Here is a 57671-nt window from a genome sequence, read left to right as displayed (position 1 = left end):
TTGAAGGGTGAGCATATCGGGTTAATTGGGGCAAATGGTGAAGGTAAATCAACGTTTATGAATATCATCACTGGGAAACTTGAGCCTGATGCAGGTAAGATTGAATGGTCAAAGAATGTACGTGTTGGCTATCTTGACCAGCATACTGTCCTTCAAAAAGGAATGACGATTCGTGATGTGTTAAACAGTGCTTTTAAGTATTTATTTGATATGGAAGCAGAAATGAATGAGCTTTACGGAAAAATGGGTGAAGCCACTCCTGAGGAGCTCGAAAAAATGCTTGAGGATGTTGGAACAATCCAAGATACCCTAACAAACAATGACTTTTACGTCATCGATGCAAAGGTCGATGAGATTGCCCGTGGATTAGGCCTTGAGGATATCGGTCTTGAGCGTGATGTTCAGGATTTAAGTGGTGGTCAACGTACCAAAGTCCTACTTGCGAAGCTATTGCTTGAAAAGCCAGACATTCTATTATTGGATGAGCCGACTAACTATCTAGATGAACAGCATATTGTTTGGTTAAAACGTTATCTCCAAGAATATGAAAATGCGTTTATCCTGATTTCACATGATATTCCATTTTTAAATAGCGTTATTAACCTGATTTACCACATGGAAAATCAGGAGCTTACTCGCTATGTTGGGGATTATGATAACTTCCAGAAGGTGTACGAAGTGAAGAAGCAACAGCTTGAGTCTGCATATAAAAAGCAGCAACAAGAAATTTCTGAGCTAAAAGACTTCGTTGCCCGTAACAAGGCACGTGTTTCCACTAGAAACATGGCAATGTCTCGTCAGAAAAAGCTTGATAAAATGGAAGTTATTGAACTGGCAAAAGAAAAACCAAAGCCAGAATTCAATTTTAGAATAGGCAAAACTTCAAGCAAACTTATCTTCGAAACGAAGGATTTAGTCATCGGGTATGAGGAACCACTTTCAAAGCCGCTTAACCTTCGCATGGAAAGAGGTCAAAAGATTGCATTGGTGGGGGCAAACGGTATCGGGAAAACGACGCTGCTCCGAAGCATTCTCGGTATGAATAAGCCACTTTCCGGAACAGTTGAGCTTGGTGAAAATCAAGAAATTGGCTATTTCGAACAAGAAATCAAACAAGCAAACTATAATACATGTATTGAAGAAATTTGGAGTGAATTCCCTTCCTTTAACCAATATGAGGTTCGTGCTGCACTTGCTAAATGTGGTCTTACAACAAAGCATATTGAAAGTAAGGTTGAAGTGTTAAGTGGTGGCGAAAAGGCGAAGGTACGTCTTTGTAAGCTAATCAACAAAGACACAAACATCCTCCTTCTTGACGAGCCGACAAACCATCTTGATGTCGACGCGAAGGATGAGTTAAAACGTGCGCTAAAAGAATATAAAGGAACCATCCTCATCATCTGCCATGAGCCAGAATTTTATCAAGATGTCGTAACAGATGTGTGGAATGTTGAATCTTGGACAACTAAAGTATTTTAATGAAAGAAACGCAAAGCACCTAATCAGGTGGTTTGCGTTTTTTCATACAATTCCTCATTCACTTTATCTAACAGAAAATTGGTCAGGTCAGTCCCGACAAAATGCAATCGGTGTAACGGTCGAGTCATAGATACGTAAAGGAGCTTGATGTCAATTTCATTGTTATAAAATTTCTCCTCATTTGAAAAGACAATCACTGCATCGAATTCTAACCCCTTCGACAGATGAGAACTCACAACCACGACTTCTTCCCTTTTTATCTCTTCATTTTCTTTTAAAAGTTGAACTGGCAGGTCACTATATTTTTTAAGGGCTTTCGCTACCTTCTGACACTCATTATTTGTCTTCCCGATGATTGCCACTGTTTTCATATTTTCATCGTAAAGATTTTTTATTATCTCTGTGAGTGCATTCACGGTTTCTTTTTCTGTACCGCTCATTTGATGAAAAGCCGGCTTCTTACCATGTCGTACAACCGGCTCAACCATTGGTAAATCTAGTTCCAACAACTCTAGTAACTGATTTGCCGTGTTCATAATTTCAATGGTGGTCCGGTAGCTTTTTTGTAAAGTTTTATAGGTCGCTCGAGGAAAGATGTTATCAAGAACCGGCTGCCAATTGTTAATCCCTCGATAGGAATGGATTCCTTGCGCTAAATCGCCCATTATCGTGAACATATCCGTTTCAAGAGCTGTTTTTAAGGCCGCTAACTGAAAATAGCTATAATCCTGTGCCTCATCAATGACAACATTGCGGGCCTTAAGTTCCTTCTTCACTCCGTACAACTTTGCCTTCAAATATAGAAGCCCTGCTAAATCCTCAAGCTCGTATTGCTTCGATTTTTGGAGCTGTTTTTGATAATCCATAAAAAATTGAATTTGCTCGTCGGTCAGGAACCCGGAAGCGTACGTAGGAAAAAGCTCCGAAACAAACCTATTAAAATAATAGAAGACATCATGGTGTGGTAGCTTTTTTATATAGGCGTTCACTGCTGTACGAGATTGCTTCGTGATTTCTTCGACGAGTTCAGCTTTTTTATCAAGAGCTTTCGTCACATAACGACGACGTTTTTCCGCATCAATTTTTGTTTTAAACAAGACGTTATCAAGCTTATCATCATAAAACTTCGTAACCTTATGAAGCATATTCTTTTTTTGGAGACGAACCGTATTTTGAAGCACCTTTTTCACCTTATCAATCCGTTTATAATAAGGAAGATAGCGATATTCATAGGTCATTAAATGGTGAATATCCCTTGCTTTGTACAGGCGAAACTTTGAGACAAAGAAATCCTCCTGCGGCAGCAGGGAGCTTAAAATATCCTCCACATAATGTTCAAGCATATCCCGGTATTCAAGTGAACCTTTAAATGCCGAAATCCACTTAATCATGTCAGGATTTTTAAATTCTTTAAGGATAAAACCAAGCAGTTTGCCTTCGGGCTTTGTGAGCTTAATCGGCTTTCCAAGACACTTTTTCACATAGTCAACATAGGTTGTCTGTTGAATATGATCCACACCGAGTTCTGGCAGAACCTCTGAGATATAATCGATAAAAAGTCGGTTTGGTGCAAGAATCATCAGTTGGTCTGGTGAAAAATACTCCGCATAGGTGTAAATAAAATACGAGATTCGGTGTAGGGCTATCGTTGTTTTCCCACTTCCTGCTGCTCCCTGTACAATAATTGGCTTGTTCAGATCAGCACGGATGATGTTGTTTTGCTCTTCTTGAATGGTGGACACTATGTCAGTTAGTCGATTGCTTGCACTTTCAGATAATGACTTTTGAAGAAGTTCATCCGTCGTTGTTAAATCAACATCCCGAATTTCAGCAAGCTCTCCCTCTTCAATGATGAGCTGACGCTTTAAGGATAAATATCCCTTATATTCCTCACCCTCGGCTTCATACGAGACTTCCCCAAGGCGCCCATCATAATAAATATTCGCAACCGGTGAGCGCCAGTCTACAATAATCGGAAGCTGGGTCTCCTTGTCAAAAAGTGAAACTTTTCCAAAGTAAAGAATTTCTTCACTTCCCGTTTCTTCCCGTTTAAAATTAATCCGGGCAAAATAAGGCTTGTTCCTGTTTCTCTTCAGGTTTCGTACCTCTTCGTTCGTCCTTCTTAGCAAGGTTGAATTCGTTAACATGTTTAAGTAGCTCAAACTACTATCTTTGAAGTCAACACCATCAAGGGCACCCTTCAAGTTTTCGCGAAAGCTTTCCTCGGTTGACTCTGAAGCCTGAATGACAATATCCATATACTTTTTCGTAAAATCTAACCGCTCTACCTCTACCTCAAAGTCTGGGTGCTTCTCCTCCGTCATCCAACCACCTCCATCCTATGCCCTATTGGATATGCATAATCAAAATAACATCTAATAAAATTTCAAAACTCTTCCAAATGTTGGATATCATCAAATAAATTCAACCTCTACCCACTTTCTTACGCTATTTATGAACCATACTTTTTTACTTCTTTTAATGTCTTTAATTGTTAGGACTTTTTCATGGATTTTTCCCTGTTTTATTTGGCTAGCACGGTAGGTACCAGCTAGAAGACCACTAGTTACAGGTGGGGTCCAATAGTACCCATCTATTTCCACCACAACATTCCCATTTGTAAACTCTGTTATTTCTCCAGCTTCATTCCAAAGAAGCACATCAAATGCCTCTGGTTGTTTTGTAAATTGATAGCCCTCGTAAATTGTTCTATTTGTTGTTTTGTGGTATAGAAAGGGGTTGTTCCTATCTATAGGCTGATCCGCGAGTACCATTTTTACAGGAGCCATTAGTGGTTCCGCGGGACTACCTTCAACTATAATGTCACCAGTTTTAGCTAAGAGAAGTCTTACTTTATAAAGACCTTCTGTGTGTTCATGAGCAAATTGACTTAATAAATCTTCAATCTCTATATGATCAAACGGAAAACAGAAGTAGTGAGATGTTTGTTTTAGACGACTAATATGCTCTTCTAACAAGAAATATTGGCCTTCTTCCAACAATAAACTTTCAAGTATGTGAAATTTTGGGCGATTTTCTTCAAGCACCTTAGCTTTTGCAAGAATTTCATTATACTCTTCTTTAGACGTGGAATCCCAAGTGATACCTCCACCCACTCCATATGTCGCTTTCCCTGTTGAATGTTCAATCCATACCGTTCTAATAGGGACATTAAACAAAGCTTCATTTTCAGGAGTAATAAAACCGATTGCCCCACAATAGACTTCTCTCGGTGATGTCTCAAATTCTGCAATGAACTTCATCGTGCTGATTTTAGGGGCACCTGTAATTGAACCACATGGAAATAACCCTCTGAAAATTTCAAAGAGCGTACGATCTTTTGACACCTTCGCCTCAATAGTTGAAGTCATTTGAAGAACGGTTGGGTATCTTTCAATCTCAAATAACTTGGGAACACGTACCGAACCGGGTTCAGATATAGTATTCAGGTCATTACGAAGCAAGTCTACAATCATTAAATTTTCTGCTCGATTTTTTTCAGAATGATAAAGCCATTTTGCATTTGCTTCATCTTCATCGAATGACCTACCTCTTTTTACGGTCCCCTTCATTGGTCGAGTTATTATTTGTTCTCCTTCTTTGTGGAAGAACAGTTCTGGCGACGCTGACAATATACTATGGCTCCCTGTATTGATGTAAGCACAATAATTGGAGGCTTGCGAGTGTTTTAATTTTTCAAAAAAAGTGAGATCATCACCATCAAACTCAGATGTAAATCGAATCGTATAGTTTGTCTGATACGTATCGCCAGATTCAATAGCTTGTTTAATAGAATCAATCGTTTCTTGATATTCACTAATACTTACATTAGGCTTCCACCTAGTCAGCGTATAAGTTTCACTACCACTGAGAGTTTGGTGATGACTTTCAGAAAATATTCCAAACCAAAGCAATGGCATGGTGTTTCCACTTTTAACTGTAAAGGAAGAATCAAACGCAGGAGCACTTTCATAGGATAGATACCCAGCGGCGAAATATCCGTCAGAAACAGCTTGTTGTATAAGCTCTAAACAGGGAAACACTTCTTCAATTGTTGTAGCTACTATCACTTTAATTGGTTTCTTAAAGGTGTAAGGTATATTTCCTTTAGATGTAACAAATTCAAAAGATAAAAGAGGTTCATTCACTGTCATTTTGTTGTATTCATCCTTTTACTCTTTAAGTTAAATACATTATATACAACTTAATTAGTAGATAATAGACAAAGCATTGAAATTCATAACAGACAATTACTCAGGTCCTAGCGATAAATTATTATTAATTTTAGCGCTTTCATCTTACGTATCATGGAAAAGTAGTGTATAATTTAAGTAAGTTCACAAATTATCCACAATTCGTGGATACATATAGATCGGAAAAAATCAATAAAGGGGGCGTATGACATGATTCGTGCAGGGGTAGCCGCATTTTTAAGTGTATTTTTGTTGCTCTTTGAAGGCTTTATTGTAATCAAATTAAAAGGATATACTGGCATTTATTTTGGAGATATCCAACTGCTGGTCAGCGTGCTCGCAATGAATTTCTTTTTTGCATTCTCCATTTTAACGCATATCAAAATCTGGATTGAAAACAAAGGCATTGAGGAAACAGAGGCTGGAATGAAATAAAGAGGATTTTAGAACAGGACCATGCGATCCTGTTTTTTGTTTTCCTAAAAATATAAGCCAGCTCTGTTGAGCTAGCTTATTGGGTAATTGGCAATAGTATTTCAACCTTGGTTCCTTTTCCTTCTTTACTTTCGATGGCAATTTTTCCATGATGGTCTTCTATGATTTTTTTAGACACCATTAGTCCTAGCCCTGTTCCATAGTCTTTCGTTGTATAAAATGGTTGAAATAGCTTTTCTTGTACATCCCTAGGAATTCCACAGCCATCATCGCAGATCTTAATGGACACTTGATTATCGTCGACTTGACTACCTTCAATTGTAAGTGCCCCGCCTTCTGGCATGGACTCAAACCCATTTTTAATAAGATTTAAGAAGACCTGTTTCATTTGTTTCTCATCGCATTCAACAAGTGGGAAAGACTCATCCAATTTCAAGGTAACCTCAATATTTTTTCCTTGCTCAGATTGCTCAATGATTGAAATGACATATCTTAGATGCTCTTTCAAATTGCAAGGTGCCACATTGATTTGTCTCGGCTTCCCAATCACAAGTAAATCAGTCAAGATGGAATCAATTCGATCGATTTCTTGTTCCATAATCGAATACTGTAGATCATCCTCTTTATGCTTTTCCCGTTGAAGCTGTGTGAACCCTTTTAACGAGGCTAAGGGATTCCGAATCTCATGTCCAATCGTCGTTGCCATCTGCCCGACAAACGCAAGCTTCTCCTTATCTCGTAGCTCCTCGTGTGTTTCCGTTAATGCTTTCGTATATGAGTTAAAACGGGCTAGGAGGATGTAAGCTACAATTGATAATACTAAAACCAAACTGATAGGTATTAAAACTACAGATGAATGGATAACACCACCAACGATAATATAGCGCAAAATGGCTGCTAACGAAGTCACCCAAAAGAAGCGTTTATTTATGAATAAAGGTGAAAATAAAACAAGGATTAATTCCGCTGCATTCCCACTTGCATATTTTGCTGGATTGTCAATAAAAACAATACAGTCGTAAATAAGTGCTAAAGAAAAATAGGTCAGCACATAGATATATTTTATTAAAGTCTGTTTTCCTATTTTAAACAGATAGAAAGAAAGTATTAATAAACCAAAATAAAATAAATAATTTATGAGACTTAGTTTATTACTAAAACCTGGAGTTACCTTCAATTTTTTATAAATCACAAAATATACCACATCAAATAAAACTAAAGTAATATAAAAAGATGTTAAATATATTTTTAGCGCGCGTTTTTCTTCATGCTGAAGTAAAGCAGAAGTATTATTAATAACCATCAATAGCCCTCTTTGTAAATAATCATAAGCATTCTTTCATTCACATTATATACTAAAAGTCCTATATAATTAACATTTTTTATCAATTTTCGACATTTTTCTTATTATGGGACTTACCGTATGAATAAATTAACAGCCCAAAAATTACAAAAATTTGAATAGAAAACAAGACTGCATCCCAAAAATATATATCGGAAATCGGACTAGTAAAACCAGGTAAAATATGAATGAACATATATAGCAGTTGGGGTAAGAAGTAAAGAAAAAATAAACCCAGAGTAATACCGACACCAACAATATAAAAAACGCTATATGATCTCACTATTTTTTCTTCACCATGAAAAAGTTCTTTATTTTTCACTTTGGAATTTGAAAATAAGCTTTTAATTGCATGAATACTATTTTCCATAAGATTATAGGTACCAGTCAAATTCTCGAATAAAAAATAAAAATCAGTTTTCATATAAATACAAGCTTGGTACACAATTCTAATGATTACATCAAAAACAACGAGTCCAATCAAACCTGATAATAAATTAGACTGTATTGGTGCAAATAATTGTAACATCAGTGCAACAAAAAGGACTGCATTATCAAAGCAGACACCTGCTAAATAAAGTATATTTCTTTTTTTTGAAGGTAGTTTCCACGCAAGCGAAAGATCCGTTTCAAAAACAATCAAATATAATCGATGGCCTATTTCTAATCGTGTTGGTAATCCGAACGACCGGACTGCTAATATGTGACCTAATTCATGTATTATAACCGTGAACAAAGAAAGTGTGCCTAATACAATTATGTTTAATGACAATATATCAAAAACGAATAGATCCTTGTAATGTGGAAATAACGAAGGTTGAAAACAAAAAATCCCAATATTAACAATAAATAATAACCCATACAGATAGTTTGTATATTTATTAAAAAATACTCTTCCTAATTGTGAGGGTATCCATTCGTACCCTAACTTACTATTGTGTTCCTTTTTATGCTTAATCTCTTCATCATCTACTGAATGTACTAGATTTAATTCGAGAAGCTGTTCACCGAAATCAACTAAATCAATTTCTTCATTCGGATATGCCTTTATCAACTTTTCCTCAATTTCACCTAAGTTAAACCCTTTTCGGATTAAATCTAATGCATCAATACAAACCAGTGGCATCTCATAAAATTCTTGTGTCTTAAGATCTTCCACAATAAAATGTTTAGTATCCTTCCGAATTTCAATATCATGAAGTGTTAGTAAGGTTTCTTTTGTCAGTTTCAATACATTCACCCTAATATTTGTTTTAATAAACAAATTATAACATTTTTTGACCTTTATATTCGAATAGATATTTTAGGACAAAAAAAGAGGATGCGCACTTTAAAGTAAGCATCCAAAATAAATATTACAATGGTGTTCTTGGTGTCCATGGGCACCACCAGCAAGTTGTTTTTAGTTTTTTTAGCTTTCTGATTTTCATACTCTCCCCTCCTTTCAAAATAACCTATTAACCTTATAATATATCATCATGTTTTTTAGTAACTACTTCCCATGATGGAAAAACCTTTTTAAATTCTTCTACAAGATTTGGGTCAAATTGAGTACCTTTCCCCTCAATAATTCTCTTATATGCTTCTTCAGCAGGAAGTGCATTTCGGTAGGAACGAGAGGATGTCATTGCATCGAAGGCATCAGCAATCGCTACGATTCTAGCAAGTAAGGGAATATTTTCGCCCTGTAAATTATCAGGATACCCTTTGCCATCCCATCTTTCATGATGGGAGCGAATGACACAAATATTTCCCTTAAGGCCTTCAATATTTTTAACAGCTTCTGCACCAACAACTGGATGAGTCTTAATAATCTCAAATTCTTCATTTGTTAGTTTAGAAGGCTTCATTAAAATTTGGTCAGGAATATTAACCTTACCTATATCGTGAAGTAAACATGCGTAATTAAATGCTACTAATTCTTCATTCGTAAACTGTTTTACTTCTTTTGCTAGAGATAATGCATAACTAGCAACCCTTTCACTATGACCTCTAGTATAAGGGTCCTTTAATTCTAGCGCAGCGATAACACCTTTAACCATTCCTTCTAACTGTTCATCATATGATGTTTTTACTGCATTTACATAGGACTTGAATCTGAACAAAAAGATAAGTGCAATTATTGAAAAAAGAGCAGTAATTAACATTGGAAAAAATACTTCAGTTGTTTGGAGAATTGCCCCTGTTAATAAATATCTAACTAGCGCGCCTATTGAAACAATATAAAAGAAACGCGTACTTACAAAAATTGGTGAAAATAACACTACAATCATTTCTGCAATATTACCACTTTTGTACTCTGCTTCACTAATTAAATAGTATGAGAGATCATTGCAAATCGATAGTATCATATATGCTATAACTACTAAGTACTTAACTAAGTAAAGTTTGTCTTTTTTACTCAAATAGATTGCTATAGGAATTAGCATAAACATTATAAAATAGACTACATATCCAAATTTACTTGGTAACCCTGGGGCTGTACCCGTAATAAATTTAGGATAAATAATATAATAGAATAAGTCATAAACAATCATAATTAAGTAAAAAAGCGTTAAAAACCATTTTAAAGTACCTTTTTCTTCACTGCTAAGAATTGTAGATTTAATTTTCATCTTCTGCATCTCTTTTTCTCCATTTTTCCTTATATTTCTATATATATATGCAAAAATCCTTTTTAAATTACAAAAAAGGTACTAAAGTCACAGACGAAATTCGTCAATTATCGACTTTTCAATTATATACCATCTGTCCTACAAACTAAATAGTAGTATAGGTATAAAAATCTTCCTTCATCGTATAAATTTTGGTAATTACAAAATAGGTCTTTTTACCTAAATGAGGTAAAACGACTTATATCTCATAAATATATATTACCAAAAAATAAAAAACACAGGTAGTAATCTGTGCTTTTTTGTCGAAATTTATATAATTTTGTCTTATTTTACAAGAGAATGTTTAAAAGCGTAAATAACTGCCTGTGTCCGATCTTGGACTTCAAGCTTACTTAATATGTTGCTTACGTGTACTTTTACTGTTTTTAAAGCGATAAATAGTTCATCAGCAATTTCTTGATTTGTTTTCCCATCAGCAATTAAAAGTAGAATCTCCATTTCACGGTTTGTTAGCTCCTCATGCGGAAGGTGTGTATCCTTTTGTCTCATCCGAACCATCATTTTGCCAGTAACCTCTGGTTCTAAAACCGATTGTCCATGGTATGTTTTTCGAACCGCTTCAGCGATTTCACTTGCCTTTGAGGTTTTCAGCATATAGCTTGTTGCGCCCGCCTCAAGCGCTGGATATACCTTTTCATCATCAATAAAACTTGTTACGATAATGATTTTTGCTTCTGGCCAACTCTCGATAATTCTTCTTGTTGCTTCAATTCCGTCCATTTCCTTCATCACGAGATCCATTAGAATAATATCAGGTCGAAGCTCTAACGCAAGTTCCACCGCTACCTTCCCGTCGTCTGCTTCTCCAACAACTTCAATATCTGGCTGTGCTGATAAGTAGGATGAAACCCCAATCCTTACCATTTCATGATCATCGACAAATAGTACTTTAATCATTTTCTTCACCCTCTAGCATTGGTACTTTTACTTCTATCCGAGTTCCTTTTTCTTTAAGACTAACAATCCGCATCGTGCCGCCAATTTCAACTGCACGTTCATACATATTCTGGAGTCCATAGGATCCTGTCTTTGCTTGTTCAACATCAAATCCAATTCCGTCATCCACAATACGTAAAATCACAAAATCATCCCTTTTAATTAACAGGACTTCTAACTGATTTGCTTTCGAATGTCGGAGGGTGTTTGAAACTGACTCTTGTAGGATGCGAAATAAGTGGTCCTCGACCCCTTTATCAATTTGAAAGTCCTCAATTTTTGTTTCAATGGTGACGGGTACTTTTTGCACAAGTTCAACTAATAGCTCCTCGATCCCTTCCTGTAGCGTCTTTCCTTTTAATGCGACGGGCCGTAAATGAAGCAATAGCGCACGCATTTCTAGTTGAGATTGATGAATCATTTCCTCAACGAGCTTAAACTGTTTGGCCTCACGTTCATCCGTACCTGTCCTTGACTCATTAATTGCGGACATCATCATCGATGCTGCAAAAAGCTGTTGACTCACGGAATCATGGAGTTCACGTGCTAGTCGATTACGCTCCTCGGAGACGATTTTTTGAATGCGCTTTTCCTGGTCCTCCGCTTTTTCATTCGCAAGTTTTTGCGATAGCTTTGTTTGTTCTGCAATATGGGTTTGAACTTTTTTTATTCGATCCCAAATCGTCGTGAATTCAGCGGTCTGGTTTTCTGGAAAATCAGGAAGCGCCCTACCTTGTTCAATTTGATAGATTGCATTGGATACAGAAAGCAATTGTTTTCTCCATATCATTCCCGAGAACATACCAAAAACAAGCCCACCTAGTAAGCTAAGGCTGATGGCGAGAATGATATAAGGTAAATCCATCAGTTGTGTTTGCCAGAGCGCAGCCCAGTTAGCTAACGGGAATGCCATAAATACGATGACATGTGCTAGTACAAATAAAAACACCGAGACACAAATACCAACAATAATTTGCCTTTTTACGGTACTCATGCTCGTTTCACCTCAAGATCTCCGACGCCGACTGCGGTTACTATTTTAAGCTTATGTTCGGCATAATCATATTGTTCAGTCTGATAATGAAGGGTTTGATTCAGCGTTTTTGCATCATGATTTTCGAAGATCGTGGTTGCTCCGTAGAGAACGGAGTGATGTACCTTCACTTCAATCTCGTATGGAACAAAGACCTGAACATTTCCAATCACATTTCGAATAAATATGACTGATTCACCTTTAGGTAGGACGGTGTAACTCAAATCAATAATGGTATCTCCAATTCCGGACTGAATGTTCACATCGTTCCACTCATACACATATTCCGGCGTTTTTTGTTGACCAAAGATGTTGTTACAGAACAATGGCTGACGCTTTAAAATCGGTTCCTGTGCAGATGATTTTTGCGCTTCATTTATTTCCGGTTTTATATATTGAGGGTTTTTCTTTGATTGAAAAAATTGAATGAGAAAATAGATCAGAACTGCCAGTATTAAAAATTTGACTGTCATCATTCCTACAATGGTAAGAGCTAAACTAATCCATCCAAACCAAGACAGGATTTTCCCAAAGGTTCGTGGCAATTTTTTACGACCAATATAAATACATCCAAACGATATGATAAAAGAGAAAATGACCCCGCCATTAAAAAATGTAATTTCAATGATTAATAAAATAATTCCAAAGAGAATAAATGCATTAAGATTGTCTGATTTTATTTTATCTAACAAGGTTCGGAGCCTCCCTTCCATTGAATGCATTGAATTATTCGTAAATTGGGATAAGAAGACGTAGATTGTCTACGTCTTCTTTAGAATACCATGTTTTGACTATGAAATAGAATGTGTTTCTTCATTTTTTACTTGTTTTTCGAGCTGAGCTATTCTTGCATCAATTGTGTTGCGATGGTAAGAGGAATTTACTTGGTTCTCTAGTCGATCCAGATAAGATTCCATCTCTTCAAACGTTCTTGCTGATTTATTTGTATATGCATTTGTGTCAAGCACCTGATTCATACGATGATTGGCACGTGCAATGTTTTCGCGCCCCATTAATTCCATGCGTTTAATATGCATATCCTTCAGCTTATGTTTCATTTCCTCATATTTCTTCTCAAGCCCAATGAGTTCTGTTCCTGCATTTTGTAAAGCTTCCTGTAATTTAGCAGCGCGTTCCTCATATGCAACCTGCTCCTGAACAGCGAATTCATATAATTCCGTTTCGCCAGCTTGCTGTGCCACACCCGCTTGATATTTACGTTTTTCAGCTAGGGCTGCCGCCTCACGATGCTCTCTTGCAAATTGATCCTTTAGGGAATGCTGACGCTCTACAAGCTTTCGTACCTTTTCAACCTCCGCCTCACATTGACGTAAGTACTGATTAAGCAGTGCAATCGGATTTTTCTTTTCTTTTTCATCTAAAATGCCGTGAAAATCTGCTAAAATTGTGTCCTTTATACGAGTTAATAAGTTTGCCATTTGTATCAATCTCCTTTTTAATTTGGTGGTTTGCTTTAGATATTAATGTTTGTTTAATTCAGCCCATTGTTTTTCAAAGTTTGTGAATGGGTCAGATGATTCAGTCACGACTTGGTGCTTTTCTCTTTTCCAGTTTTTAATGACAACGTATAGGATGTATGCAGCCACTAGCCCTAGAATCGCAGGTACATTTGAAGCGGACGCTGTTAGTGCAAGAACTCCGATAATCGCCCAAATCACCTTACCTACTGTTGAGTCAGTTTTCATAAACTTTTTAAATGCAAAATACAGAATCGCTAAGCTAATTGCTAGACCAATCATTGGGCCAACATGTGATAAAAGCACAATCGCTGCGATACCTCCAAGAATAAACAATCCGAACTTTTTCATGTTTACTTCCTCCTTTCATGATTCAATCTTATCCTGATTCTTGTTTTGCTATAATGAGCCCCAGTTATATTTTTCACTAGGACCTGAGGCTTAGAGGGAGTAAGCTTTAGATGCAAAAAGGGTATGCTCCTTGTGAGCAAACCCTTATCTTTTGCGGGATACATAGAGATTGTCCGTGACCCAAAAGCGCCAAGGATACTCCTTTGCCTCTCCTGTATTTTCAATTCCAATTCGGGGACCGGTAGAAATGTTTTCCGGTGAATAGCCCTTTGCTATATATATAGGAGGCTCAAAAAATGGGCGTCCATAATCCTCCATTGTAATTCCTAATGCCTTTGTTAATTTTCCAGGGCCGTTTGTTAGGTTCTTGGCTGGCATTTGCCCTCGTCGTTCATACATCAGGTCAATTCCGTCAACTGGTTCAACAGCTCTAATTAAAATGGCTTCAGGTTTGTCGATTTCGTTGCAAACAACATTTACAAGACAATGGGTATGCATTTGGTAGGTGTAGACATATCCAGACTTGCCGAACATCACCTCTGTCCGCTTTGTCCGCCTGTTTTGATATGAGTGTGCCGCTCGATCTTCCGGACCTTTATAAGCTTCCGTTTCGACGATGTAGCCCGATGCGATGCCTTGGTTGCTGTGTTTTACTAGCTTGCAGCCAAGTAGAGCTTTGGCAAGTTCTAATGTAGGTTGCTGAAAAAATGATTCGTCTAGGATTTCGGTCATGATAGCTCCTTCACGTTTTTTATATTTAGTATGGGGTATGGATGGTGGCTGTATTCTTTAGGGTTGTTGGTTTGAACGATTGGGGAGATTTGTCTTGGGTTTACACTATTGGGTAGATAGTTTTGTTCGGTTAGGGTATGGTTACATGCTTGTGTTCCCACACTGAACCTGCTTTTTGAGGGCTATTGGCGATTGCACGAGTACACCTTTTTCGTATCGTCACTGGGTTCACTTTTCAAATGTGATGGTACGATTACGCATTTTTCGTACCGTCACTGAGTTCACTTTTCACATGTGATGGTACGATTACACCCTTATCGTACCATCACTGGGTTTACTTTTCGAGAGTGATGGTACGATTACGCTTTTTTCATACCACCACTGGGTTCACATTTCGCATGTGAGGGTAAGATTACTCCTTTTTGGTTCCATCGCTGGATTTACTTATAATTATAATGAACAATCATTGAGGGTTTCCGAAGTGGCTATTGGCGTTATTTCTGTTCTATCGGCGTTATTTTCATTCTATCGACGATAATTCGTTTCTATCGGCGTTAGCAACCACACAACAAGATAAAGTAAAAAAAATTACTCTACAACGAAATTACCTATTGCATTATAACGAAATTTAGTTTACTCTAAAAAGTAACAGGAGGTGTAAAATTTGGAAGATATTCGACTTAATGTATCGTTGCTCCGCAGAAGAGTACCCAATTTAACAACTGCGGCACGCTCTGTGGGATTACGTCCGGCCACTGTCTCAAATCTGTGTACTGGAAAGATTCCCGTTGGTCGTGCAGAAGTGCGCACATTAGTGGCACTTGCTGATTTAGCTGAATGTAGTTTGGATGAATTATTAATTCGAGGGGAGAAAATTGAAATGATTGAAACTGGGATTAAAACGCTTGATGTCTTTGCTCCATTAGCAAAAGGTGGTACGGTCGGTCTTGTTGCACGTCCTGGAATGGGGCAGCTTGTAGTACTTGCAGAATTATTTCATCGTTTACACAACAATGATTTTGCAACCGTTTTACTTTTACCGGAAGGAGATCATCCAGAAGTAAATGATATTCTAGATGTAGTTCAAATCCAGGCTAGAACCATTAAAGAAGCGTATGAAGAAATTGCAAAGCTAGGGAAGACAAAAGAAGTTGCCTTTGCAGCAGATCGCTCTCATGTCATCACTGGAGAAATTCAAACCCTACAAGAAAAATTGCATTCAATCGGAGTTGATTCTGTCACGACCATCCTAGTTGATTTAAAAGGGGACGTTGTCGATGAAGACGTGCCATTTGGACCACTAGAAACATTATGGCAATTTGACGCTGACCTCACTGCTAGACATCAATTTCCTGCCGTTAACCCAGTATACTCTACCTCTTCCGTTCTTGAAGGGGCGCACCTAGACCAAACTCATTTCACGATCCAACAGCGTGCCAAAAAGCTACTTCGTAGATACCGAGAGCTTCGTTCACTTGTGACTGTGCACGGACTTGAGAAACTTCCGGAAACAGAGGTTCAAACTTACAAGCGCGGTGAGCGCCTTGAGGCGTATTTGACCCAGCCTTTTTATGTAGCCGAAGCTTTTACCGGTAAAAAAGGGGAAACAATTAGTTTGCAGGATGCCCTCCAGGACATTCGAAAAATCCTTGATGGCTCCACCGACTCAAACGAGGTTTCAGACTTAGCCTATATCGGGAAACTACACTAAATAGCTAAAGGCAGGAATTCACTTCCTGCCTTTTTTCATATACAACCATACTGTGCTTAAGCCAAAAATCAAGGCTTGTGAGATAAATAGAATAATCGCTCCGTTCTTTTGTTCACTTATCGGTGGATATGGGAGCAATGTTTCCAATAAATCTGGTGGAATCTCCTCACCGAAAGGCATACACAATGCTAACGCTGCAAGCATTTGACTTGTGTCGCTGTAGACTGAGTATAACTCGGTATTTGATAGCCATAAAAAGAGTGTCACTGGTACAAACAACACAATATTGACTACTATATATATAAGCTTTTGTTTGAAGGTTATCTTATCTTCTTCTTTAATTGGGCCGACGATTGGCCACCACAAGAGCGCCGCCGCCAAAATTAACCCCACCAAAAAGAAATAATTTGTAAAATACCCTGTTCGAATCCAGTCAAACACTACTGGAACATGGTATAAAATAAACAAACCATGAAATAAAATAATCACGAACACTGGATGAGTGAGAAAACGATATACTTTTTTCACACCATTATTTTTTTTTATTTCAAGTAGGTTTGTTTTTATTCCGATCACGAGTAACGGCGCTGCGATAAGAAGGACGACGACAATCTGGATAATGTGGGCACGAAACAACATGCGTCCCAATAGATTCAACGGACTCCCGACAGAAAAAAGAATCAATAACATACTTCCTGCAAACGCAATCGATTTATACTTTGGGTGATCCTTTGGAGTTGGTAATAGGAACATATATAAGACAATTAAAATCAGGGTAAAAAAGATGACTCCCCCGTTCCATTGGGAGTGAAAACTAAAACCATCTAAAATTTGACTAATCACCATATCACCAGCTTTTTGGATATTGGTTTGTTCAGAAAGTCACAATCGCTCTCCAAACAGACTCTTCTATGTTCATTGTATATCCCCACGTCTCCCATGGAATATGATTTATATCACATGTTGGTTTTCAGACAAATTTCAGACAAAAAAAGTCCATATTTAAACCGTGAAAGATTTAAATACGGACCTATTTTTATAATGGCAATAATGTAACAGATTCTTTTTCCTTTAATCCGTTCACCATTTCGAGCCATTCAGCAGGTTTGTTTGGAAGAACGGTATAATACGTTGTTAAGAAATCAACCACTAATTGGCTTGGAAGTTCATTGACGTCTTCATCGCTAGGCATAAAGCACAAATCAAGTCCCTTTACTGCCTCTCCATCATTGTTCCAAGATGGGTGAACATAATCAAGATTTATCCGCTTATAACCAAGGTGAGATAGAACCTCACGACGAACGAATGGGTCCATTGGCTTCACTGTTCCAAACTCATAATGAGCTACTTTGTATGGATCATAGATTTCAGCAAACATGCCGAAAAGTTTCTTTCCATTTGCCTTAGCTAGCTCCTGTAAATCCCTGCTGCGATTTTGCGCTAAGAAGCGACCAATGCTTAAACCCGGCTGGCCGATAATTGTAAAATCGGTCATGGCGATATTCCAATCTGGGTAATAACGGTATTCAGTCGCTCCAACAACCTCATTCTCATGCACCGCAACAAAGACGCGAATGCTTGGGTCTTCAAGAGGCTCTTTCCAAAGCTCAAAATCTAGCACTTCTTCTTTCGGAAACACATTCTTCATTAATTCATGCATTTTAAAAAATAACGGGTCATTAATGCTTGTTATTCGTTTATAGTCCATATCATTCACTCTCCTTCTTTTTATTTCCAATCAGTGTAAAGGTCCGTTCTTCGGTCGCGCCATGTTGTAACAGACCCTCGTTCACGCACTTCATAAAGAAGGTCTAAATCAAGATCTGCAGTCACGATCATGTCGTTATTCACTTCACCCTCGACTAAGATCCCTTTAGGTGGAAACGGGATATCATTCGGTGTGATTACCACCGCTTGCCCAAAGTTGGCACGCATAAAATCAACGGTTGGCAGAGATCCAACTGTACCTGTTCCAACAACATATACTTGGTTTTCAACTGCTCTAGCGTGACTTGTATAACGTACACGATGGAAGCCGTGACGGTCATCCGTACAAGACGGACAGAAGATGACATCAGCACCCTTTGCCTTTGCCATTCGAACAATTTCAGGGAACTCAATATCGTAGCAGGTAAGCATTGCAATGCGTCCCTTTTCCGTATCAAAAACTTGGAAATCCTCACCTGGTGACATATTCCACTCGTGGACTTCCGTAGGTGTTATATGCAACTTCGCCTGCTCCGCAACCCTGCCATCTGGATAAAATAAATGAGCCACATTATTGAGGTGATCGCCTTTGCGGATAACATGTGTTCCGCCAATGATGTGCACATTATATTGTTTGGCAAGCTGCGTAAAAAGAGCTCGATACTGGTCTGTAAAGTTTGGTAGGTCGTCAATTGTTAGGCTTGTTCCATCCTCCCTACCAATCGATAAAAGCTGTGTTGTAAAAAATTCAGGGAACAAAATAAATTCTGCATCAAACTCCATTGCTGTTTTTATATAATGCTCACATTGAGCAGCGAATTCGTCAAAGGAACGAATTGTGTGAAGATGATATTGCACGGCTGAAACTCTTACTTTCAAATCGAGATCCTCCTTCAAACTAAATATGCTTATAAGTGGATTATTAACTATTTTTCTGTTCAGAACAAGTTTTATATTAGCCTATGAGCTTTCAATTCTCAAAAACCTTTTTTTGCCAGGTTTTCTTCTTTCCTACAACCATTCCTTATGGTAAGATAGTCCTTGTTATTGTAAAAATGTTGTAATAATATTGAAACCTTTCTGCAACACAAGACGTCATATATAGTGAAGAATATCACAGCAAAGAAGGTATGCTTAATGGCGAGTACAAAGAAAACGGGGAAGGGCAGCATTGTTAAAATTATTGCATTGTTTGGCTTTATTGTGTTGTTACTCTTTTATTCTTTTTTTCTACTAAAATCAAAATTTTTACTGGAAGCAAATGCATCTGAACCGGCTATTGAGACAAAAGTACCTGTTGAAGCTCCAGAAAAAACTGAACCAATAGATGATGATTTAAAAGTAGATGACAAACCGAAAAGCAATAGTGATGAAGAAAAGCCCACTGAGGAAGAACCTGCACCTACAACTGAACCTACAGTCGAACCAGCTCCAGTTACAGTGAATCCAACAACTCCCGAAGTAGAAGATGAACAGGAAGTCGATGAAGAACAGGAATCACCAAAGGAAACACCAGCCCCACCATCTAGGGCGGTTTATCTTACATTTGACGATGGTCCTCATAAGGTTTCAAAGGATATCCTTGCTTTACTTGATCAATATGATGCGAAGGCTACTTTTTTTATGCTAGACAACAATATTAAACATTATCCGGAAGCTGTCAAAGAGATGGTTAATAAGGGCCACAGTGTTGGCCTCCATGGCGTAACCCATGATAAAAATAAATTCTATCAATCATCTAAATCTGTTGTAGGAGAAATGGACCAAACGCAACAGACGATTTTAGAACTCACTGGGATTGAAACTGATCTCATTCGGACTCCGTTTGGAAGTTCACCTTATATGACGGACGGTTATAAAGCTGCGGTCGAGACAGCAGGATATAAAATGTGGGATTGGAATATTGATAGCCGTGATTGGAAATTTCGAGATAGCCGGTATGTGGATAGCGTGATTGAACAGTTAAATAAACTAAATCGTGCAAATCAGCCAATCGTGATTTTACTGCACGAACGACCCGAAACACTTGCGCATTTACCAAAACTACTAGACTATCTAAAAGCCCAAGGCTACGAGTTTAAAGCACTAGACTCCTCCATGCACCCCATTCAATTGTTTTGAGTGGGCAGAGGGACAGGTACACTGTCCCAGGAAAAATATGGTGGGACGATGTACCTGTCCCCTTGTCCCAAAAAGATGACTCTTGAGGTCATCTCTTTTTTTTGAAGATAAATTCTGGAATCTAAGGTAAACTAAATGAACAAATAATAAATGGAAGGATTTTAGGAATGAATGGGCAAAATCGTGCAGATATAACACCAGGAATTCAGGTGCAAATCGTGCTAAAGAAAGACCAACGAACAGGTATACTGACAAAAGGTACTGTCAAAGATATTTTAACAAAGTCTAGCTTTCATCCTCATGGGATAAAAGTCCGACTAGAAGATGGTCAGGTTGGGCGCGTAAAAGAAATATTACAATAGAAATGAGGACATACATATGTTATCGTTCGAGGAAAAACTTAAAATCATTGAATCATTCCCAGAGTTGGAACGTAAAAATGTATCATTAGGAAGAGTAAATTTTCATTATAACGACAGTGTCTTTGAGAAAAAGATTGTCGTTCAGCATCTTCATCCAAATGGCAATGGGTTTGTATATGCCGGAAACCTTCAAAACTATGATGTAGATGAAAAGGGATTTATTAATATACGGGATTTCTCTGAAGCTGAGTTACAAAAAATTGTGAAGGAATCCATTCAATCCCTCTCAGCCAATTCCCCTCTAGCAAGGGAAAATGCCATCATCGGCGAAGGGCAAGAGGAACGCTGGGTGAATGATGAGGGACAAACACTACTACTCGTATTTGAGGACGAATGGTGGAATGTGTACTCAGGCCTAAACCTAGAAGCTGCATTCGGTTCCTATGATGAAGCTGAGGATTATCTTTTTGAAGAAGGCTTTAGCCTTCAATAAACAAAATCCAACCTCCTGTTAAATTGAGGTTGGATTTTTTCAGTTCATTATTGGATCGGCATAAAAGCTACCTTCCAAACGCCGTTTTCGTCTTTTACCATTTGGAAGCCCATATCTCCATTTTTAGTACGGAATGAAATGTAGCCTTCATTTTCATTCATTTGCTGAAATGTACCTGACCCTAATCCGTAATATGATTTCTTATAATTTTCAGGGTCTCTCGTTTCTCGATTTTCCTGTTCCCAATACTCCTTATCCTTTTCCTTTGACCACATCACTCGGTCCTCTCTTGTTGTATACAGAGCATAGGATGTTTCTTGATCACTGTCTGCATTAGCTTGGATAAATATTTTTGCGACACTGATTGGTCCAAGATTTCTTAATGCCTCAGGATTATGGTCAACTTTGAATGCATCGTATGCCGCCCTCTCCTGCTCATTTAATTCAAGGTCATTTTCAGTTTCTGGTACATAGTCATCAAGGGGGGAATAAATTTCTACATTACCTTCTTCCCAGTAGTTGACATAGATGTGATGAAGTTTATCCTCATTATTTTGTTTATACGAAAATATAATTTCTACATTAGGTTCAGCCTGACTCTCCTTAAACGAGTGAACTGCTAAAGATCTCACATCCATCCCCTTGTAAAAATCGAGTAGGACCTCTACTTCCTTTTCTGGATTCGCCACAAAAAACACATGTTCCTTAAGGAATTCCTTATCTTCCACATGCAATGCTTCGAAAAAATTGATAACTAGTTTACTCGCTTCTTCTATCCCGGTTGCCTTCAGCACGGAGTTATAAAATGATTGATACGCAGGATTGTTAACTAACAACATATCAAAATCTGGGTTAACTACATTTGAAGTTTCCTCTATTTCGACCGGTTTCTGCCCTTGGTCAGGATTACTCGTCACATAGGACACCGTAATGATGGAGAACAACATGACGGCCATTGCTAGTGGAAGCCACATTTTTAACGCTGAAAAATTTCTTCTTTTTATGGTTTTGTTTTCTTTTAGGCTTTCTTTCAGTTGTTTCGCAAAAACTGGATTTGGTTCAAGGTCAGGACGGTTTTTTAACGGTTGTAACCATTTTTCATCATTTCGATTGTTCATTCAGTCCCCACCCTTCCTCATGTACTTGAACATGCTTTTTCATTTGTTGAATCGCTCTGTGATAGTCAACGCGTACTTTTCTTTCACTACATCCCATGATTTCGGCCGTCTCTTTGATAGTCAATTCCTTTAATCCTCGTAAAATGATCATAGACCGATAGGTAGGCTTTAATTGTATGAGTGCTTCTTGTAGTTCTTCCCAATCATTCTTCTGGATGGCTTTCTTTTCAGGTGTTGCTTCCCCTGATTCCTTTTCATAAATCCAGTCCGGTAAGAATTGAATAAACTTTTGTTTTCGCTTTAGGTCAATTGCCGTGTGCTTTGCAATCGAAAAAATCCATGTTTTCATTCGTTCTTGATTTTGTAGGCTACCTATGTTTTTCATGACCTTAATAAAGGTTTCCTGTGTGATGTCTTCCGCTTCCTGACGGTTGTTTGTATAAAACAACGCAAAATGATAAACATCCCGGTAATACATGTCGTAGATTTTTTCTATATCAAATGACATTTTTTCCAATGCCTCGCCCCCAATCAAGAATAAGTCGTATCAATGGCTATTTTGTTTCAACTTTTTTTAAAAAAACTTCATCTTTTACATTTCTCAACATCTTTTCTTTTTCCTGCAAAAAAAAAAGAGTATGAAAATGATATTCATACTCTCACGAGAGGGAAGGACAGGTTAACCTGTCCCTATGACCCTAAAATTCTTTCTGCGTTTTTGACGCGTTCTTCGGTTGGGGGATCGACATCCTTAAGTTTGTATTCAAGACCAAGGCTTTCCCATTTGTATATTCCGAGCTTGTGATACGGAAGAACCTCAATTTTTTCCACGTTTTTTAAAGTTTTTATAAATGCTGATAGGTTCGTAAGGTCCTCGTCATTATCACTTATTGTTGGAACTAATACATGGCGAATCCAAACGGGGACATTATTGTCTGATAAATACTGAGCAAAATCAAGGATATGCTCATTGCTCAGACCTGTTAATTCCTTATGCTTCACCGGGTCAATTTCCTTAATATCTAGTAAAATCAAATCGGTTAGTGAGAGCAACTTCTCTAATCGCTCCATGAATTGTGGAGAACGAGTAAAGCATCCACCAGAGCTATCGATTGTGGTGTGTATCCCAAGCTTCTTGCATTCTGTAAAAAGTTCAATTAAAAAATCGAGTTGAAGCAAGGGCTCACCACCACTTACGGTCACACCGCCACCTGACGCCTGAAAAAAAGGAAGATAGGTTTTGATATCATGGATAATCTCTGAAACACTCATTTCCTTTCCCCTATTTAATTTCCAGGTATCAGGGTTATGACAGAACTGGCAACGGAGCAAACACCCCTGAGTGAAAATGACATAACGTAGTCCTGGTCCATCTACAGTCCCACAGGTTTCTATGGAATGAATGCGTCCGTTCATGCTTCTCGTCCTCCTTGTTTCTTACATGCTTTCGTGGAATGTCCGATTTATCACATCAATTTGTTGTTCTCTTGTTAGTTTGATAAAGTTCACGGCATAGCCTGATACACGTATGGTTAATTGTGGGTAAAGCTCAGGATGTTCCATTGCGTCTAATAATGTTTCCCGATCAAAGACGTTCACATTTAAGTGGTGTCCTTTTTTCATGGCATATCCATCAAGTAAGCCAGCTAGATTGCTGATCCTCGCTTCTTCCTCTCTTCCTAGTGCTTTTGGAACGATAGAGAAAGTATTAGAGATGCCGTCTAAGGCGTACTCATAAGGTAGCTTTGCAACAGAGCTTAAGGATGCAAGTGTACCCTTTGTGTCGCGGCCATGAAGTGGGTTTGCACCTGGTGCAAATGGTTCCCCTGCTTTACGACCATCTGGTGTGTTTCCTGTCTTTTTCCCATACACGACGTTAGATGTGATTGTTAAAATGGATTGAGTGTGAACAGAGTTGCGATATGTTTTATGCTTTTTAATCTTCGTCATAAAACGTTTAACGAGCTCAACCGCGATGTCATCGACACGGTCATCATTGTTGCCGTATTTCGGGAAGTCTCCTTCAATCTCGTAATCGACGACAATTCCATTTTCATCACGAATTGTTTTGACTTTTGCATGTTTGATCGCACTTAGTGAATCCGCAACGACGGATAGCCCTGCAATTCCACATGCCATGGTGCGTATAATTTCTTTGTCATGGAGTGCCATTTCCAAACGTTCGTAACTGTATTTATCATGCATGTAGTGAATGACATTTAATGTGTTAACATAAAGCCCTGCAAGCCATTCAAGCACGACATCATATTTTTGAAGAATTTCTTCATAGTTCAAATACTCAGAAGTAATCGGTGAGTAGCTTGGTCCGACTTGAATTTTTAGCTTTTCATCGACTCCACCATTGATTGCGTAAAGTAATGCTTTTGCGAGGTTCGCTCTTGCTCCGAAAAACTGCATTTGTTTTCCGATTGCCATCGCGGATACACAGCATGCAATCCCATAGTCATCACCATACGTTTCACGCATGATATCATCGTTCTCATATTGGATTGAACTTGTTTTAATAGACATTTTTGCACAATACTTTTTGTAGTTTTCAGGTAGGTTCACAGACCAAAGGACCGTTAAGTTTGGCTCTGGTGCTGGTCCGAGATTGTCTAATGTATGCAAGAATCGGAACGAGTTTTTCGTAACTAAAGGACGACCATCAAGCGCTACACCTGCTAGTGATTCTGTCACCCAGGTTGGATCACCACTAAATAATTCATTGTAATCCGGTGTTCTCGCAAACTTCACGAGTCGAAGTTTCATTACAAAATGGTCAACAATTTCCTGTGCTTCTAGCTCAGATAAAATGCCGTTTGCTAGATCTCTATCGATATAGATGTCTAGGAATGTAGACACACGCCCTAAACTCATCGCAGCTCCATTTTGTTCTTTTATAGCAGCTAAATAAGCAAAATATAGCCATTGAAAAGCTTCTTTCGCATTTGTAGCTGGTTCAGATATGTCATAGCCATAGGAAACCGCTAACTCCTTTAATTCTTGAAGGGCACGAATTTGCTCAGAGAGCTCTTCTCGGTCACGAATAATGTCATCAGTCATGGCTCCATTTCCGGTTTCAAGAAGGTCTTTCTTTTTATCTTCAATGAGTCGGTCTACACCATAAAGGGCCACTCTGCGGTAATCGCCTATGATTCTACCACGACCATATGCATCTGGAAGTCCAGTGATGATTCCCGCTTTTCTTGCAAGCCTCATTTCTGGTGTATATGCATCGAACACACCTTGGTTATGTGTTTTTCGATACTCAGTAAAGATTTTTACAATCTCCTCATCGATTTCAAATCCATAGGAATTTGCAGAATCGACTGCCATTCTAATTCCACCAAACGGTTGAAGAGAGCGTTTAAATGGTTTATCGGTTTGAACACCCACCACTTTTTCCTTTTCCTGATCAAGGTAACCAGGTCCATGTGAAGTAATCGTAGATACAATTTTGGTATCCATATCCAGTACTCCACCATTTTCGCGCTCCTGTTTTGTCAATTCCATGACCTGTTCCCAAAGAGCGTTTGTTGCTTCAGTTGGTCCCTCTAAAAATGCTTCATCCCCGCTATATGGTGTGAAATTCTCTAGAATGAAATCTCGTACATTAATTTCCTTTTGCCATTTTCCTTCTTTAAAACCAGCCCATGCTTTCATTATCAATGACCTCCATTACAAGGTTTTAAAATATGTGTTTGATTAAGATTTTGTTCGAGTTCGATTGCTCATTACTGAACAAACTTCCTTACACCTTCATCATACAATGGGTAGGGTTAGTTGTCATGTGAAATATTTCACAAATTAACGAAGTTACTATTTTAGCCACAATTTAAACAAAAGTTGGTCAAAATTAGGGGGATTTGGAAACTGATTCGCACCTATTTCAAGTATTGTGAAGATGGGAGTACACAAGAGCTCCAAGTAACTGGAAAGTGCTGTACTTTGTGAATTATGCTGGAGCATCATCATTTTCCTAATATCTTAAAATCGTTGCCCCTCTATTTTTCATGGAGTATCATCAGATTCCTAATTTCAGGAAACTTGCACCTTCCAAAGCATTTCCTCAGCCGAATAGTTCCGAACCATGTCCATATCCCATGCTGGTAAAGCACCCTGGTCTGTATTATTATAAAATTAAATCAATTCTGGGATTGGGGGAACACCATGTCAAAGTTAGTTATTACACAAAATATTGAGCAGTCTCATCTAGATCAAATCCAAGCAATCATTCCTAGCTGGGAGATTGTTGCTGGGCGTGATTCGTCTGTTTGGTTAGACCATTTAAAAGATGCCGAGGTAATTGTCGGCTGGAAAAAGGAGATTGCGGATCACTGCATTTTTTCCGACTCTAAGCTTCGTTGGCTACAAAGCTGGAGTGCGGGTGTTAACAGTATGCCTCTTGCAGAAATGGAGAAGAAACAAATGTTACTCACCAGCGCAAATGGGGTTCATGCTTATCCAATTTCGGAAACCATTTTTGCGTTAATGCTTGGATTGACGAGAAAAATTCATACATATGTGAAAAATCAGCAGGAGAAAAAATGGCACCATTCTGATATGAAGCTTGAGATTCATGAAAAAACAATTGGAATCATGGGTGTAGGGCACATCGGTAAAGAAACGGCCAAGATTGCAAAAGCATTTGGCATGACAGTTCTTGGTGTGCGCCATTCTGGCCGTGAAGAGGATTACGTCGATGAAATGTATACGACAGACCGGTTGTCAGAAGTTCTGCCAAAATGTGATTACGTTGTTGTGACTTTACCTTTGACGAATGAAACTCATCATTTATTTGGAGCAAATGAATTTAAGCAAATGAAGCCTTCTGCATTTTTCATTAATATTGGACGGGGCGAGATTGTCGTTGAGGATGAGTTGATTGAGGCACTTCGTTCTGATGAGATAGCTGGAGCTGGGCTGGATGTATTCACGAAAGAGCCGCTAGATGAGAACAGCCCACTATGGGATTTTGAAAATGTCATTGTGACACCACATACCTCTGGTTCAACTGAACATTATACAAAGCGTGTGATTGAAGATATCTTTATCCCCAATTTGAAGAGCTATGCCCAAGGTGGCGTACTTCCGAAGAATGTGGTGGATTATAAAAAAGGATATTAGGGACAGTGCTCTGCCCCTTGTAAAAATTGATTGGGACGCGGAATCTCGTGTCCCAATCAATCCTCGTCCTTCACATCGATGTCCTCTGGAATTGGTTCGTTGAGCCATTCTTCGTAAAGCTTTTTGTATTTTTCTAGCTGTTCCATCGTGGTATTGAATTGGTCTTTATTCAATAGGTACTGTTCGCCATCAAAAAGGGCGCGCACCTTTTTCTCTTGAATAAGTTTTTTCACTAATTCTTCTGGAATTGATAAATATTCTGCTGTTTCCTTTACTGTTAAGTACAACTTCCTTCATCCTTCTTTACCTTCGAATTTTGTATGCTCGCCGTTCTGCGTATTCTGAGCAGGGAATGCATACTTTTATTGTATTCCCTTTATCATCGACATACTTTCGCAAAGGTTTTACTTTTCTATTACAAATTACACATTTCGCACTAAAAAAAGAGAACATCTACAGCCTCCTGTTGATTGTAACATGGGAGAAAGACTTAGGGTTTTTTTAGAAAAAAATTGTTCATTTCTTGATCAAAAAAGCCTTAACTCAAGTCGAGGCTAAATTTAATTTTTGTTATTTTTACCAAGTTTCTCGTTTCCGCGTTTAAAGTTTCCTGTTATTTTAGCTAACAATAACTGTATTTTTATTTTGTCATCCTCAACTTCTTTTATCTTAGTTATAAGGCGTTCAGCGTCCCGCTCATTTACCATTTTAATTTGTTTTCCTTCAAAATAAATCATAACCATTCCTTTTTTCGTAATTTGATAAGTAAATGGTTCTTCAGTTAATCGGTTTCTTTTGTCTATTTCGCTCATTTTACGGTCTCCCTAACTATTTAAAGTAAACTGCTAGTAAAAAACCGATTCGTTTCATTAAAATGGCTGTTTTCGTTAACTTTGTTGTCTTTGGATAAGATTGTGCGAAGGAAAATAGTAATTATTGACCTTCTTGTGATTTCAGCGGATGGTACGAGATCCTCGAAAATGCAGGTATTTTCTTCGTGCGGTGTAGTTACAAGGAAGAAAACTCAACGTCCTGCGGGAATAGCGAGCCAAGCGAGACCCCGCAGTGAAACGAGGAGGCTTGCGGATCGCCCGCGGAAAGCGAGTACCAGAAGCGGAAATCACCCTATGTTTTAAAAGCAACAATCTTTTAGAAATGAGCCATTAAAAGTCATTGGGGATTAGACCCCCAATGAATGAAATTTTCACATTATTTCACTGCAACAAACTGATCGACAAAATGCTGTGGATTTAGTTTCTCTCCAGTGGCTCTTTCAATTTTTTCATTCCAATTATATAACGCACCTGGCTTAAAGAAGTCATTCATCAGGAATTCTCCCACTTTTTCTGTGAAGAGATCTGTTGAGATGTTCTTCTCAATATATCGCTGAAGCTGGGAAGTTGTTAACTCACCAAGTAGATAGTTTTGGTAATACACTGGCACTAATGTAAAATGAATCTTCGCAGCCCAATGCGGATAATCTTGGTTTTCAGGTGGTGTCAAATATTGAATTTCATTCACAAGCTTCCACCATAAACGGTTCAAATCTTGATCAGGATTTTCGTAAAGCTCGCGCTCAAAAAACACAAAAGTCATAATCCAACGACCCGCAATTAACATTTGACGGCGTAAAGATTTATCAATAAGTGGCTTTAACTCATCCACCTTCTCTTGGTGCAACCCTAAAAACTGGTGAAGCCATTCAGGATTTTTACCGAAGCGACCATATAACATCGCAATCGCCTCAGTTGTTAATGTATGTGCAGGGCTGCGCAATAAGAACGGGAGAGTACGATCGATATATTTAAAATAAACCGCATGCCCGTATTCGTGGAGCATCGTGTTGGACCAATAATCGGACGGTACATTATTGCTTAAAACGCGGACATCACCCTCACGGTCAATGTCGGTACAAAATGCATGCTGGTTTTTCTTCTCTCTTGGATACAAATCACTTTTTTGCAGCATATCTGTAATTTCCATGCCCATTTTAGCGAAGGTTTGAATGGATAATTCCTCAAGATTCTTCCCCTCATAAAACGGATCTAAATCTAATTCCTTAGATGGTGGCGCCTCTTGGAAAAATGGATCGGCATAATGCCATGGTCGAAGGTCTTCAACCTTTATACCAAATCGCTCTGCAAGCTCTTCATCCATCTCTTGTTTTACCTGACGGAATGGCTCATCAGAAAGTTTCTTTAGCGTTGTAAATATCGAAAAGATTTCTTCACGATCAAGCTCTTGTGATTCGAAGCTCATCTGATGAAAATTTTCAAATCCTAGTGAACGCGCGGCCTCATTGCGTTTTTTCACAAGAGTGAGTAATTTTTCTTCAACCTCTTTCGCAATTTGTTTACTTGCATGCCATGCTTGTTCCCTTAGTTCAAGATCATTGCTTTTGATTAAAATCTGACGGACATCGTTTTCCGAAACTTGCTTTCCATTCAAAGTCGCGCGAAATGTGTTAAACACACCAACTAATTCAGTTGATAGTTGAACCATTTCCTTCAGTTTATCTTCTGGAAGTTGGTTTTCTAGCATATGTGAATATAAAAGTTCAAGCTGGCGTTTTTGAACCGGATCCTCTGCTTGCTCAAGATATTGTTTTACTTGCTCAAAGCGCTCCACATTTGAAAAATAAACACTATATGCAGTGTCCGCTTCTGCCGATTTCGTATTCCACTCGTCCTCCCCAGTGGTCGCAGCCATCCATGAAGCATCAGCACTTTTAATATGCAATTCACGAATTACTTTATTTTGATCCTCTAAAAATTGTTCAATTGACATTGGATTACCCCCTCATACCCTATAATTCTAGAAAAGCAGACAAAATCCTTTATCCTCTCATTCTCTCAAACCCTAAATATCGCGTTCCTTGAAATGTAAGTTTCCCCATATCCCCTTCAGCAAGCTGACCATATTCACCACCAGAAACCTTAAACTCCGACCGATCGCCACTCTCGAACTCAAATGTTACATAGTAACTCGTGGATGAAGTGACATGATCGTGGTGATGTGGATCCGAATGATGATGGGTATGTCTGCTAACATGTGTGCGTTTTGTTTTTACAAGAGCAGGAACACTAAGTTTGGGTGAATCTTCATTCTTTTTCCATTGACTGATTCCTTTCCCCATATTAAAAATAATGAGTCCAATCACAACAATGAACATGATCATTACAAAAATCGGGACAGCATTGAACATTGCATCTCCTGGATACATAACCTTCCCCCTTTTTAAAGGAATCTATATTAAACAAATACGCGTTAAAAACCAGAAAGTTTCAATGTTCGAAAAATTTTTCATAAAAAAAGAGACGGTTGGGACAATGAACCTGTCCCTCCGTCCCCAAAAAAAGACTTTCGTTCGGACAATAAGTCTGTCCCAAAGGTCTTCGTTTGTTGATTATTCACCTAGGTCGACGTTGTGGTATACCTGACGTACGTCTTCAAGGTCTTCTAATGCATCGATCATTTTTTCGAATTTTTCTTTTGCATCGTCTGGAAGAGTTACATCGTTTTGTGCAAGCATCGTTAATTCAGCTACTGTAAACTCCGTAATTCCAGCGTTTTTAAAAGCTTCTTGAACTGCGTGGAATTGTTCTGGCTCCGCATACACGATGACAGCATCTTCTTCTTCAAGAATGTCGCGTACATCAACGTCTGCTTCCATTAACAATTCTAGAACTTCATCAGCCGTTTTTCCTTCGATACCGAAAACAGCAGTTGCATCAAACATATAAGCTACAGAACCACTGACACCCATGTTTCCGCCATTTTTGCCAAAAGCGGCACGTACATCTGAAGCTGTACGGTTAACGTTATTTGTTAAAGCATCCACAATCACCATTGATCCATTTGGACCAAAGCCTTCATAGCGTAGTTCATCGTAACTTTCCTCTGAACCGCCTTTTGCTTTTTCAATGGCGCGGTCAATGATGTGTTTTGGTACACTGTATGTTTTCGCACGCTCAAGAACGACTTTTAAATGTTGGTTTGACTCAGGATCAGGCTCACCTTGTTTTGCTGCTACATAGATTTCACGTCCAAATTTTGCGTAGATTCTACTTGTATTCGCATCTTTGGAAGCTTTTTTTTCCTTAATATTGTTCCATTTACGTCCCATCTTGAACACTCGCTTTCAACTTATGAATCTTATAGAGGATGTTCAAAAAGTCACCAAATGATAAACTTCGAATCTCTGCGTCACTCGGCCTCTGCGGTCCTCACGTAATAAGAGCATACGCTCCGGTCCTCGAGCCTGTCGTTCCTTGATTTTCTTGCTTCTGATTTGTCAACTTTTTGAACACTCAATAACTTTATTATAATGTAAGTGTTGATCACTACAAAATTCTACCGTTCCACAACTTACATTTTGAACAAAATATATTATACTCCAACATTTAGCGCTTTTCGAGAAAAAATTAGAAGAAAATGTAACCAAAAAAACGCCTAGACATTAGCACCTAAGCGTTTTGACTTTTCAATTAAGCTAAAGTTAGTTGCCAGGAAACACCGAAACGGTCGTTAATCCAGCCGAATTTTTTGCTGAACCCATAATTACCTAAAGGCATTAATTCTCCTCCGCCTTCTTTCAGCTTTTGATAAAGAGTATCGATTTCTTCTTCCGTACTGCATGTTAGATAAATCGAAAATGAAGGAGTGAACGTAAACTGATGCTTGATATTACTATCAATGCACATAAACTCTTGCCCTTTTAATGAAAAAGTTGCATGCATAACCGTTCCTTCATCCCCAGGTCCATTTGCCCCATACCGAACAATATTTATAATCTCAGAATCCTCAATGAGTGACGTATAAAAATTCATCGCTTCCTCTGCATTGCTATCCTGAAACATTAAAAATGGTGTTACTTTTTCCATAATCAAAATCTCCTTTTTTCTTTTTCATTTTTAGTATATCCCTACTGAGCTTGATCCAAATCTCTTGATACGTTAATACGGTGCTTTTGTCTACTTTTACTATTTACAAACCATATTCCTACTAATACTAACAAAATTCCCGCTAACGTTACCACACTTAAGCTTTCATCCAAAAATATGTATCCAGAAAGGACTCCCACGATGGGTACAATTAATAAAGAAGTCGACGCTTTGCTTGCTTCTGTACGCCTTAAAATATGATTCCACATCACAAATGCTAAGGCAGAAGCAGCAACTCCTGAAAACAAAATATACACCACAGGCATGAATCCCCAATGTGATTCACCCGTTTCAAATGAAAGAGTATATACCAATAACCCCACCGCTCCGATCGTCATCTGCCACGTAGTAAATTGAATGGTATCACAATGTTTTAATTTCAGTTTAAATAGCAAACTAGCTATTGCCCATGATATAGCAGAACTTAAGGCTAATAAAACCGTCCATATGGATCCTCCAAAATGGATATTCATTGCAAGAAATAAACCCAGAATGCCTATCACAATCCCGAACGTCTTTCTAACTGTTAGCCGTTCACCAGGAATCCACCTATGCGCCATGATTGATAGAAAAAGTGGCATACTGTATGTAAGAACAGAGGTAAGTCCTGCACTAATGTGGTTAAGTGATATTTGAATCGCAATGTTAAAATAGGTGGTTTGGAGGATTCCACATAGAATGAACCACTTTAGATCTGACTTATTAGGCAGTGGTATTCGTTTTATAAAGCACAGAGCAAGGAGTACAATCGATCCTGTCAAAAACCGCCATGCAGCAAATTCCCCAGGAGGAAAAACACCGTTCCCCAATTTCATAACAACAAAATTAAATCCCCAAATCAGACATAAGATGACCATAGACATGTACATAAGGACGTTTCTCCTCCTCTCCATTCAGCTCGAAAAAGAACAGCCAAGTATGAATTATTCTTCGATTTTAAAATACTCAAGCTCTTCTTCTTGGATTTCTCTCACAATCTCCAAATCCACACTGCCGCCCCAAGAAGCCCCACCTACCATGGTAGAACGGGAATCTTGCCTTGTATTTTCATTGTTATACGGAATCCAGCCAAAATACACGTCCTGAATGACAGGGAACATGTTTTGAAAAATTGAATCTGGTTGTTTCGCTTCTTCCACTTTGATCGAAGTCTTTATTACGCTCTGCCATTCCTTAGGAAGTTCCATTATCCCGTATGGTTTTTCTTCAAAATCAAGGATGGTCTTCATTTGAAGCCTTGGGTAGTAATAATTGTCAATTCCTTCTGTAATATGATAATTGCGATCCCGCAGCAAATAAAATTCTCCATAACTTATTTGATCACGAGGGTGAATATTCCAAAATACCTTATAGGAACTCGGATCAGTACTTTTTAACTTGATGACCTTAGGACCACCTATTGTGCTATCAAATTCCATATTCCATTTATGGTTTTTCCACAGCCAAAGACTCATACCATATTCGTTTTCATTTGTAACAATCGGTACAAAAACACGGCGTTCATTTATCTCAATAACATCCAGGACCTCATTCACTTCAGAATACCTTTTAAAAGTATCAGTTTTAGTGAAGGCAGTAGGCTTAGCCAGGTAAAAATAATAGATCAAGAAAAGAAGAACAACAAAACCTATCAGCCCTATTATCCTTTTACTCTTCATTCATTTTTCACCCCTTTTAAAAAGACGATTTCGGAGCGAAAATAATATTGTTTGTTAGGGGTTGCAATTAATAGGCCTTTCCCATCTTCTTCAATGAAAATAGTTGTAGGTACATTGCTTCCCCATTTTCCTTGTACTCCAATCACTTGGTATGGAAAGCGTTCTTTTCTTGTATTTGGTTCTCCATACATATATGTTTCCTCGTACCACTGATCACTAAAAAATTCCGTTTGTTTCATAGTAGACAGTTGTTTCATTACTATATCTTTTTGCAAGGCAACATCCTCTGCAACTGGATGTGTATTGATAACTGTTGCACGTTCGACATCAGAAATATAGGTTACTATATTGCTTGGAGGATAGATTACATACTGTAGGCCAACCGAAGCCAAAGTCAACATGACAAAAAGAAAGTTTGCAAGAAAACCAAGCCAAGCATATTGGCGATACCTCTCCCATCGCCCGTCTTTTGATCTCAGGATAAAATAAAGAATCCATACACCTAGCGGTAAAATGGGTATTCTCATTACCGTTTCAAATAGGTTCATATTAAAAGAAAATGTAAAAAAACCAACAAGTAAAACAAGAATAATCTTCCACATCTTTGGTTTCTCTTCTTGTTTTTTATAAATTCTATATGTAAAAAAAACAATTGTCCCCCATCCAATAAGGAACGTCATCATGGATAGTAGGCCTACATCAAAATCAAACCGAAATGTAATAAGAACCACCCCTTCTTCGTTTACCTTACTATATATTCGTATTGATGTGCCCGATTCCTTTTTTTAGGCAAATAAAAAGTGCAAAACCTTATAGGCTCTGCACGTTCTTGATCTGATAACTCTCATCGTTACGACTGCTACTTCATTACTCTGCAGGATTTTCTTCTGTCCATACTTGCTGAAGGGCACCAAGGAAGGTGGAAGTTGGCTGCGCACCGGAGATCGCGTATTTTTGATTGATCACGAAAAACGGAACACCGGTAACACCAATTTGTTGCGCTAGCGATTCGTCAATTCGTACATCATTTGCAAATTTCTTTTCGTCCTTTAATACGTCAAGTGTAGCGTGGCGATCCAAACCTACAGACTCTGCAAGATCGGCAAGTACCTCATGGTCACTAATGAGTTTTCCTTCTTCGAAATAAGAGTGAAGGAGAATCTCAGTCATTTCTTTTTCTTTCCCTTCAGTTGCCGCAAATTTTGCAAGGCGGTGAGCATCAAATGTATTTGTGTGTTTCATTGCATCAAAATCATAGTTTAACCCGACATCTGCTGCTTGCTGCCCTACACTTTCATTCATTTGCTTTGCCTGTGCAACGCTTGTTCCATATTTTGAAGCAAGCAATTCATGGATGCTTTGTCCCGAATATGGCTTTGCATTTGGATCTAATTCAAAGCTTTTGAATTCTACTTCTACTTGATCACGATGTGTAAATTGCTCAAGCGCTTGTTCTAAGCGACGTTTTCCTACATAACAAAACGGACATACAAAATCCGACCATACTTCAATTTTCATACTGACACCTCATTTAGGTTATTTTTCACTATGGTAACATATACATTTTGTAAAAGCTCATCGGACGACTTTGGTATAGATTGCGTAACGGTACATGGGTGGGTTGAAAGGGGTCGTGCATATAGTGCAAGACCAATGTTGCGGCACATGCTTGGGGGATTTTTGCTGCAGCATGTACCGCTAGACCTTTCTTGCGGCACATGCTTGACGGGATTTTTGCTAAAGCTTGTACCGCTAGACCTTTCTTGCGGCACATGCTTGGGCGATTTTTGCTCCAGCATGTACCGCTAGACGATTCTTGCGGCACATACTTGGGGGATTTTTGTTACTGCATGTACCGCTAAACTATTCTTGCGGGACATACTTGGGCGATTTTTGCTACTGCATGTACCGCTAGACCATCCTTGCGGCACATACTTGGGGGAAATACGCTACAGCTTGTACCGCTAGACCACTCTTGCGGGACATGCTTGGGCGATTTTTGCTGCAGCATGTACCGCTAGATTCACTTTGCGACACATCCTTGGGTAAAATGACTCCTTGCGTGTATCGCAAGAACTCTTAACCACCTATTTCCCCTGCCCAAAATACAACTTTTGAACATTTAGTGAAAAGTATTTGACAATTTTGTGAACAAAGTGAATAATTTATAGTAGGAGGATGAGGAAAAATGAAAACTACTATGCTTGAGGCTGTTAAGTATTTTGGGGGAACAGTGCTTATTGCCGGTATCATTATTTTTTGTCTAGGATTTTTTGGGAGCGGTTCCAGCGTATTAACACCGATTGGAATCGGAACGGTTATGGGGGCCATTTTTGTCTTTTTAATGGGGCTGTTTTTAATCGCATCTGAAGAAATGTTACTGAAGGCACAGGGTACAAAACAAGACTAAATTATTCATTCATTAACTATAGGCTTAGTCGTTCGAAAACGGCTAAGCTTTTTATTTGCATAAAAACGTGCCCATTCATTGCACCTTTACCACATACGTTCTTGCAAAAATATCATATAAAGATTGTTTTTTCTTAGTAAAAATACATGTCAAAATATATGCAAACATAAGCGCATAGACGAGACCACCAATTAAAGAGTATGTAAATGGAACTTCATCACCAATATACATCAAATGATAAACAAGAAAATGTGACAACTCCCAAGGTAAAAACTTTAAAATTGTTCGAAAGACCATTCTAAGAATAGGCACAGCTTCTCCGTTTTCACGAACCACTTTAATGCCAGACTTTCTCTTTCCAACTGATTGCCCACCAATTTTTGAATCACTAATAATAAAATAAAGGGAAACTGGCAAAGTCACCATTAAAAAACCAGTAAACTGCGCAACTACTAATGATCCCTTAAAAAATTCCTGCAAACCTGGAAATAGAAACACATTAATAATAAAAAGGACAACTAGATAGGCCAAAATCAACAAATAATCAACCATGAAAGCTTTTAACCTGATTAAAAACGATGCATTCATCTCCATTCCCCCTTCACGATTTATATTATACCAATTTTCAAACTATTCCCAACGATAAAAAAGAGTGCCCCCTAAAGGACACCCTCGATCTATTACATATCCCAAACCAACAGGAATAGTGTACCGAAAATTGTAACAATCGCGATAAAAATCATGAAATACACATTTGCGTAAATAGCCCAACGATCCTTTGTTTCACCAGCATGCATGAATACAACTAATTGCACCAATGCTTGCACAAATGCTGTAACAATGAGTATTGTTATTCCCACTGTAAAGGATAGGTCAAGGAAGTACACGGAAAGAGCAATAACTGTAAGAAGCAATGAAAAGACAAAGCCATTTATTTGTTTTGCTGGAAAAAGTTCTCTCATATTACATCATTCCTTTCAAATAGATGAAGCTGAAGATGAAAATCCAAACTACATCTAGGAAGTGCCAATACAATGAAAAGATGAACGATTTACCAGCAGTTTCTGCAGTTAAACCTCTTTTTCTTATTTGGAGAAGGATCATCACTCCCCAAAATAATCCAAATGTAACGTGAAGCCCGTGTGTTCCTAAAGTTGTTAACAACATCGCAGTAAATGCGCTTGTTTGTAGACCTGCTCCAACATGGACATAGTGTACAAACTCGTAGATTTCAACACCTAGGAAAGTTAAACCTAGAAGCAATGTGACCGCGAAGAAGCCCATCATTGCCTTCACTCTGCCAATGCGCATTGCATGAACCGCAAGACCGATTGTAAAACTACTAGTTAAAAGTAGTAATGTTTCAATTAAAACAGGTGTGATTTCAAAAATCTCTGCACCTGAAGGACCGCTTCCGATACGGTTCTCTAATGTAAAATACGATGTAAACAATGTTGCGAAAAGCATAATTTCAGCACCAAGGAAAACCCAGAAGCCAAAAATATTTAATTCATTTTGGTGCGTACTATATTCAAGAGGTTGCGAGTGTCCTAGTTTCATAGTTTAGCACCTCCAAGTTTTTCTTCTGTTTCTTTAATCTTTTCAACTGGAATGTAATGTCCAGGGTCCTTTTCAAATGAACGGTATGCCATACATACAAAGATACCAATTGTTGAAGCAATCAACAGTGGCCAAATCGCAAATACGAATGAGAAGCCCCATACAAAGAAAATGCTACACATGATGAACGGAAGTCCACTATTGTTTGGCATATGAATTTTTTCAATTTCACCTGGGAATAGCTTATGCTTTTTCTTTTTGTCGTCCCAGAATGGTTCGCTAGAGTTCACACTTGGTGTTAACGCAAAGTTATACTCAGGAACTGGTGTATGTGTTGCCCACTCTAAAGTACGTGCATCCCATGGATCGCTGCCAATATCTCTAGGTGAGTAACGGATACTGTAATACACGTTATATACAATTAGAACAAATCCAATTGCCATAATACCCGCACCGATGAACGAAATCATATTCAATGGACCAAAACCAGTTGCCTCAGAGTATGTGTACATACGACGAGCCTGACCGTCTAATCCAGTGATGTACATCGGGAAGAATGCTAATACAAATCCAATAGCAAGTGACCAGAAGGTCCATTTTCCGATTCGTTCATTTAACATAAATCCAAACATTTTTGGCCAGTAATAGGTGAGTGCAGCAAGCATCGCAAACACAACACCTGGGATAATCGTATTATGGAAGTGTGCTACAAGGAACATTGTATTGTGGTACTGGTAATCCGCTGCAGACATCGCAAGCATAACCCCAGTTACCCCACCGATTGTGAACAATGGAATAAATCCAATTGAGTAAAGCATTGGAACTGTAAAACGGATTTTACCTTTCCATAATGTAAACAACCAGTTAAAGATTTTCACACCTGTTGGAACAGCAATCATCATTGTTGTAATCGAGAAGAAGCTGTTAGATGCAGCCCCCTGCCCCATTGTAAAGAAATGGTGCGCCCAAACTAAACATGAAAGTACAGAGATGATAACCATTGAACCAACCATTGATTTGTACCCATATAGGTTTCTTCCTGAGAAGGTTGAGATGATCTCACTGTAAATACCGAACGCAGGTAAGATTAAGATATAAACCTCAGGATGTCCCCAAACCCAGAATAGGTTAGCCCAAAGCATATCCATTCCACCGTTTGTGCTTGCAAAGAAATGTGTACCGAAAAGTCGGTCCATTGTTCCCATTGCTAATGCAACTGTTAAAACAGGGAATACTGTTACGATAATTAAGTTCGCAATAAGAGTTGACCATGTGAACATTGGCATTTTCATCAACGTCATACCAGGTGCTCTCATTTTTAAAATGGTCGTGATCATATTGATACCTGTCATTAAGGTACCAATACCCGAGATCTGCAACGCAATCATATAATAGTTCGTACCAACTGATTGACTGAAATCATTGCCTGCAAGTGGGAAGTATGAAGTCCAACCTGCATCAGGTGATCCACCAATTACAAAAGAGATGTTAAATAGCATTGCCCCCATAAAGAAGAGCCAGAAGCTGATTGCGTTTAGACGTGGGAATGCCACATCGCGCGCTCCAATTTGTAATGGTACAACATAGTTCATAAAGCCCATAATAAACGGCATTGCCATGAACATGATCATGATAACACCATGTGTTGTAAAAATCTCATTATAGTGCTGTGCATCTAACAGCTTCGCATCTGGTGTTGCTAGCTGTGCACGTAACATAACAGCATCTACCCCACCACGGAAAAGCATGATTAAGGCAGAAATTAAATACATAATCCCAATTCGTTTATGGTCAACGGTTGTCAACCATTCACGCCAGAGATAGCCCCATTTTTTAAAATAGGTTAAACCGGCGATAATTCCGATTACGGTAAGTCCAATTGCAACCATCGCTGCATAGATGGCGGGACTAGGATGTGGTATGGCAAAACGTTCGAAGAATTCCATCCGTTGTTACTCCTTTCAAATGAAGTGAATTCGGCGTTCAAAAATTTATTAGTTTGAATGTTTAAAGACATTCTTTAATGAATAGTTCGTTTTTGTCTTCGGTATCAAGGACATTTATTTATTTTTAACCTCGTGATTTGTCCGTGAGAAGCTCTGTCGGAGACATTTTCCGGTCTCACACCGTTTGTTTTGTCCTTGATACGTGGTATCAGAGACATTTTTCTGCTTTACACTGTTTGTTTTGTCCACGAGAAACGGTGTCAGAGACATGTCGAAGATCTCAACCACAACTTTTGTCCTCGAGACACTCTATCAGAGACATTTCAATGATTTTCCCTGAAAGTCTTGTCCGTGAAGAGCAGCATTCCTAAATATTAATGCCCATCATGCTCTGAATGAGCTTCTTCGTGCTCGTCATGCCCTTCCTGGTGACCTTCCTCAGAATCTGCTGATCCATGATCATGCTCTGGTGGCGGTGCAAATTCTAGATGAGTTCCAGTAAATGTCATTTGACCAAGATGGCCAGGTTCTAACAGCTGATCAAACTTTTCTTCGGTAAGGGGCTTAGCAGTTTCTTTAACCTCGTCTACCCATTCCTTAAACTCTTTTTCAGGAACAGCCTTTACACTAAATGTGTTTTCTGCAAATCCTTTACCACTGAAGTTTGCGTTGCGTCCCATTAATTCACCCTGCTCATCTGCAGCAAGATGCAACGTCGTAATCATGTCTGCCATGGCATATTTTTGCCCGCCAAGCTGTGGAATCCAGAAGCTTGTAATGGGTCCATAAGAATAAAGTCTGAATTCAAGTGGTCGGTCTGTTGGAACATATAAGTAATTGACTGTTTCAATGTCCTCTTCCGGGTAGCTAAAATGCCATTTCCAATCGGAAGATGATGCATAGATTACCAATGGTTCTTGGTCTTCGTATCCTGTTGGTGCAGACTCGACAATGTAGTTACTTTGTACAGAAACAACTGAGAGATAACCAACGATTAAAATTGGGATCCCGATACAAATAGCTTCAACCCAAGGATTTCCCTCAATATGTGGTGGTTCGTAATCCTCTGGCATTTTTGAAGCTCGATATTTAACAAGCATATATACTAATAATACGAAAACAACAATGACTACTACTGACATGATTCCAATTGAAAGTAGGATATCTTGGGCTTGCCTCTCAGCTTGCGGACCCTTTGGATCAAGGACCATTACTGGTTCACAGCCTGTTAGCACTGTGGCAATAGTAAAAACCATTGATAAGAAAAACCATTTGATTTTCATAAAAGTACTCCTTTCCGAATGGATGCTCTTATTTCACAACTATGAATGTTGCACTGAAATTGTGTACAACTTCACAAAGTTGTCAAAAATTTTTTAGCTACTTGTTTTTTTCGTAATATATTGAAAAACTGCAGCTAAAAGTTTATTTTCCCAAAATAATTTCTTTAGAATTTTATCACTGTGTAAACGATAATAACATCAAAACTTTTAAAAGTTGTTACAGAATCAGGAAGGAAGTTTTTGGCAATTAAAAATCCCTTTAACATAAGTGCCCCAAACCTTGATGTGATGCATATCACAGGTGTTTTTTTCGAATTTGAACATTTTGTTACAATCTCAAACCAAAAAAAATTTCCCCATTATTAATGGAATTTCATATATCCATCCATACTATAAAAAAGGATGTTTCGTAAAGGTGGTGGGGACACTGAAATTATTGTGGACAATAATGCTTTTCTTTTCGGTCCAGCAATTCCAGCCTCAGGATCATGTATACATAACCTATAAAGGAAATCCGATTGCGACCGTGAATAGAGCTGAATATTCTCTTCCATTGCTCGGTGTTCCTACATTGAACACCAAAAAATTCACAGATTTTCTAACTTATTTAGAAGAGCAAGTATATGAAGAACCATCGGACGCGAAGATCGGTAAATCAGGTGATATCGTCAAGGAACATGTCGGAGTGAAATTAAATAAGGATAAATTCACAAAGCTATTTTACTCTAGTTTTTTTGGAAAAAAGGATTTTATTGAGGTTCCGATTGAGCGAATCTATCCACGTGTAGATAGCGAACTTTTATCATCGATTCGGGCAAAAAAAATTGGGCAATATGTGACGCATTTTAATTCTTCTAATAAAGAACGTGCCACAAATATTGCTCTTTCCGCCGCCGCCATTGATAGTTATGTGCTGTTTCAAAATGAAACATTTTCATTTAATAAGGTTGTTGGCAAACGAACAGCTGCCAGAGGATATCAGCCTGCTCCCGAAATCATTAGAGGTGAATTGATTGAAGGTATCGGTGGTGGGATTTGTCAAACCTCCTCTACCCTATTCAATGCCGTAGATCTTGCCGGAGTTGAGATCGTTAAGCGCTATTCCCATAGCAAACGCGTTGGCTATGTCCCTCCAGGTCGCGATGCAACGGTGAGCTGGTATGGACCAGATTTTCTTTTTAAAAATACTTACAATCAGCCGATTTTAATTCGCGCGAGGGTAAGTGGAGGAACACTTATCGTTTCGGTTTATTCATCTGAGGATATCAATTACAAGCCACGAAAAATTATACCTAAAAAGGAAAAGAGAGACCAATCCTAACTTACTTTGGTCTCTCAATTTCAAATATGTTTCCTATTTTTGCATAATAATTTCCTGCCAAACGGCTTACCGCTCCCAGTCCTTCTTGGTCAATCCGGCCGTTGCTATATAGTTCCTCATCAACATGAAACTGGACCACTTTTCCGATAAGTAAATCACAACCAGGCTGTTCCTGACCGCCTAATTCGATTGCCTGCTCCAAAACACATTCAATACGAATTTTGGCTTCCTTTATCCCCGGCACTTTTATGGTTGTACTTTCGACCGGAGTTAGTTGGGCTAGCTCTATTTCACTTTCATCTGGTGGAAGACTCGCTGCCGTAATATTGATTTTTTCTACATTACTCTCATCCACGATATGAACAACAAACTCTTTTCCTTCTAAAATATTTCGAGCCGTGTCCTTCATGACTCCCTCTTTCCGTTGAATTGATAATGAAATGAGGGGTGGATTGGATGACACTATATTAAAATAACTAAAAGGTGCACCATTTAGCGTACCTGTCCGCGATAGTGAAGTTACAAATGCAATGGGCCTAGGGATAATGCTGCCAATTAACAGCTTATAATTATCCCTTTCGGAACTCTTACTTGGATCGATTGAAATCATTTTTTAATCTCCTTTTAATCCAGACTTCTTACTTCAAATGGTAACACGGTATTTTCTATTTTCTGACGATGTGGTTCATATTGTGGAGGCAGTTTCAGTTCTGAACCCATTTTCTCATATTCTTCATCGATGCCAAATCCCGGAGGATCTGTTGCAATTTCAAATAAAATTTCACCATGCTCTCTAAAATAAATGGCATTAAAATAATTTCGGTCGCGCACTTGTGTCACTCCATAGCCATGATTGGCAATGTATTGTTGCCATTGTAATTGCTCCTCATCATCCTTTGCACGCCAAGCAATATGATGTACAGTTCCCACACCCATTTTGCCTTTTTTACCAGGAGTTCGTTTGACATCAATCACATTTCCAATGTCACCTTCAGCTTTAAAGCGAAGAAAATCTCCTTCCTCACCAATGCGCTCTAGTCCCATAAGTGTTAGAAGCTTTTCTGTTTCTTCAGGCTGTGAGGAAAATAAAATCGCACCACCAAAGCCCTTTATGGCAACATTAGTGGTCACGTCACCAAATTCCCACTTACTGTTTGCTCCTTCTTCTCGCTCTACAAGTTCAAGCTGCAGTCCGTGGACATCATTAAATTGGAGATATTGTTCTCCAAAACGTTCTTTTTTCTTATAAGAGAGATTAAATTTGGCTAACCTTGATTCCCAAAAAGGAAGTGCCCCCTTCGGAACTACGTAAGTTGTCACGCCTACCTGGCCATCGCCAATTTTTCCTTGATACGCATCTGCCCATGGGAAAAAGGTAATAATGCTACCTGGATTCCCGACATCATCTCCAAAATAAAAGTGGTACGTACCTGGATCATCAAAATTGACTGTTTGTTTTACAAGACGCAGTCCTAGAACACCAGCATAGAAATCGACATTCTCTTGGGGATGTCCAACAATGGCAGTAATATGATGTATGCCTGCTGTTTTCATAGTTTCTATCTCCTTTTATCATTCGTTAATTTAGTTTCCAACAATTAGATTGGAATATTCATTTCGGAAATTATCTTTAATTAAGTTATCTTGAATTCAAGATAATTTTATATCATGATTTAGAGATTGTCAATTTTATATCGTCCAACCCATAGTTTCACCTATGTAAAAAGCCTTCCGGTTCCGTTCGTCCGGAAGGCCCGTATTTACTATTTGTTTCATGAAGCGATTAATTTTTCAGCAAATTGTCTGCCAAATTCTTTACATACTATTTCATCTTTTTCGGTTGGAGTCAGTTCGATTTTCAATGGATCTGCAATGATGTCAGCTCCAATTTGTTTTAGTTTTTCCACTAATAGGTCGACAGCACCCCCGTAATTCGAGTATAAAGTGCTACCTGATCCGAACACCGCACTCTTTTTCAAATGAAAGTCAAGATGATCCATTTCGTCGTAAAAATCTAGTAATTCATCAGGGAGCTCACCTTCTCCCCAAGTATAGCTTCCAATGATAATCCCATCGTAGTTAACTAGTTCTTCGGGGTCTATTTCAAAGCATTCTTTAACGTCCAGTTGGATTTCTTTTTCCCTCACACCTTCTGCAATATAGGTTGCCATTAATTCTGTATTACCCGACATGCTTGCATATACGAGAATGGCATTGTTCAACGTTCTCACCTTTCTTCAGTTGTTCGCTTTTTTCCTTAGCTCTTCTAGTTGTTTGATGATGATTTTTCTTTGTCCTTTTAGCTGAATTAAGCCTTGGTTTTGAAATGCTGAAAGTCTCCGACTGAGTGTTTCCTGTGAGGTACCAAGATAGGATGCGAGATCTCCTTTGCGAATGGGCAGGTGAATGGTCATGGAGTCATCTTCCTGCCCTTCAATAAGCTCGACTAAATAGCTTGCTACACGCTTTTCCACATCCTGCGAGTTTAATTTTTCAATGAGTGATTCCGTTTCATGGAGTCGACTCGTAAATTCCTTTAAGATTTTCAATGAAATGGTTGGATAGCGTAGGAGTAATTGATGAATGTCCTGTTGCTGGATGGTGCAAACCTCCGTATCCTCCATTGCCTCTGCAAAGCTTGTCGTCATTGTTTTTGAAAAAAGAGATAGCTCGCCAATGAAGTCACCTTCTTCAACAAAACGGATAATTTGTTCTTTCCCGTTTTCCGTTATTCGGTACATTTTTATCAAGCCTTTATGAACAATAAAAAGTTGCTCAGAGAGTTCATCTGAATGGAATAAAAGCTCACCTTTTTTGAGACGTTTGCTTATTGCGACTTGTGAGATTTCAGCCATCTCGTTTTCAGTCAAATGGTTGAAAATCGGTACCCTTGAAATACATGAATTTTTCATGAGATCATCGTGATTACAAGAATGACAGGACATTCATCTTCTCTCCTTTATTAATCGATCAATTAACACCCACTGTTGGATGGAAGTACTTCTTTAAACATACCAGATACTAGGAGAAACTACCTTGTAAAACACCTATGATTACCAAAGTTTTCACAATTCCAACATCGAGCGGTTTCCTCCAATTTGTTTTCATCTTTATTGTAAGTGTAGATGGAAAGAGAAACTTTGACGTCGGTCAAAATTGGGGATGATTTTAAAATTTTGAGGAAAATAAAGAAGAGGAGGTTAGCCCTCCCCCTAGTTTTGACGAGTATTTTTCGAATAGCCATCGCGCGAACGGTATTGCTGTGGTGCTCTTGCCGGGTAGCGCAGTGGAAAACTGAACATATGGACCAGCTTTGTAAAGGGAATCGAAGCAAATAATAGGAACGACAGGATGACGTGAATTTTAAACAGAGTGGGGACATTAAGCATTAATTCAGGCTGTGGATTTAATGTGAATAAGCTACGGAACCATGGCCCTATCGAAACTCGATACTCATATGCTGCTACTGTTGTGTTATACACCAATGTCATATACGTCCCTAAACCAGCAATAATAAGCAGTAGAATGATTGTAAAATAACTGCCTGCTGAGGTATGGACATGTACGCGCTCAATAGCAAATTTCCGAATTAAAAATAGAATCAATCCAAGCACCACCATAAGCCCGGCAACACCGCCTCCGGCTATGGCAAAAAGGTGATATGTATGGTCGTCGATTCCGATCGCATTGTAAAACTCAAGAGGAATTAGCATCCCCATTACATGACCAATAAAGGCGAAAATAATCCCATAGTGAAAGATCACAGAAGCATAGCGCAGCCACTTTTTCTCAAAGATTTCCGTAGATGGTGCAGTCCAGCTTTTGCCTCGGAACACAAACCGATAAAATGACCCTACGACAAGGATTGCAGCGCATATATAAGGATATGCTGTCCACCAGAAATGTAATTCCATTCAATGACCTCCTTTCAAATTCATGAAGCATAGAGTAAACTTATCCACATAAGAACATTTGTTTTCCACAACCTGTGGATCCTTTTGTGGATAGTGTTGAAAGATCACTCATTTTCTTTTTCCACAATATCCACGTTATCCACATAAAAGCATGCTTTTTATCCACATTGTCCACATTATCCACAGAGTTATGAACATTTCTCCGCTTTAACTGGCAGTAAAACTCCTACTTTAAGACCTCGTAGAAATGTAAGAAGTGTAAGTGGGTGAACCCCCACTGAATGAAATTTCACTTTATTGATAAAACATCGGATATGGGAGGTCCTCTAAATCGGCTTTTTCACGCTGATTTTCTAACAATGTAATTTCTTCTGCTTCTGGTGCTTCAAAGACAAACATCATTAATAGGTCCATAATCCGGTGGTATGGATTGGAATCAAAAAGGTTCTTATGAATTCGGTCAACCGCAAAGGCCAAACGGCGGTATAACCGTTCAAAGTTTTCGCCTTCTGGTGCATGTGCCAATAGCTCAAACAGCATGGGGATATAATCCACAATTTCCTTACCGTGATATTCAAATCCACCTTCGACGATTAACTTTTGAAGCTTAATTAATGCTGCTCCTCGTTTTCGGCTATCCCCTAATTCATGTGCTGTTAAATATAGTCCTGTTTTATCCTTATAATCGAACGTTTCTACGTAAAGCTCCTGTAATTCAAGCAATGGCATCTGAAAAAGAGGTGAAATTCTTTCTAAGATTTCATTTCTCATTTTTACAGAACCCACTTCCTCATCCACATATTCTTCGATATCCGGATACCCTTCAAGAAGGGTTCGATCCGGGTATTCAAGGATGCGGGACATGATCATTAATATTGCTTTTGCTTCATTGGTCATTGATTTCCACTTCTTTCAGATGGATATGTCACCATTCCTTCTGGAGGGGCTAAATCCTCAATGCTACATGCACCTTGTTTATAATGAAGGTCTTCGTCCATTTCACGGCGACCAGTTGGAATCACAAAACGTTCATTGTATTTGGCAACACCTAATAAACGATGCATTTCTTCTAGCTCTTCTGGTGTTGTTCTTGCTTCCTTTAACAGTTTGTTCATTGACTCACCATCAATTCCTCCGACCGTCTTAGCCCGCATGTGGACACGCATGGCAGCCATCTTAAGTAGGACACGGCGAATGACGCTCGTATCATCTGCTGATAAAATCGATGCCAAGTACTCCATTGGAATTCTCATATCATCAACAGCCGGAATATAACCATCCGCGCTTAAGGACTGCTCATTCGTAATATGGTTCATGATCGGACTAAGTGGCGGCACATACCAAACCATCGGCATCGTGCGATATTCAGGATGCAGAGGCAATGCAATCTTCCACTTCATCGCCATTTTATACACGGGTGACTCCTGTGCACTTTTAATCCAACTTTGATTTATTCCTTGCTCTTCTGCTTTTTGAATCACTTCTGGGTCAAATGGATCTAAAAAGACAGAAAGCTGTGATTCATATAAGTCTTTCGGATCTTCAACAGATGCTGCTTCCTTCACGCGATCCGCATCATATAAAACAACCCCGATATAGCGGATTCGGCCTACACATGTTTCGGAACAAATGGTTGGTAGACCCGCTTCTGTACGTGGATAACAGAAATTACACTTTTCCGCTTTATGTGTGTTCCAGTTATAGTACACCTTGTGGTATGGGCAACCATTCATGCAAAAACGCCAACCACGACAAGCATCTTGATCAACCAGAACAATTCCATCTTCGTCCCTTTTGTAAAGCGCACCTGATGGACAGGATGCAACACAGGATGGATTTAAACAATGCTCACAAATTCGTGGTAAATACATCATGAATGTTTTTTCATATTCCATCGCAATATGTTCTTGAAGCTTCTGCACATTAGGATCCATTGGGACAACTTCACTACCACCTGCAAGGTCATCGTCCCAGTTTGGTCCCCATTCCGGCTTATCCATGTACTTACCTGTAATCATTGATTTTGGGCGTGCCACAGGGATGTTTTCCCCTTTTTTGGCCCAATGAAGATGCTCAAAATCATATGTCCATGGCTCATAAAAATCATCAAGCTCTGCCATATTTGGGTTGTAAAAAATGTTTGCCAGTTTGGAAATTGGGCCACCAGCTCGAAGGTGTAGCTTGCCGTTTCTTAATGTCCAGCCACCTTTATAGCGATCCGTATTTTCCCATTCTTTCGGGTACCCTGGTCCTGGACGAGTTTCGACGTTATTGAACCAAACGTACTCCATGCCAGGTCGATTGGTCCATACATTTTTACATGTGACAGAACAAGTATGACAGCCTATACACTTATCTAGGTGCATCACCATCGCCACTTGTGCCTTAATCCTCAAGCCAGTCGACCTCCTTTAATGGGCGAACAATTGTCAACGTATCTCTCTGGCTACCTGTTGGTCCATAATAATTGAAACCATAGCTTAGCTGTGAATAACCACCAATCATATGTGTTGCCTTTGGATAAATTCTGGTCACGCTGTTATGTGTTCCACCACGATTTTTATTAATTGTATTTCCAGGCACTCCCATTGTGCGATCTTGGGCATGGTGCATATAAACCGCTCCTCGCGGCATTCTGTACGTTAATACAGCCCTTGCGACAACGGCACCGTTCCGATTATATAATTCAATCCAATCGTTATCTTTAATGCCAATTTCAGCAGCATCCTCTTCATTCATCCAGACAACCTGCCAGCCTCTAAAAAGCTGAACCATGTTGCGGGTATCTGTGAACATCGTGTGGATCCCCCATTTTTGGTGAGGTGTCATGTATCGAAGTGTAATGGACTTCCCACGATTCTCAACCTCTTTTTCACCCTTAATAAAAGGACCTTTGTTAATTGGAGGAAGATAGAGCGGCAAACCTTCACCATAATCGAGCATGACTTCATGATCTAAATAGAAGCTTTGTCGACCCGTAAGAGTGTGCCACGGAATGTGGTACTCTTTGTTGACGGTAAAAGGTGAATAACGACGACCATCACTTTCCAACCCACTCCAAACCGGTGTTGAAAGGGTTTGTCTTGGTTGAATGGTCAAGGCATCTAAAGTAAAGTCCTCTTCCTCACGCGCTTCTGAAATATGCCCCAACTTTTTCCCAGTCTTTTGCTCCATCGATTTCCAGCCTTCAACCGCACGCTTACCATTTGTTGCTCCTGACATAAGAAGAATCGCATTTATGGCTTTCACATCGGAATATAAGGAAGGAAGACCTTTTCCGACCCCTTGCGATTTTGAAGGTCCCAGTCGGTCCAATAAAGATTGGAATACCTTATCTCCAGGGATTTTAACCCCTTTCGTTCCGTAGCCATTTTTAATATTCGGTCCGACAGTTATCCACATGTCATACACATTTGGATAATCACGTTTCACGAAATTGAGGTTGGGCATCGTTTTTCCCGGAATTCCTTCCACTTCACCTTTACGCCAATCCTTTACTTTTCCAAAAGGTTGGGCGATTTCATTGATCGTGTCATGGGCAAGTGGTGAGATGACGAGATCTTCTTGTGCCGGCAAATGATCTTTGGCAAGTTCTGAAAAGACTTTTGCAATTTCCCTAAATGCATCCCAGTCACTTCTTGTTTCCCATGGTGGGCTAATTGCCGCATTAAATGGGTGAACGAATGGATGTAAATCTGTTGTACTAATGTCCTGTTTTTCGTACCAGGTTGCAGCAGGAAGGATGATGTCAGAGAACAGCCCAGAGCTGGTCATCCTAAAATCCATACTTACGAATAAATCAGTTTTTCCCTCAGGTATTTTTTCTGAAATCTTGACATCCTTTGGCTGCCAAGATTGTTCTGGGTCTGATAAAACCGTATCCTTTGAGCCAATTAAATGCTTAACGAAATACTCATGGCCTTTCCCACTATCTCCTAATAAATTGGAGCGCCAATTAAAGAAGACTCTCGGAAAGTTCCGTGGGTCATTTGGATTTTCAATCGCAAAATCCAGTTTTCCATCGACAAGTTGCTTTGCAATGTCATCAATCACAGCCTGGTCATCACTGTTTTTCGAACGTGCTTCCTTCATGACATCCAATGAATTTTGCGATAGTGTTGGGAAGCTTGGTAACCACCCTAGACGTGCCGACATCGCATTAAAATCAGCCGGATGCATGTTGGAATATTTGCTGCCCCAGTCTGTCTCCCTATCATCAAAATCATATTCATAACGGAACTGTTCGGTTGCAAAGTAGAAAAACGATGTACCATTCATTAAACGCGGTGCTTTCACCCAGTCATTAGCAAAAGCAATTTGGGAAAAGCCCTCTAATGGACGAACCTTTTCCTGACCCACATAGTGAGCCCAACCACCACCATTGACACCTTGTGACCCTGTTAACAGTACAAGATTCAAAATAGCACGATAGATTTGGTCACTATGGAACCAGTGGTTTGTTCCTCCACCCATTGCAATCATCGATTTACCTTGGGTTAGAGCTGCATTTTCTGCAAATTCACGCGCTACCTGGATCACGTGTTCCTTTTTCACACCCGTAATGCTTTCCTGCCACGCAGGAGTGTATGGTCGAGTTGCATCATTATAGTCAGTCGGATAGTCACCTTGAAGTCCTCGGTTAATACCAGTGTGAGCAAGCATTAGGTCATAAACGGTCGTAACAATCAATTCATTACCAGATTGATCCTTCATTCGTTTAATTGGGACACCGCGCACCACTTTTCCGCCCTCTTTTTCTGCGAAATAAGGGAATTCTACCATCACGACTTCATCTGAATCTTTAATAAAACTTAACTTTGGATTGATACTCGTACCATCCTCCGTTGTCATATCGAGATTCCATTTTGTGCTGCTATCCCATCTGAAGCCTTGGCTTCCATTTGGAATCGCGATTTGATTTGAATTGTCATCCCAAACCACAGTCTTCCATTCACCAAGCTCTTGTTGATCGGAAAAGTCAGACGCACGCAGGAACCGGTCAGATCGATAGTTTTCTCCTTTTTTATTTAGTGTTATGAGGAACGGTAAATCTGTGTATTGTTTCGCATAATCCCTAAAGTAAGGCGTTTCTTTATCGACATAAAATTCTTTTAAAATAACATGGGTCATGGCCATTGCAAGCGCACCGTCTGTTCCCGCTTTTGCAGGAAGCCAAATGTCGGCAAACTTGTCATATTCCGCGTAGTCTGGGCTAACTCCGACTACCTTTGTACCGTTATAACGTGCTTCCACCATAAAATGTGCATCAGGTGTTCTCGTTTGTGGAATGTTAGTCCCCCATATAATGAAGTATTTCGTGTTGTACCAATCACCGCTTTCCGGCACGTCGGTCTGGTCACCCCACACCTGTGGTGATGCTGGCGGTAAATCTGCATACCAATCATAAAAGCTAAGAATAGTTCCACCGATTAGAGATAGGAATCTAGCACCACCTGCATAGCTCACCATAGACATAGCCGGAATCGGGCTAAATCCTACGACCCGATCTGGGCCATATTTTTTAATGGTGTAAATGGTAGATGCTGCAATGATTTGGCAGACGTCCTTCCAGTTGCCTCTCACAAATCCACCTTTACCACGGGCAGAAACATAAGCCTTCCGCTTTTCCGGATTAGAAACGATATTTTCCCATGCTTGTACAGGATTACCAGCCTTCGCGACTTCATCCTTCCAAAGTGCGAGAAGATCACCTCGTACATATGGATATTTCACCCGTGTTGGGCTGTATGTATACCACGAGAAGCTTGCACCACGTGGACATCCGCGAGGCTCGTAGTCTGGGAAATCATCCCCGGTTGACGGATAATCTGTTTGCTGAGTTTCATAGGCGATGATTCCGTCTTTTACATGGATTCTCCAGCTACATGAGCCTGTACAGTTCACACCATGTGTGGAACGGACAATCTTGTCATGAGCCCAACGCTGGCGATAGATTGATTCCCAGTCACGCGGCCGTGGGTTTTCTTCCGTCCAACCATCGTTTATACGCTCTCCACGCACTAAATGCTTCAGCGAGCGGAAGAGACTATTCTGCTTTGCCAATGTCTCCATCCTTTCCCTTTATGATTTTTGCCAATGGGTTAAAGTCTTCTCCTACTAACTTGAAGCTTTGTGTACCTGCTTGAAATTCTTCAAAAAATACCTCCCAGCTCGATGCATTTGCTGCCGCTAAGATGAGGCGCTGAAGTGTACTCATATCCTGAATTTCATAGATTTCTTCGACCATTTTTCCTGGAATATCACCAAATCTCATCCGGATTACTGCAATCAAGTCTTCCCGATCATCAATTAACATTGCGTCATTCTCCATTGAAAACAACAAACCAACTCCTTTTTAGAAAAGTTACCAGCCTCAACTTTCAAACTAGTAAAAGTCTATAGTTTAATCATCTTGTAATAATCTGAAATCAATTGATTCTTACATTTTTCAGCAGTTTCTTTGAGAAAGGAAGTAACCTCTTCATCAGGATTCTTTGCCTGCTCAAAGCTTACAAAGGCTGTGACAGATTGCGAAAAGGATTGTGAGAATCTTAATGTCAGATCGTAGCCCTTTTCTTGCTTTACAACAGTTGCATAAATATCGTAGGAATGAATGTTATATGAAGAAAAGACATCAACCATCTTTTGGTATAAGTTTGGTGCTGCAAACCTTAGCAGTTTTTCCTCAATTACATCTTTTTTACCCATTTTCATCCCCTTTCCTCTGTTTCCTAATTTTTCATATTATTCGTTGTTGGCTAGCAATTTATTCATCTCATCATCGTTATGGATCTCATCGATAATAATTAAGCTGTCCAGGAGTGGAATCATGCGATGATCGGCCTCTTCTGTCTCTAAGCTTTTCTTCATTGTTGCAACAATGCGACGCATTAAATCGTGATCTCGTGTTAATTGATTCACGATTTTTTCTAGATTGGGATTACTCTCGATCATTTCTTTATATAAGCCCTCTTCTTCTGAATCGGCATGTTTCAGTGTTCTAGATTCCCAGTGGTCGATTGCCACCTCTGCAACCTGAAGGGCTTTTTGTTTATCTCCTTCTTCAATACACTTCCGAAATAGATTTCGAAGCTCCTTCGCTTCATGTAAAGCAGCCTCATGAATGGCTGAATGAGCATCTGTTTTTCGTAAACTTGGTCCTGTTGCCATTATGTTCATCCTTTCTAATTTGAACTTTCTTCTTAATCCTTTCCATCTTGGGTCTGATTAAACTTCTATGCTTACATTTGGTGGAAGATTGTCATAAATAAGGGAGAACGAGGTTAGTTGGTTTGGGGATTTGCGTGTTTTCTGGCATTTTTGCGTCGGCGATCCGGGATTTGCGTCTTTTCCACGATTTTTGCGTCGGCGGCCAGAGATATGCGTCTTTTCCACGATTTTTGCGTCGGCGGCCAGAGATATGCGCGTTATTTTTCATATTTGCGCTTTAACTCGGCGGATTTGCGTGTTAATTTTCGATAATTGCGCTATAACACCATTTTCACATTTTCCAAAGCACAAATAAGAGCTGAGGTTGCCCCCAGCTCATGTTCATGTCTCATTTTCAGTTAAGTCGTTGAAGAGGCCGACGTAGTATTTGACCTCACCCGCTTCATTTTTCACTTCACTTATGGTCAGCCATTCCCGATAGAGCTCTTTGTTTTTTCGTCGATTCCAAATTTCACCCTGCCAGTACCCTTGATTGCGGATTGAATTCCACATCTGATCGTAAAACTCTGAACCATGCTTTCCAGAACGAAGAATGCTTGGAGTTTTTCCGATTGCCTCTTCTGGCTCAAATCCCGTAACAGTTGTAAAAGCTTGATTGACCTTTTGAATGACTCCCTTTGGATTGGTGACCATCATCCCTTGAGCCACATTCTCAATAAGCTTTGCTTCAAGCTGAATTTTTTCAGTGTAGAACATCCACACAACGAATACAGAGCTTAATAGCGCAAAAATAGCAAGCGACATAAATCCTATTGCATAGTGACCCGTCATACCAAACACAATCGAAAGCACGATGGGTGGGAAAAATCCACCTAAACCACCCATGGCCGAGACAATTCCGTTGACAATCCCAGCTTGCTTTGAAAAATAATACGGTACTAGTTTGAAAATCGTTCCATTTCCGACTCCTGCAAAAAGGGAGACGAGCAAGCAACCGATTGTGTATAAAACAATATCTGGTGTGAAAGCCAGAAGTACTCCTGCAAAAGTGATGACATTAAAAACAATGAACAAAATTAAATAGGGATTGAATTTATCACCGAGCCATCCCCCGACAGGTCGCATAAGCGTTGCCAGTGTAATAAATCCAGCCGTCCGCAAGCCAGCGTCAACTGTTGTTAACCCAAAATAAGTGACTAAAAAATTCGGTAAATATACAGTAAACGCAACAAACGCACCAAATGTGACAAAATAAAATAGGCTGAGGAACCAAAGCTTCTCATTTTTATACACGCTTTTAATCTGTTCACTCAATGGTTTATTGACTTTAGGCTCATTGCGGTCACCAAGTAAAAAGTTTAAGAGTGCAAATAAAATAACCGGGATGAGAAATAACCGTACCGTGCTTTGCCACCCAATATTTACTGCAAGCACTGGGGCTGCAAAGGAAGTAATTGCTGTCCCGATATTTCCTGCACCGTATATCCCGTTCACAAACCCGTGACGTTCTTTCGGGTAATACTTCGGTAAAGAGGTAACTCCAATCGAAAATAAGGCTCCCCCAACCCCGATGATCAGTCCCCCAAGTACTAAATCAAACATAGAATCTGCAATACTAATATACAAAATCGGAAGGATTAGGATAATAAAACCAATAAAAAACAACCATCTAGCCCCATATCGGTTTGTCCAAAAACCTAATAAAATTCTGAGCAGAGAACCTAAAATAACCGGAACAGCGGTGACGATTGCTGTTTGGTTATCTGTTAATGGAATATCCTGCTTTATACTCGACATCAGGGATGACAGAATCACCCACACCATAAATCCAACAACCAAACTTGCAGTTTGAAGTGGCAGCTGCAATTTTTGCGTCCTCATTTTTCGTTCTCCTCCTCCAAACATTCCATTTTACATTTTCCCTAGTTTATGGAATTCCAAGAAAATCAAACATACTTTTTGCGGATAGAAACTGGAGAACCTTATAGCTATTAGTTTATGGCAGCAAAAAATAAGGCATGATATATAGGTCTTACATCAACCTATATATATAACGCCTTAATCTAGTTATTCAAATTTTTTGATGGCTTCATAATCTTCGGGTGTATCGACATCTCTTACTTTTTCAATCTCGGTATCATATAAAATCTTTTTATCAAAATTGGCGATTATTTTTTTTGCACCGATGTCCCCGTGCAATTCCATAAGTTTCGGAAACATTTTCTTTGAAAATAGAATGGGAGGATACACGACTTGCTCATTCCTGTACCCAAGAATTTCTATCGATTTTTCATACCCGTATGCATTTATTAGAAAATCAATCATTTGGGAGGTTACGAATGGTTGATCCGCGAGCAAAATAATCACTGCATCTGCGTTCATTTTTATGGCTTCCTTCAAGCCAGTTTTTATGGAGTAAGACTGACCCTTGTCGCTATCTTTTGACGGAATTGTCGTCCATCTTTCCTGATATGACTTTGAAAATATAGTCGAATCAACCCATGCCAATGGATCATTGACGTTGGTGATTACAAGAACATCATCTAATGAAGAATCTAGGGCGTTTTTTAGTGCAATCGATCCTAAAGGGAGTCCCCTAAACGTAAGCAATAATTTATTCTCTCCCATTCGACTACTCTTTCCTGCTGCGAGGTAAATACCTACCACTTTCATGTATGACACCTTTCCCTACTTTTTCACGTCTCATTACTAAAATCATTTCGGCAAGTATACTTATGGCTATTTCAGTAGCTCCCTCTGCTCCAATTGACAAGCCTACTGGTGCTGAAACCCATGAGGGTTTGCTAGATTGACCAAACAATAAATTAATTCTATGCTTGGATCCTAAAATACCAACATAGCGAAGTGGCTTTTTTAATAGGAACGATACAATTTCTTTATCTCTTTTTAAATTGTGAGTCATTATGACAACAAAATCTTCATGAGTGAAGGTAAGCTTCTGAAAAATCTCATTTGGAAATCCAATTATAAAATCATCGGCTTTAAGAAAATAATCTCGGTTACAGAGTGATTCACGCCAATCACAAACAATTACAGAAAAACCTGTTTGTGCCGCTAATTCCACTAGAGGTTTTACATCGGGTCCTACTCCAAATATAATCAGTCGTTTTCTTGGCGTATAGGTATGGTAGTATACTAGATTTGAAAATCCTGATTTAGTAGGCCATTTGCTATTTACTAAGGTTCCTACTCTTTTATCACCAATCAATTCTCCATTTTCTGTACGGCATCCTGAAAATTCAACGGTAAAATTTGAGGAAAATTTGATTACATGCAGTACCCTTATTCCACTTTTCAGTTGATCACGAACTCTTTTTAAGTTCTCTTTTAGGCTTTCATTCACCATTTCTAGTAAAATATAGATTACTCCACCGCAGCCAATTTCTTGTCCCCATATAACATCATCTTCTACCGTAGAATCGTAAACAATCGTTTGGCTTTTCCCATCTTGGAATACTTCTTTCACTCTATAGCTCAAATCTTCTTCTATACAGCCAGGGCTAATCAAACCACATTTTTTTCCATCCTCGAAAAACAACATAGAGGTGCCTTCCTTTAGATAGGCAGAGCCCTCTACATGAATAATTGTTGCGATTACACTTGGTTGTGTGCTCTCTATTGCCTGTTCTATCACTTGAAAAACATCAGGCATCTTTCTCACCAACTTTCTGCATAACTAATCGTCACGCGAAAAGTTTATGACTGATTTGACCGCTTTCTCAATTTCTAAATAACTTGTACAGCGACAGATATTTGATTCGAGCCACTTCGTAATCTTTTCATCTGAAGGATTCTTCTTTGATTCTAGTAAAGCATGGCAATTCATAATAAAACCAGGTGTACAATATCCACATTGGAAGGCAAAGTAATCAACAAAAGCCCCTTGAATCGGCGAATTTAAACCTTCAATTGTAACGATCTCTTTACCAACTGATTCTACAGCCAAGTTAAGGCAGGACTTTTGAGCAATCCCATCAATAATAACCGTACACGCCCCGCAGTCACCGTTTAAGCAACCGGGTTTGGAACCTGTTAAACCTAAATGATTACGTAAAACATCTAAAAGGATATCTGACATTCGAAAGGTTACCTCTGTTTCCTCCCCATTTATCCGTAACATAGAGCTTTGTTTGTATTCAGATGTCTTCA

The 57671-nt window shown here is 39.1% G+C and carries 57 protein-coding genes and 1 pseudogene (3 of these 58 running past the window's edge); 9 read left to right on the top strand and 49 right to left on the bottom strand.

The window, feature by feature from the left end:
- Positions 1-1479: the 3' portion of an ABC-F family ATP-binding cassette domain-containing protein gene (locus DZB84_RS17560; protein WP_116353607.1), read on the top strand. 78 nt of this gene lie to the left of the window's left edge; 1479 of the gene's 1557 nt are visible here — the last part of the coding sequence; the start codon falls outside the window, past its left edge; the stop codon is at positions 1477-1479.
- A 23-nt stretch (positions 1480-1502) separates the two neighbouring features.
- On the opposite strand, the gene helD is transcribed toward DZB84_RS17560, so the two are convergent.
- Both helD and pabB read right to left on the bottom strand, forming a co-directional pair.
- The gene (helD, locus tag DZB84_RS17555; RefSeq protein WP_116353606.1) at positions 1503-3803 is read right to left on the bottom strand and encodes an RNA polymerase recycling motor HelD; all 2301 of its coding nucleotides are present in this window, start codon (positions 3801-3803) and stop codon (positions 1503-1505) included.
- A gap of 90 nt (positions 3804-3893) precedes the next feature.
- Positions 3894-5633 (bottom strand): aminodeoxychorismate synthase component I, encoded by a 1740-nt coding sequence (gene pabB / locus DZB84_RS17550; RefSeq protein WP_116353604.1) that lies wholly within the window; start codon positions 5631-5633, stop codon positions 3894-3896.
- A gap of 249 nt (positions 5634-5882) precedes the next feature.
- Between pabB and DZB84_RS17545 the strand changes: the two genes are divergently transcribed.
- A complete protein-coding gene (locus DZB84_RS17545; RefSeq protein WP_116353602.1) occupies positions 5883-6107 on the top strand; it encodes a hypothetical protein in 225 nt (74 codons plus the stop codon).
- 76 nt (positions 6108-6183) lie between these two features.
- Here the strand turns inward: DZB84_RS17545 and DZB84_RS17540 are convergent, their stop codons facing one another.
- The 9 genes from DZB84_RS17540 to DZB84_RS17500 form a co-directional block, all read right to left on the bottom strand.
- Positions 6184-7410, bottom strand: a complete 1227-nt coding sequence (locus DZB84_RS17540; RefSeq protein WP_116353600.1) for an ATP-binding protein — start codon at positions 7408-7410, stop codon at positions 6184-6186.
- An 82-nt stretch (positions 7411-7492) separates the two neighbouring features.
- Positions 7493-8680 (bottom strand): hypothetical protein, encoded by a 1188-nt coding sequence (locus tag DZB84_RS17535; RefSeq protein ID WP_116353599.1) that lies wholly within the window; start codon positions 8678-8680, stop codon positions 7493-7495.
- 232 nt (positions 8681-8912) lie between these two features.
- Positions 8913-10073 carry an HD-GYP domain-containing protein gene (locus DZB84_RS17530; protein WP_116353598.1) on the bottom strand — a complete coding sequence of 387 codons (1161 nt, stop codon included), beginning with the start codon at positions 10071-10073 and terminating at the stop codon, positions 8913-8915.
- Between the two features lie 315 nt (positions 10074-10388).
- Positions 10389-11021, bottom strand: a complete 633-nt coding sequence (locus DZB84_RS17525; protein WP_116353596.1) for a response regulator — start codon at positions 11019-11021, stop codon at positions 10389-10391.
- Complete coding sequence (locus DZB84_RS17520; protein WP_116353594.1) at positions 11014-12054, bottom strand: sensor histidine kinase; 1041 nt, start codon at positions 12052-12054, stop codon at positions 11014-11016. Before DZB84_RS17520 ends, DZB84_RS17525 begins: the two co-directional genes overlap by 8 nt.
- A complete protein-coding gene (gene liaF / locus DZB84_RS17515) occupies positions 12051-12785 on the bottom strand; it encodes a cell wall-active antibiotics response protein LiaF (RefSeq protein WP_189655288.1) in 735 nt (244 codons plus the stop codon). The genes DZB84_RS17520 and liaF overlap by 4 nt, the downstream gene beginning before the upstream one ends.
- A gap of 99 nt (positions 12786-12884) precedes the next feature.
- Positions 12885-13532 carry a PspA/IM30 family protein gene (locus DZB84_RS17510; RefSeq protein WP_116353592.1) on the bottom strand — a complete coding sequence of 216 codons (648 nt, stop codon included), beginning with the start codon at positions 13530-13532 and terminating at the stop codon, positions 12885-12887.
- Between the two features lie 42 nt (positions 13533-13574).
- On the bottom strand, positions 13575-13922 hold the full coding sequence (locus DZB84_RS17505) for a lmo0954 family membrane protein (RefSeq protein ID WP_116353591.1): 348 nt from the start codon (positions 13920-13922) through the stop codon (positions 13575-13577).
- 144 nt (positions 13923-14066) lie between these two features.
- Complete coding sequence (locus DZB84_RS17500; RefSeq protein WP_116353589.1) at positions 14067-14654, bottom strand: DNA-3-methyladenine glycosylase; 588 nt, start codon at positions 14652-14654, stop codon at positions 14067-14069.
- A 664-nt stretch (positions 14655-15318) separates the two neighbouring features.
- Between DZB84_RS17500 and DZB84_RS17495 the strand changes: the two genes are divergently transcribed.
- Complete coding sequence (locus tag DZB84_RS17495; protein ID WP_116353588.1) at positions 15319-16365, top strand: ATP synthase beta subunit C-terminal domain-containing protein; 1047 nt, start codon at positions 15319-15321, stop codon at positions 16363-16365.
- An 18-nt stretch (positions 16366-16383) separates the two neighbouring features.
- On the opposite strand, the gene DZB84_RS17490 is transcribed toward DZB84_RS17495, so the two are convergent.
- From DZB84_RS17490 to DZB84_RS17480, 3 genes are all read right to left on the bottom strand, one after another.
- Positions 16384-17211: a cytochrome c oxidase assembly protein gene (locus DZB84_RS17490; RefSeq protein ID WP_116353586.1), complete on the bottom strand. Its 828-nt coding sequence runs from the start codon at positions 17209-17211 to the stop codon at positions 16384-16386.
- A 190-nt stretch (positions 17212-17401) separates the two neighbouring features.
- Positions 17402-18073, bottom strand: a complete 672-nt coding sequence (locus tag DZB84_RS17485) for a GNAT family N-acetyltransferase (protein ID WP_116353584.1) — start codon at positions 18071-18073, stop codon at positions 17402-17404.
- A gap of 20 nt (positions 18074-18093) precedes the next feature.
- Entirely contained in the window at positions 18094-18951 is an 858-nt protein-coding gene (locus DZB84_RS17480; RefSeq protein WP_116353583.1) for a carbon-nitrogen hydrolase family protein, read from the bottom strand.
- 258 nt (positions 18952-19209) lie between these two features.
- On the opposite strand from DZB84_RS17480, the gene DZB84_RS17475 reads away from it, so the two are divergent.
- The 3 genes from DZB84_RS17475 (at position 19210) to DZB84_RS17465 (ending at position 21048) form a co-directional block, all read left to right on the top strand.
- Positions 19210-20193 carry a polysaccharide deacetylase family protein gene (locus DZB84_RS17475; RefSeq protein ID WP_116353581.1) on the top strand — a complete coding sequence of 328 codons (984 nt, stop codon included), beginning with the start codon at positions 19210-19212 and terminating at the stop codon, positions 20191-20193.
- Positions 20194-20360: 167 nt separating this feature from the next.
- Complete coding sequence (locus tag DZB84_RS17470) at positions 20361-20555, top strand: YwbE family protein (protein ID WP_116353579.1); 195 nt, start codon at positions 20361-20363, stop codon at positions 20553-20555.
- Between the two features lie 16 nt (positions 20556-20571).
- Positions 20572-21048, top strand: a complete 477-nt coding sequence (locus DZB84_RS17465; protein WP_116353578.1) for a hypothetical protein — start codon at positions 20572-20574, stop codon at positions 21046-21048.
- Positions 21049-21095: 47 nt separating this feature from the next.
- Here DZB84_RS17465 and DZB84_RS17460 read toward each other — a convergent pair whose 3' ends face one another.
- The 4 genes from DZB84_RS17460 to pflB all read right to left on the bottom strand — a co-directional run bounded on the left by DZB84_RS17460 (position 21096) and on the right by pflB (position 25832).
- On the bottom strand, positions 21096-22166 hold the full coding sequence (locus DZB84_RS17460; RefSeq protein ID WP_116353577.1) for a hypothetical protein: 1071 nt from the start codon (positions 22164-22166) through the stop codon (positions 21096-21098).
- Complete coding sequence (locus DZB84_RS17455) at positions 22150-22674, bottom strand: RNA polymerase sigma factor (protein ID WP_116353671.1); 525 nt, start codon at positions 22672-22674, stop codon at positions 22150-22152. Before DZB84_RS17455 ends, DZB84_RS17460 begins: the two co-directional genes overlap by 17 nt.
- 182 nt (positions 22675-22856) lie before the next feature.
- Positions 22857-23582, bottom strand: a complete 726-nt coding sequence (pflA, locus tag DZB84_RS17450; protein ID WP_116353575.1) for a pyruvate formate-lyase-activating protein — start codon at positions 23580-23582, stop codon at positions 22857-22859.
- A gap of 21 nt (positions 23583-23603) precedes the next feature.
- Positions 23604-25832 (bottom strand): formate C-acetyltransferase, encoded by a 2229-nt coding sequence (gene pflB / locus DZB84_RS17445; RefSeq protein ID WP_116353573.1) that lies wholly within the window; start codon positions 25830-25832, stop codon positions 23604-23606.
- A gap of 507 nt (positions 25833-26339) precedes the next feature.
- Here pflB and DZB84_RS17440 point away from each other — a divergent pair.
- On the top strand, positions 26340-27296 hold the full coding sequence (locus DZB84_RS17440) for a D-2-hydroxyacid dehydrogenase (protein WP_116353571.1): 957 nt from the start codon (positions 26340-26342) through the stop codon (positions 27294-27296).
- 56 nt (positions 27297-27352) lie between these two features.
- Here DZB84_RS17440 and DZB84_RS17435 read toward each other — a convergent pair whose 3' ends face one another.
- The 10 genes and pseudogenes from DZB84_RS17435 to DZB84_RS17390 form a co-directional block, all read right to left on the bottom strand.
- Positions 27353-27583 (bottom strand): excisionase family DNA-binding protein, encoded by a 231-nt coding sequence (locus DZB84_RS17435; protein ID WP_116353570.1) that lies wholly within the window; start codon positions 27581-27583, stop codon positions 27353-27355.
- Positions 27584-27856: 273 nt separating this feature from the next.
- Positions 27857-28108 (bottom strand): hypothetical protein, encoded by a 252-nt coding sequence (locus DZB84_RS17430; RefSeq protein WP_116353569.1) that lies wholly within the window; start codon positions 28106-28108, stop codon positions 27857-27859.
- A 397-nt stretch (positions 28109-28505) separates the two neighbouring features.
- Positions 28506-30083, bottom strand: a complete 1578-nt coding sequence (locus DZB84_RS17425; protein WP_116353567.1) for a M2 family metallopeptidase — start codon at positions 30081-30083, stop codon at positions 28506-28508.
- 49 nt (positions 30084-30132) lie between these two features.
- Positions 30133-30519 (bottom strand): DUF2500 domain-containing protein, encoded by a 387-nt coding sequence (locus DZB84_RS17420; protein WP_116353565.1) that lies wholly within the window; start codon positions 30517-30519, stop codon positions 30133-30135.
- A 183-nt stretch (positions 30520-30702) separates the two neighbouring features.
- Positions 30703-31422 (bottom strand): YebC/PmpR family DNA-binding transcriptional regulator, encoded by a 720-nt coding sequence (locus tag DZB84_RS17415; protein ID WP_116353563.1) that lies wholly within the window; start codon positions 31420-31422, stop codon positions 30703-30705.
- 361 nt (positions 31423-31783) lie between these two features.
- The gene (locus DZB84_RS17410) at positions 31784-32179 is read right to left on the bottom strand and encodes a VOC family protein (protein WP_116353561.1); all 396 of its coding nucleotides are present in this window, start codon (positions 32177-32179) and stop codon (positions 31784-31786) included.
- Positions 32180-32220: 41 nt separating this feature from the next.
- Positions 32221-33108, bottom strand: a complete 888-nt coding sequence (locus tag DZB84_RS17405; protein ID WP_116353559.1) for a DMT family transporter — start codon at positions 33106-33108, stop codon at positions 32221-32223.
- Between the two features lie 54 nt (positions 33109-33162).
- Complete coding sequence (locus DZB84_RS17400) at positions 33163-33897, bottom strand: hypothetical protein (RefSeq protein WP_116353558.1); 735 nt, start codon at positions 33895-33897, stop codon at positions 33163-33165.
- A complete protein-coding gene (locus DZB84_RS17395) occupies positions 33894-34499 on the bottom strand; it encodes a hypothetical protein (RefSeq protein WP_142759848.1) in 606 nt (201 codons plus the stop codon). Before DZB84_RS17395 ends, DZB84_RS17400 begins: the two co-directional genes overlap by 4 nt.
- Before the next feature lie 271 nt (positions 34500-34770).
- Positions 34771-35415: pseudogene (locus DZB84_RS17390) on the bottom strand (DsbA family oxidoreductase); the annotation flags it as partial.
- Positions 35416-36085: 670 nt separating this feature from the next.
- Here DZB84_RS17390 and DZB84_RS17385 point away from each other — a divergent pair.
- The gene (locus DZB84_RS17385; RefSeq protein ID WP_116353552.1) at positions 36086-36307 is read left to right on the top strand and encodes a hypothetical protein; all 222 of its coding nucleotides are present in this window, start codon (positions 36086-36088) and stop codon (positions 36305-36307) included.
- Positions 36308-36382: 75 nt separating this feature from the next.
- Here DZB84_RS17385 and DZB84_RS17380 read toward each other — a convergent pair whose 3' ends face one another.
- From DZB84_RS17380 to qoxA, 5 genes are all read right to left on the bottom strand, one after another.
- Positions 36383-36895: an RDD family protein gene (locus tag DZB84_RS17380; RefSeq protein ID WP_116353550.1), complete on the bottom strand. Its 513-nt coding sequence runs from the start codon at positions 36893-36895 to the stop codon at positions 36383-36385.
- A gap of 92 nt (positions 36896-36987) precedes the next feature.
- The gene (gene qoxD / locus DZB84_RS17375) at positions 36988-37269 is read right to left on the bottom strand and encodes a cytochrome aa3 quinol oxidase subunit IV (protein WP_116353548.1); all 282 of its coding nucleotides are present in this window, start codon (positions 37267-37269) and stop codon (positions 36988-36990) included.
- Position 37270: 1 nt separating this feature from the next.
- Complete coding sequence (gene qoxC, locus DZB84_RS17370) at positions 37271-37867, bottom strand: cytochrome aa3 quinol oxidase subunit III (protein WP_116353546.1); 597 nt, start codon at positions 37865-37867, stop codon at positions 37271-37273.
- Positions 37864-39813, bottom strand: coding sequence for a cytochrome aa3 quinol oxidase subunit I (gene qoxB / locus DZB84_RS17365; RefSeq protein ID WP_116353545.1), 1950 nt, complete (start codon positions 39811-39813; stop codon positions 37864-37866). Before qoxB ends, qoxC begins: the two co-directional genes overlap by 4 nt.
- A gap of 374 nt (positions 39814-40187) precedes the next feature.
- Entirely contained in the window at positions 40188-41096 is a 909-nt protein-coding gene (qoxA, locus tag DZB84_RS17360; protein ID WP_116353544.1) for a cytochrome aa3 quinol oxidase subunit II, read from the bottom strand.
- A gap of 448 nt (positions 41097-41544) precedes the next feature.
- Between qoxA and DZB84_RS17355 the strand changes: the two genes are divergently transcribed.
- Positions 41545-42417: a VanW family protein gene (locus tag DZB84_RS17355; RefSeq protein WP_189655294.1), complete on the top strand. Its 873-nt coding sequence runs from the start codon at positions 41545-41547 to the stop codon at positions 42415-42417.
- Between the two features lies 1 nt (position 42418).
- On the opposite strand, the gene DZB84_RS17350 is transcribed toward DZB84_RS17355, so the two are convergent.
- A complete protein-coding gene (locus DZB84_RS17350) occupies positions 42419-43027 on the bottom strand; it encodes a flavin reductase family protein (protein WP_116353543.1) in 609 nt (202 codons plus the stop codon).
- A 14-nt stretch (positions 43028-43041) separates the two neighbouring features.
- Positions 43042-43971, bottom strand: coding sequence for a ring-cleaving dioxygenase (locus DZB84_RS17345; protein WP_116353542.1), 930 nt, complete (start codon positions 43969-43971; stop codon positions 43042-43044).
- A 218-nt stretch (positions 43972-44189) separates the two neighbouring features.
- Positions 44190-44639: a flavodoxin gene (locus tag DZB84_RS17340; RefSeq protein WP_116353541.1), complete on the bottom strand. Its 450-nt coding sequence runs from the start codon at positions 44637-44639 to the stop codon at positions 44190-44192.
- Positions 44640-44654: 15 nt separating this feature from the next.
- Positions 44655-45362 carry a Crp/Fnr family transcriptional regulator gene (locus DZB84_RS17335; RefSeq protein ID WP_116353540.1) on the bottom strand — a complete coding sequence of 236 codons (708 nt, stop codon included), beginning with the start codon at positions 45360-45362 and terminating at the stop codon, positions 44655-44657.
- Positions 45363-45629: 267 nt separating this feature from the next.
- Complete coding sequence (gene narI / locus DZB84_RS17330; RefSeq protein WP_116353539.1) at positions 45630-46331, bottom strand: respiratory nitrate reductase subunit gamma; 702 nt, start codon at positions 46329-46331, stop codon at positions 45630-45632.
- Positions 46332-46625: 294 nt separating this feature from the next.
- Entirely contained in the window at positions 46626-47228 is a 603-nt protein-coding gene (gene narJ / locus DZB84_RS17325) for a nitrate reductase molybdenum cofactor assembly chaperone (protein WP_116353538.1), read from the bottom strand.
- Positions 47225-48727, bottom strand: coding sequence for a nitrate reductase subunit beta (gene narH / locus DZB84_RS17320; protein ID WP_116353537.1), 1503 nt, complete (start codon positions 48725-48727; stop codon positions 47225-47227). Before narH ends, narJ begins: the two co-directional genes overlap by 4 nt.
- Positions 48717-52394, bottom strand: coding sequence for a nitrate reductase subunit alpha (locus DZB84_RS17315; protein ID WP_116353536.1), 3678 nt, complete (start codon positions 52392-52394; stop codon positions 48717-48719). Before DZB84_RS17315 ends, narH begins: the two co-directional genes overlap by 11 nt.
- Positions 52378-52662 carry a hypothetical protein gene (locus DZB84_RS17310; RefSeq protein WP_411266276.1) on the bottom strand — a complete coding sequence of 95 codons (285 nt, stop codon included), beginning with the start codon at positions 52660-52662 and terminating at the stop codon, positions 52378-52380. Before DZB84_RS17310 ends, DZB84_RS17315 begins: the two co-directional genes overlap by 17 nt.
- Before the next feature lie 65 nt (positions 52663-52727).
- On the bottom strand, positions 52728-53039 hold the full coding sequence (locus tag DZB84_RS17305; protein ID WP_223254492.1) for a hypothetical protein: 312 nt from the start codon (positions 53037-53039) through the stop codon (positions 52728-52730).
- Positions 53040-53075: 36 nt separating this feature from the next.
- A complete protein-coding gene (locus tag DZB84_RS17300) occupies positions 53076-53501 on the bottom strand; it encodes a hemerythrin domain-containing protein (RefSeq protein ID WP_116353533.1) in 426 nt (141 codons plus the stop codon).
- Positions 53502-53882: 381 nt separating this feature from the next.
- Positions 53883-55382, bottom strand: coding sequence for a nitrate/nitrite transporter (locus DZB84_RS17295; protein ID WP_116353532.1), 1500 nt, complete (start codon positions 55380-55382; stop codon positions 53883-53885).
- Positions 55383-55568: 186 nt separating this feature from the next.
- Positions 55569-56174 carry a nucleotidyltransferase family protein gene (locus DZB84_RS17290; RefSeq protein WP_116353531.1) on the bottom strand — a complete coding sequence of 202 codons (606 nt, stop codon included), beginning with the start codon at positions 56172-56174 and terminating at the stop codon, positions 55569-55571.
- Positions 56134-57174 (bottom strand): XdhC family protein, encoded by a 1041-nt coding sequence (locus tag DZB84_RS17285; RefSeq protein ID WP_116353530.1) that lies wholly within the window; start codon positions 57172-57174, stop codon positions 56134-56136. Before DZB84_RS17285 ends, DZB84_RS17290 begins: the two co-directional genes overlap by 41 nt.
- Positions 57175-57198: 24 nt before the next feature.
- A protein-coding gene (locus tag DZB84_RS17280; RefSeq protein ID WP_223254491.1) for a (2Fe-2S)-binding protein crosses the window boundary here: on the bottom strand, positions 57199-57671 show its 3' portion. It continues 1 nt past the right edge of the window; the window shows 473 of its 474 coding nt (coding positions 2-474); the start codon is cut by the window's right edge — 2 of its three bases fall inside, at positions 57670-57671; the stop codon is at positions 57199-57201.
- A protein-coding gene (locus DZB84_RS17275) for an FAD binding domain-containing protein (RefSeq protein ID WP_116353529.1) crosses the window boundary here: on the bottom strand, positions 57659-57671 show its 3' portion. 836 nt of this gene lie beyond the right edge of the window; 13 of the gene's 849 nt are visible here — the last part of the coding sequence; the start codon falls outside the window, past its right edge; it ends in the stop codon at positions 57659-57661. The genes DZB84_RS17280 and DZB84_RS17275 overlap by 14 nt, the downstream gene beginning before the upstream one ends.

This window comes from Bacillus sp. HNG (assembly GCF_003400205.1).
Taxonomy (GTDB): domain Bacteria; phylum Bacillota; class Bacilli; order Bacillales; family Bacillaceae_L; genus Ferdinandcohnia.
The sequence above is the reverse complement of the archived record's forward strand: the minus strand, read 5'-3'. Positions and strand labels throughout refer to the sequence as shown.

Coding starts and splice junctions, on each gene's coding strand:
- DZB84_RS17470 (WP_116353579.1), top strand. CDS start 20,361: ATGAATGGGCAAAATCGTGCAGATATAACACCAGGAATTCAGGTGCAA.
- DZB84_RS17420 (WP_116353565.1), bottom strand. CDS start 30,519: ATGTATCCAGGAGATGCAATGTTCAATGCTGTCCCGATTTTTGTAATG.
- DZB84_RS17425 (WP_116353567.1), bottom strand. CDS start 30,083: ATGTCAATTGAACAATTTTTAGAGGATCAAAATAAAGTAATTCGTGAA.
- qoxC (WP_116353546.1), bottom strand. CDS start 37,867: ATGAAACTAGGACACTCGCAACCTCTTGAATATAGTACGCACCAAAAT.
- DZB84_RS17285 (WP_116353530.1), bottom strand. CDS start 57,174: ATGCCTGATGTTTTTCAAGTGATAGAACAGGCAATAGAGAGCACACAA.
- DZB84_RS17505 (WP_116353591.1), bottom strand. CDS start 13,922: ATGAAAAAGTTCGGATTGTTTATTCTTGGAGGTATCGCAGCGATTGTG.
- DZB84_RS17510 (WP_116353592.1), bottom strand. CDS start 13,532: ATGGCAAACTTATTAACTCGTATAAAGGACACAATTTTAGCAGATTTT.
- DZB84_RS17530 (WP_116353598.1), bottom strand. CDS start 10,073: ATGCAGAAGATGAAAATTAAATCTACAATTCTTAGCAGTGAAGAAAAA.
- DZB84_RS17545 (WP_116353602.1), top strand. CDS start 5,883: ATGATTCGTGCAGGGGTAGCCGCATTTTTAAGTGTATTTTTGTTGCTC.
- DZB84_RS17465 (WP_116353578.1), top strand. CDS start 20,572: ATGTTATCGTTCGAGGAAAAACTTAAAATCATTGAATCATTCCCAGAG.
- DZB84_RS17460 (WP_116353577.1), bottom strand. CDS start 22,166: ATGAACAATCGAAATGATGAAAAATGGTTACAACCGTTAAAAAACCGT.
- qoxD (WP_116353548.1), bottom strand. CDS start 37,269: ATGAGAGAACTTTTTCCAGCAAAACAAATAAATGGCTTTGTCTTTTCA.
- DZB84_RS17440 (WP_116353571.1), top strand. CDS start 26,340: ATGTCAAAGTTAGTTATTACACAAAATATTGAGCAGTCTCATCTAGAT.
- DZB84_RS17350 (WP_116353543.1), bottom strand. CDS start 43,027: ATGATTTCAATCGATCCAAGTAAGAGTTCCGAAAGGGATAATTATAAG.
- DZB84_RS17485 (WP_116353584.1), bottom strand. CDS start 18,073: ATGGACTATAAACGAATAACAAGCATTAATGACCCGTTATTTTTTAAA.
- pflB (WP_116353573.1), bottom strand. CDS start 25,832: ATGAAAGCATGGGCTGGTTTTAAAGAAGGAAAATGGCAAAAGGAAATT.
- DZB84_RS17455 (WP_116353671.1), bottom strand. CDS start 22,674: ATGTCATTTGATATAGAAAAAATCTACGACATGTATTACCGGGATGTT.
- DZB84_RS17310 (WP_411266276.1), bottom strand. CDS start 52,662: ATGGAGAATGACGCAATGTTAATTGATGATCGGGAAGACTTGATTGCA.
- DZB84_RS17345 (WP_116353542.1), bottom strand. CDS start 43,971: ATGAAAACAGCAGGCATACATCATATTACTGCCATTGTTGGACATCCC.
- DZB84_RS17525 (WP_116353596.1), bottom strand. CDS start 11,021: ATGATTAAAGTACTATTTGTCGATGATCATGAAATGGTAAGGATTGGG.
- narI (WP_116353539.1), bottom strand. CDS start 46,331: ATGGAATTACATTTCTGGTGGACAGCATATCCTTATATATGCGCTGCA.
- DZB84_RS17475 (WP_116353581.1), top strand. CDS start 19,210: ATGGCGAGTACAAAGAAAACGGGGAAGGGCAGCATTGTTAAAATTATT.
- DZB84_RS17540 (WP_116353600.1), bottom strand. CDS start 7,410: ATGGTTATTAATAATACTTCTGCTTTACTTCAGCATGAAGAAAAACGC.
- DZB84_RS17380 (WP_116353550.1), bottom strand. CDS start 36,895: ATGAATGCATCGTTTTTAATCAGGTTAAAAGCTTTCATGGTTGATTAT.
- DZB84_RS17520 (WP_116353594.1), bottom strand. CDS start 12,054: ATGAGTACCGTAAAAAGGCAAATTATTGTTGGTATTTGTGTCTCGGTG.
- DZB84_RS17305 (WP_223254492.1), bottom strand. CDS start 53,039: ATGGGTAAAAAAGATGTAATTGAGGAAAAACTGCTAAGGTTTGCAGCA.
- helD (WP_116353606.1), bottom strand. CDS start 3,803: ATGACGGAGGAGAAGCACCCAGACTTTGAGGTAGAGGTAGAGCGGTTA.
- DZB84_RS17385 (WP_116353552.1), top strand. CDS start 36,086: ATGAAAACTACTATGCTTGAGGCTGTTAAGTATTTTGGGGGAACAGTG.
- pabB (WP_116353604.1), bottom strand. CDS start 5,633: ATGACAGTGAATGAACCTCTTTTATCTTTTGAATTTGTTACATCTAAA.
- DZB84_RS17400 (WP_116353558.1), bottom strand. CDS start 33,897: ATGAAGAGTAAAAGGATAATAGGGCTGATAGGTTTTGTTGTTCTTCTT.
- DZB84_RS17295 (WP_116353532.1), bottom strand. CDS start 55,382: ATGAGGACGCAAAAATTGCAGCTGCCACTTCAAACTGCAAGTTTGGTT.
- DZB84_RS17300 (WP_116353533.1), bottom strand. CDS start 53,501: ATGGCAACAGGACCAAGTTTACGAAAAACAGATGCTCATTCAGCCATT.
- DZB84_RS17430 (WP_116353569.1), bottom strand. CDS start 28,108: ATGAGCGAAATAGACAAAAGAAACCGATTAACTGAAGAACCATTTACT.
- DZB84_RS17395 (WP_142759848.1), bottom strand. CDS start 34,499: ATGTGGAAGATTATTCTTGTTTTACTTGTTGGTTTTTTTACATTTTCT.
- qoxA (WP_116353544.1), bottom strand. CDS start 41,096: ATGAAAATCAAATGGTTTTTCTTATCAATGGTTTTTACTATTGCCACA.
- DZB84_RS17415 (WP_116353563.1), bottom strand. CDS start 31,422: ATGGGACGTAAATGGAACAATATTAAGGAAAAAAAAGCTTCCAAAGAT.
- DZB84_RS17490 (WP_116353586.1), bottom strand. CDS start 17,211: ATGGTGATTAGTCAAATTTTAGATGGTTTTAGTTTTCACTCCCAATGG.
- DZB84_RS17405 (WP_116353559.1), bottom strand. CDS start 33,108: ATGTACATGTCTATGGTCATCTTATGTCTGATTTGGGGATTTAATTTT.
- DZB84_RS17355 (WP_189655294.1), top strand. CDS start 41,545: ATGCTTTTCTTTTCGGTCCAGCAATTCCAGCCTCAGGATCATGTATAC.
- DZB84_RS17290 (WP_116353531.1), bottom strand. CDS start 56,174: ATGAAAGTGGTAGGTATTTACCTCGCAGCAGGAAAGAGTAGTCGAATG.
- qoxB (WP_116353545.1), bottom strand. CDS start 39,813: ATGGAATTCTTCGAACGTTTTGCCATACCACATCCTAGTCCCGCCATC.
- pflA (WP_116353575.1), bottom strand. CDS start 23,582: ATGAACGGACGCATTCATTCCATAGAAACCTGTGGGACTGTAGATGGA.
- DZB84_RS17500 (WP_116353589.1), bottom strand. CDS start 14,654: ATGACCGAAATCCTAGACGAATCATTTTTTCAGCAACCTACATTAGAA.
- narJ (WP_116353538.1), bottom strand. CDS start 47,228: ATGACCAATGAAGCAAAAGCAATATTAATGATCATGTCCCGCATCCTT.
- DZB84_RS17410 (WP_116353561.1), bottom strand. CDS start 32,179: ATGGAAAAAGTAACACCATTTTTAATGTTTCAGGATAGCAATGCAGAG.
- DZB84_RS17335 (WP_116353540.1), bottom strand. CDS start 45,362: ATGTCCTGTCATTCTTGTAATCACGATGATCTCATGAAAAATTCATGT.